Source organism: Massilia sp. DJPM01 (assembly GCF_030348125.1).
In the GTDB taxonomy this organism is placed as follows: Bacteria; Pseudomonadota; Gammaproteobacteria; order Burkholderiales; family Burkholderiaceae_D; genus Telluria_A; species Telluria_A frigida.
The window spans coordinates 57,672-115,342 of record NZ_JAQOZV010000012.1; the positions used below are offsets into that span (position 1 = coordinate 57,672).

The window sequence follows — 57,671 nt, forward strand, 5'->3', positions numbered from 1 at the left end:
TAACCCCAATGCATCGTCACCACCGGACAGGCGAAGGCGGTACGCCAGCGCGCGGCCAGTGCATCCTGGATGCCGCAAGCCGCCGCGTAATTGCCCTGGCCGGCGCCACCGCTGAACGAAATCGCCGACGAAAAGACGGCGACGAAATCGAGCGGCTGGTCGGCCACCGCCGCCAGCACCGCGCCGGTGCCTTGCGCCTTGGGCCGCAGGGCCATGGCAATCGCGCCGTCGCTCATGGTCTGGATCGGCGCATTGGCCAGCACGATGGCCGAATGAATGACACCGTTAATGCCAGCCCACAGGCCCTCGACTTCCTCCACCAGGGCGTGCATGGCGGCGCCATTGGCCGCATCGACCGCGCGGTAGATGGCCTGGCCGCCGGCGCCGGCGAGTTCCGCGAGCAGCGCATCGATCGCGGCATCGGTTTCGCGGCGGCCAGTGAGAATGAGCCGGGCCTGCCAATGCTGCGCAAGGTGGCGCGCAAACGTGGCACCCAGCCCGCCGGCGCCGCCAACGATCAGGTACACCCCACCTTTACGCAGCGGCACCGGTTGCACCGGCGCCAGCGCGCTTGCGCGCAGCGCGGCGACGCGGCGCGTGCCGTCGCGCCCGTGCACCACATGGTGCACATCGGCCCTGCTTTCGCCGACGATGCGCGCGCCGGCGTCGGGCGCCCCGGCCGCCTCGACCTCAATGGTGCAAAACGCCATGCCGGGAATCTCCACGGCCAGCGAGCGGCACAGCGGCGCGAATGCACCGAGCACGCAGCTGCCGCCCGCCGGCGCGATCACCCGCACCGCGCGCGTGGCAATGGCGCTGCGCGCAAGCGCGAAAAATGGCATCAGTTCCGACTCGATCGCGCCGTCGATGACGCCCAGGTCCGCATCCGCCGTGCCGAACGCGCACAGGTAATACAGCGTATCGAACGCGCCCAGGGCGGCGCAGTCGGCGGCACTGGCAATCTCATGGACGCCGCTGCCGATGGCGCGGAAACTGCGTCCCATGACCGCCTCGACGCACTCGCCCGGCAGCGCGCTGCGAATTTGTGCTCCCAGGCCCGCGTCTGCCATCTGGCGCACGATCAGCGTGCGTCCGGATGGCGCGGCGGCGGAAGGCGCCGGCGCGTCTTCCCAGACCGGCTCGAAATACTGGAGTGGCGCCGCCACCGCAGGCGCCACGGCGCGTGGCTCGAAGCCGCGCATCTCGGCCAGCACCTCGCCGTGCGCATCCAGCAGCGCCAGGTCGAACCCGGCCCCGCTGCGCCGGACATGCGTGTGCGTGGCCGCGCCAAGGTCGGCGAAAATATCCAGGGAAGCCAGCGCAAACGGCACCAGTACCGCGCCCTGGCCATCGATCAGCAGCGCCGCGGTTTGAAACGCCGCGTCCAGCAGCGCCGGATGTGCGGCCCATTCGCTCGGCACCGATGGTTCCAGCGTTCCGATGGCCTCTGCCTGGTCGAAGGCAATTGTCCGCAGCACGCGGTAGCTGCTGCCGTACGCGATGCCGGCGGCCGCGCAGTGCTGGTAAAAATCGTGGGCATCCATGCGCTGGGCGGGCGCGCCGGGCACCCGCCGTGGCGGCGCGGCGCATGGCTGCGCAAAGCTGCCGGTCGCGTGAATGCCAGCATCGCTCACCAGCTCAAAGCCCTCGCCGCTGCGGCGCACTTCGACGGTGGCGTGATCGTCCACCTGGAGCGTGCGGCGCCACTCCACCGACGCAATGCGCCGTCCCGGCGCGCTGGCATGCACGATGGCCAGCTGCGCCGCTGCCGACAGGGTCGGCTTGCCACCCAGCAGATGGTCGCGCAGGTGCCAGTCGTGTACCGACAACGCCAGCGTGGCGCGCGGCGCCGGCTGGCCGTGCCAGTGCGAATCGGTGGCGAACGGATAGGTAGGTAAATGCATGCGGACTCCAGTGGTACTAAATGCAATCGGTTCGCCGGCGACCCAGCGTTGCGCCAGCTTGCGCAGGTCGCCGCTGACGGGCACGCGCTCGCAGGCCGACAATTCGCGCAGCGCGCGCACCGGCGCCACGCCCGTGTAGAGGCGATCGTTGAAGGTTCCGCTGCGCCAGTCGCGCAAGCCCTGGTGCAGCTCCTCGATCGTGGCGGCGATGGCCACCAGCCGGTGCTCGAAACAATCACGGCCACCCTGCAGGGTCGCGGCGATCCATGCCAGCGGTGCCTCCACGTCAAACAAGGCGGCGACGCTGCGGCCAAGGGCGGCGGCGCTGCGCGCCGACACCGGGAACAGCTGCGCCACCCCGCTGGAGGGCGCCGGCGCCGCAGCCGGCGGCGCGGCACGCAACAGCACATGCGCGTTGACGCCGCCAAAGCCGAAACTGCTCACCCCGGCCGTCAGCGGCGCGCCGTCCGCGCCAGGCTCCCACAGACGCCGCTCGCGCACCACTTCCAGCACGCCGCCGTCCAGGCGCAAGTGCGGATTGAGCGTTTCGCAATGCAGGCTTTTGGGAAGGATGCCGTGTTCCATCGACAGCACCACCTTGATCACGCTGGCGATGCCGCTGGCCGGCTCCAGGTGGCCGATGTTCGACTTGAGCGAGCCGATGCCGCAAAACGGCTGGGCCGGGAGCGTGCGCCCCTGGCGCCGCGCAAGCTCGCGGAAGGCGGCGGCCATGCCCTCGGCTTCGACCGGGTCACCCAGTTCGGTGCCGGTGCCGTGCGCTTCGATATAGGTCAATACCTCCGGCAGCACGCCGGCGCGCTCCCACACATCGGCCAGCAGTGAGGCCTGGGACTGGGAACTCGGAGCAGTCAGGGAACTCGAACGGCCGCCGTGCGCCACCCCGGTGCCAAGCACGATGGCGCGGACCGGATCGCCATCGGCCAGGGCGCGCGCGAGCGGCTTGAGCACGACCGTGCCCACGCCTTCGCCGCGCACATAGCCATCGGCGCCCTGCGCGAATACCTTGCAGCGGCTGTCGGCGGCGAGCACGCCCATGGCCGCCACGGCCGCGCCGGTGGCTGGCGCCAGCAGCAGGTTGACGCCGCCGGCGATGGCCAGCTCGCATTCGCCGCTGCGCAGGCTTTGCACGGCCCGGTGCAAGGCCACCAGCGCGCTCGAACAGGCGGTATCGAGCGCTTCGCTCGGTCCCCTCAGGTCGAGCAGGTAAGACAGGCGGTTGGCAATCATCGCGTGCGCGGTGCCGGTGGCAGCCTGGGGCTCGCTGGCATCGATCAGCGCGGCATAGTCGTTGGCCTGCACGCCGACGAACACGCCGGTGCGGGTGCCGCCGCACGACAGCGGCGCGATGGCGGCATCCTCCAGCGCGTTCCATGCGCTTTGGAGGAACAGGCGCTGCTGGGGATCCATCAGCGCTGCTTCGCTCGGGGCGATCTGGAAGAAGGCCGCGTCGAAACGGTCGACCCCATCGATGAACCCGGCGTCGGGCAGATGGCCGCCGAGTGCGGCCCGCTCGGCCGGAATGGCGCGTACCAGGTCAGTCCCGGCGTCGAGATGACGCCAGAATGTGGCAATGTCGGGGGCTCCCGGCAACTGCGCGTGCATGCCGATGATGGCGATGGCGTCATCGGTACGCGCGTCGGGGACGACCGGCGCTACCGCTGCCGGCGTTGCGGCCAGCGGCGCGAGGTGTTCGGCCAACGCAGCTGGGGTATTTTGCGAAAAGAAGATCGCCGGTGTCACCACGGTTCCCAGGCGTTCGGTCAGGCGCGCGGCCAGTTCCTTGAGCGAGATCGAGTCGAAGCCGTACTCGTGGAAGCTGAGCGAGGACCGGATCTGGGCCGGGTCCATGCGCAGCAAGGCTGCCATTTCATCGCGTATTACCTCGGCCAGCGGCGCCGCAGACGGAGCGGCGGCTGCGCGCGGCGCGGACGGTGCCGCCGCCGGGGCCGGCGCCAGCAGGTGCGCGCGCAGGCGTTCGGGCGCGCCGCTGGCCACCAGCACCACCGGCACGCCCAGCGACAGCGCGCTGCCCATGGCTTGCAGCATGGCCTCGGCGCTCAGGGCGCGCACGCCGCTGGCCTGCTCGAACAGGGCCAGGCCCTGCGCGGGAAAAGCGATCCCGCCACAGGCGAGCAAGGGCCACTCGATGGCGACGATGCGGCCATCGCTGCGCGCCGCGTAGTCGCTCTGGAAGCGATTGGCGTAGGCATAATCGCCCTGGCCGAAATCGCCGACGGTCGAGGCCAGCGACGAAAACAGCACGAACAGCGCGGGGCGGTCCGCCCGGGAAAGCCGGTCCAGCAGCATGGTCCCGTCCACCTTGGCGGCCAATACCTCGCGCATGGCGGTAGCGCTGCGCCCGGCCAGCGTCCCGCTACCCATGGTGCCGGCCGCATGCAAGATGCCGTCAATGCGGCCGAAGCGCGCACGCACCTGCTCCAGCACGGCGCCAAGCGCGGCCTCGTTGCTCACATCGACCTGGTGGTACTCCACCTCGGCGCCAAGCCCGGTCAGCTCGCGCAGCAGCGCCGGATCGGCGGGACGCCGTCCCAGCAGGGCCAGGCGGGCACCGTGGCGCCGCGCAAAATGGCGCGCCAGTGCCATGCCCACGCCGCCCATGCCGCCGCTGATGACCAGCACTCCGTTATGGGGGAAAGCGATATCGGCGGATCCCGCGCTGACCTCGCGCACCTGGCGCTCCACTGCCCTTCCCTGCTCATCGTGCAGGGCGACGGTCAACGCCAGGCGCGGGTCGGCCTGGCGCAACGATGCGCCGAGCGCGTCGAGCGCGGCAAACGCCGGCTCGCCGGCGCTTACCCGGACGCTGACCGGCGCCAGCGTTTTTGCCGTCCCCCGGGCCAGCGCTTGCGCCAGCAGCAGCAGCGCCACCGGACCGCGCTGGGCCAGTTCGGCGTCATCGCGCGGGGCCTCGCCGTCCGACCAGTGCCAGCAGAATTCACATGGTCCAATGGCGCGCGCCTCAAGGTCGTCCAGCAGGCGCCCGTAGTCGCCCTGCTCCAGCGGCCGGATCGACAGCGTCGCGTCATCCTTCCAGCAGTAGCTCCAGCCGGGCACCACCCGCACCGCCGCGCGCGCATCGTCGCCGAAGACCACCCGCGCCAAAGCCGGCGCACTGACCCCGTCCTGCTGCGCGCGATGCTCCAGATGCGGCACGAACAGCAGCGGCGCGGCCACCACCGGTGCAGGCGTGCACCAATAGCGCTCGCGCGCAAACGGATACGTCGGCAGCGGCACGCGCCGCACCGGTTCACCGGCGAACAGCGCCGCGATGTCGAGTTCCCCGCCGTCGAGATATTGGCGGCGCTGCTGTTCCAGCGCTCCCGCCCCGGCGCCATCGGCCTGCACGGCGAGCAGGTGGTCGACGGCACCGGCCAGGTTGTCGGCGACGAAGGCGGCCCGGTGCTCGAACTGACGCCGTCCGGTGGCCAGCGTAAAGCTGACATCGCCCAGGCGCAGGTCCGGACGACGGCGCAGGGCCGCCGCCAGATTGACGCGCATGGCGGCAAGTGCTTCGGCGGTGCGTGCCGACAGGCAGACCAGCCACGGGCGAGTGGCCTGCGCCGGCCGTGCGACCGGCGGCGTTTCCTCCAGCACCAGATGGGCATTGGTGCCGCTGAAGCCGAACGCGCTCAGGACAGCGCGACGGCGCCGCTGCGGCTGGCCCGGCCAGGCGCGCACGCTCGTCGGAATATAGAACGGCGTGCCATCGAGGCGGATGCGCGGATTAATCCGGGCAAAGTGGGCGGAAGGCGGAATTTCGCCATGCTCCAGGCATAACAGCAGTTTTGCCAGCCCGGCCACGCCGGCGGCAGCGGCAGTATGGCCGATCGACGACTTGACCGACGCCAGCGCGCAGCTGTCCGCCGGCAGGCCGCCAAACACCTGGGTCAGGGAGGCCGCCTCGATCGGGTCGCCCAGGGACGTACCGGTGCCATGGCCCTCGATGACGTCGATGCTGGCCGGATCGATCTGGCCATTGCCAAGCACTTCGGCGAGCAGTTCGGCCTGCGACGCGGCGCTGGGCGCCGTGATGCCGTTGGTGCGTCCATCCTGGTTGGTGCCGGAGGCCGCGATGACGCCATAAATATGGTCGCCGTCGGCCAGTGCCTGGTCCAGCGCCTTGAGCAGCACTACCCCGGCACCTTCGCCGGGCACGATGCCGTCGGCGTCGGCATCGAAGGCGCTGCACACGCCGCGCGGCGAGAGCATGCCAGCGCGCGACATCAGCAGATACGGTTTTTCCGTCAGGTGCAGCGTGACCCCGCCGGCCAGCGCCATGTCGATATCGCCCTGCGCAATCGCCTTGCAGGCCAGGTCGATCGCCACCAGCGACGACGAACAGGCGGTGTCGATGCTCAGGGCCGGCCCGCGCAGGTCGAGAATATAGGCGATGCGTGCGGCCAGGATCGATGGCGCGTTGCCCAGCATCTGGTAGACGTCGGCGGCGGCGCCGCTGGCGCTGATCAAGCCGTCGTACTCGTTGCCGAGCACTCCCGCGTAGACGCCGCAGCGCCGCCCTTGCACGGCCGATGGAGCAAAGCCTGCATCCTCGATGGCCTTCCAGCACTGCTCCAGGAAGATGCGGTGCTGCGGGTCCATCAACTCGGCCTCGCGCGGCGAAATCCGAAAGAACAGCGGATCGAAGCAGTCGTGCTGGTCCAGGAAGCCGCCCCACTTGCCGTAGGTGCGGTCGGAGCGTTCAGGGTCGCTCGACCACAGGGCGGCACTATCCCAGCGCGCGACCGGGACTTCGCCGATGGCGTCGGCGCCCGCGCGCAGCAGGTCCCACAGGGCGTCGGCGTTGGCGGCGCCGGCGAAGCGTACCGACATGCCGACCACGGCCACCTGGCGCGTGGCCGGCGCGTTCACCGCTGCCGGCACGGCGCTGGCGACAGGCGCGGGCGCCGGCGCGCGCGCCGCGATATGGCGCGCCAGGTCGCGGATGGTACTGTGATCGTAAATGACGTCGGCCGCCATGCTCATCGCGTACTGCTGGTTGAGCGCATCGAGCAGGCGCAGGCCGCTGAGCGAATCGACTCCCAGTTCGGAAAAGCTGGCATCGATATCGAGTTCGCCCGCCAGCGCGCCGAGCGTGGCGGCGGCGTGACGGCGCACGCTCGCTTCGACCGTTTCAACCGCTGGTGCCGCTGCCACAGCCCGTGGCGGCGCCGCCCCGAGCGCGGCCAGGTTGGCGCCGGCCAGCCCCGATCCGTCCGCCGCCAGCCGTGCCTCGACCAGCACGTAGCGCATCAAACCGGTGCGCAGCGCTTCGCCGAAGTTATCCCACGCCCCATGGACCTCGGCCACCAGGGCCGAATCGGCCTGCCGCAGCGTCGCGTGCAGGCGCGGGTCGACCAGGAAGTTACCCACCTGCGCGGACAGGTCCATGCAGCTGTCGATGCCGATCCGATGGCGCGCGAACAGCTGCGCATAGCGTTCGGCGTCGAGCGTGTAAGACCCGGTCTGGCGCGAGTTCACGGCACTCGACGCCGAAACGCAGTCGGCCAGCACGATGCGTCCTGATGGCGACAGGTGCGCCGTCAGGTTGCTCAGCAAGCCATCCTTGTTGTCGATGTGGTGCGCCACTTCGACACCGAACGCCAGGTCGAACACACCGGGGAAGGCGTCGCAACTACTGTCGCGATGCAGAATGGTGACCCGCGCGCCAACGCCGGCATCGAGGGCGCGCGCGACGCCAACCCGGGCCTGCTCGGACGAGACGGTGAACCCGACCAGTTCCAGATGCGGATAGCGCAGCGCCAGCATGATCAAGTCAGTACCGACCCCGCAGCCGATGTCGAGCACCCGGCGCAGGCTGGCGAAATCGACCGAGCGAAACAGCCGGCGGCGCAGTTCGCGCTGCGCTTCGAGCATGCGGTCGTAGCCGGCCTGGTTGCGCTCCGGCGCGAAAAACGCCTCGGTCCAGGAAAAGCCCGGCACCACGCTGTCGAAGGGCGCGAGCGACAGATATTGCTCCTTGAAGCGCAGGTCGGGCGCCACCACGGTCTGGTCGTAGTAGCTTGCCGCCGCATTCGCGGCCGGCACGGGCGCGCCGTCGTCCAGCCAGTACGGCTTGCGGTCGAACGGATAGAGCGGCAATGCGAGGCGGCGGCGCGGCTGCGGATGCAGGCGCTCCCAGTCGACCTGGGCTCCCGCGCACCACTCGCCGGCAAGCGCATGCAGGTCGCTGGTGTTGGCGACGGTGCCTTCGCGGCGCGCCCGGCCCTGGCTGACGGCGTCGCCGTGCGCGATCTGGCTGCCCAGTTGCGCCAGCGTCGACACCACCGTGGCCCAGCGGTATTCGAGCGCGGCGCGGCCGGTTTGCAGCGTGTAGGCCAGGTCGGCTAGCACCGGCGCGTCGGCCAGGACGGTATGGAGCCGCTCCAGCACGCGGCGCAGCGTTTCCGGCGTCTTGGCCGACACCACGATCAGCTGGGGTCCGGCGTCGGCGGCGGCAGAGGCAGTGCGCTGCGGCGCCGCCTCGACCACCATGTGGGCATTCGCACCGCCCGCGCCGAACGAGCTGATACCGGCAATCGGGTGCGCGGCGCGCCACGGCGTGGCGTCGCGCGCGACGCTGAAGGCCGAATTGGCGAAGTCGATGTGCGGATTGAGCGCACGCGCGGCGGCGCCGGCGTAAATGGTGCGATGACGCATCTGCAGCAGGACCTTGGTCAGCGCCGCGATGCCGGCCGCCGACTCGCAGTGGCCGATATTGAACTTCACCGAGCCGATTGCGCAGGCACCGGGGGCGGCGCCGCCAAAGGCTTTTTGCAGGCCGCCGATTTCGATCGGGTCGCCCAGACGGGTGCCGGTGCCGTGCGCCTCGACGTAGCTGATATCGGCCCCGCTCACGCCGGCGCGCTGCATGGCCTGCGCCACCACGGCGCCCTGCGCGGCCGGATCAGGAACGGTGTAGCCGGCGGTACGCCCGCTGGCGTTGAGCGCACTGGCGCGAATGACGCCATGAATCCGGTCGCCGTCGCGCAGGGCGTCGTCCAGGCGGCGCAGCAGCACCGCGCCCACGCCTTCGCCAGCCACGAAGCCATCGGCATCCTGGCCGAACGGCGCCGAGGACCCGGTGGGCGAGAGCATCTGCATTTCGCTCAACTGGATATCGTGCAGCGGGTGGGTGATCAGGTTCACTCCACCGGCGATGGCGGCGCTGCAATCGCCATTGCGAATCGCCTGGCAGGCCAGGTGGATCGCGGATAGGGACGACGAGCAGGCACTGTCGATGGCCAGGCTCGGGCCGGTGAAACCGAAATAGAAAGACGAGCGGTTGGCCACCGACCAGTGGGCCGAGCCGGCCGTGGCGGCGCTGGCGCCGCGCGCCCACGCCTCGGTGGCATTCCACTGGTAGGCCGCGTACATCACGCCGGCGAACACGCCCACCGGTCCACGCGCGTTGAGCGTGTCGGCCGACTGGCCGGCGTCTTCGAGGCAGTGCCAGACGGTTTCGAGGAACAGGCGTTCCTGCGGATCGATCAGGCGCGCTTCGCGTGGACTGAGATGGAACAGCGCGGCGTCGAAACCGCGAATATCGTCGAGGTAGCCGCCGCTGCGGCTGTAGCTGCGCCCGGGCGTGCCGGGGCGCTGGTCGTAATGGGCAGCGCTGTCCCAACGGCCGGCTGGAAGGGAGCCGATCGCACTGCGCCCTTCGGCCAGCAAGCCGGCAAACGCCTCGATCGTGGGGGCGCCCGGATAACGTCCGGCCAGGCCGACAATGGCGATCGCGTCGGTGTCGGCCGCGCTGGTCGCGGCGCCTTCGGCGGCGCTGGCTTGCGCGTTCGGCGTGGTGCTATCGCCCTGCGCCAGCCTGGCGCCGAGGTGCTGTTCCAGCCGGGCGATGGTGTTAAATTCGAAGAGCAGCGTTTTCGACAGGCGGCCGGTACGCTCCTCGATACGTTCGATGATTTCGAGCGCGGCGAGCGAATCGAGACCATAGCGGTCGAACGGTTCGCCCGCCTCGATATCGGCCACGCTCAGCTTGAGCACCTCGGCGAACACCGACTTGAGCCAGTCGACGGCGCCGGATGGCGCCACGGCGGCGCTGGTCCGGGCGCTTGCCGGCGCCACCCGCGCGGGCATGGCGGGCGTGGCCGGGCCGCCTCCTTCGATCTGCCCGTCGCTGACGGCGGCAATGACGGCCTGGATCGCCGTTTCGGTGCACAGCACGGCGCCCTGACGGTAGCCGCATTCGTCCAGCAAACGCAGCCAGCTCGATGGAGCGGCGGCCGGGCCGTGGTCCAGCCGTTCGCCGGCATCCTTGAACAGCCACCAGCCCGGCGTCATGCCGAAGGTGAGCGTAGCGAACATCTGCAAGCTGCTGATTTCGTTCAGCAGCAGCACGCCGCCGCGCGACTGCAGGCGTTTGGCGTTGGTGAGCGCGGTGCGCAAATCGCCGGTTGCATGCAGCACGTTGGCGGCGATGACGATGTCGGCGCCGCCGTCCGCCTCCACGATCGACGGGTCCAGCGTATCGATATCGAGCAGGCGGAAACGCACGAACGGGTACGTTTCCTGCCAGCGCTGCTGGCCGCGCCGCAGGAATACCGGCGACACGTCGGTAAACAGATAGTCGACCGGTTTGCCGGTTGCCGCCAACGCCCGCAAGACCGCCTCGGTGGTGCCGCCGGTGCCGCCACCGATTTCGATGATGCGCACCGGCCCTGTGGCGCGGCGCACCAGATCGGCGGCCGCACCGGCCAGCACGCCGTTGTAGTAGCCGGTCAGCGCATTGCCCTGGTAGATCGGCTCGACCAGATCGAGCGTACCGCCGGGGAACAGGACTTCCATCGCATCCTTGCGTCCAGCCAGCACCTCGCCGTAGCTGGCAAGGGACACGTCGAGCAGGCGCACGTAGGGTGTCAGTTCCGGGTATTCCCGTTCCAGATCGGCGCGCTGCCGCGCGGGCATGGCGCTCTGGCCCTGCCACATGCTCAGTGCCGCCGCCAGCCGCTGGTGGCGCGCCACCACCTGGACCGGCAGGGTCAGCGTCTTCAGGGCGGCGTGCGCATAATGTTCAAGCTGCGCGAAGCCGGTCACCAGGCGGCGCGCGGCCGCATCCGGCGCCAACGCATCGGCGGGGATTAGTGCCACGGCGCCCAGGGGTGTGATGCTTGCCGTCACGTCGGGAAGCATGTGCAGGCGCAGTAGCGCCTGCGGGGTGGCCTTGATGGCGACTACTTGTGCCAGCGGCGAGCCGAGGGTGCGGCGCAGCGCGTCCATGCCTTCGGCCGGCGTGATGGACAGGATGCCGACCCGCTCCAGGCGCTCGCGCACCACCTGGTTCGCCACGCTGCCGGTCTCGCCCCAGTAACCCCAATTGATGACGCGCGCGTTCCAGCCACGCTCGCAGCGCAGCCACTCGGCATAGGCATCCTTGAAGGTGCAGCCGGCCACGTAGTTCGATTGCCCGGCATTAGCGGAAAACGAGTTTGCCGAGGAATAGAACAGGAAAAAGTCTAGCGTGTCGGTGCCCACCGCGTCGGCCAGATGGATAGCCCCCAGCGACTTCGGTTGCAGCGCCGTGGCAAAGCGCGCCTCGCTCATCTGGGCAATGCTGGTATCGGCCAGCACAAGCGCCGAATGGATGACGCCATTGATCGGGCCCCAGGCCTTGCGTACCTGCTCGAACGCGGCGCGCACCTGGTCGCGCCGCTCCAGCGCGGCGCTACAGTACATCACCTCGGCCCCCAGCGCACGCAGCTCCTCGACCTGGCGCTCCTGCGCCGCGCTGCGCCCCAGCAGGGCGATGCGGGCGCGCCCGCTGGCGGCCAGCCAGCGCGCGGTGGTCATTCCCAGGCCGCCGGCGCCGCCGGCGATCACGTACACGCCGTTCTCGCGCAGCGGCAGGGAGGCTGGCGCGTCGAGCCGCACGGCGCGCAGATGGCGGCGGTAGCGCCGTCCGGCGCGCCAGGCCACTTCCAGGCCCTCGCCTTCCGGCTCGGCGGCAATGGCCGCCGCCGCAGCTTCCGGCTCGAACGCCAGCGGCAGGTCCAGCACGCCCACCGCCACGCCCATCTCATTGCCGATGGTCCTGGCCAGGCCGCTGGTGGCGGCCGACCACGGCTGCGGACGATCCCCGCCCTGCACCGCGAACACGCCGTTGGTGACAACCAGCAGCGGCCCGCGCCAGCGCCGCGCCAGTTGCAGCAGCGTGTACACGCCATCGCGTTCCGCGCGCTCGAGCGAAACGCCCTCGGGCTGCACGGAACCGAGGAAGAATAACCCTGCCAGGTTGTCGAGCGGGGCATGCGCCGCCTCGGCACAGGACAACACCCGCGCACCGGGCAAGCGCCGCGCCAGCGCTTGCGCCAGTTCGCGCGCATGCTCGGAGTGGACGATCCCCACCGTGCCGGCGCGTGCGCTCCTGGCCGGCGCCGTCTCCGGGCGCCACACCGGCTGCAGCGTATCGATAGGCTGCGCGGCCGGCAGCGGGCGCACCGCCAATGCCTCCACCCGCGCCAGCGTGGCGCCGCCGGCGTCCATGACCGTCACGTCGAAGCCAAAATCGCTCTTGCGCACATGGACCGTGGCGGCCTGCCCGGTGGCCCCGCACACGTCGATCCGGTCGGCCGCGAACGGCGCCGCCGCGACGCTGTCGGCCAGCGGCAGCGCCGCCTGCCATGCCGCATCGAGCACCTGGGCCAGCGCGCCGCCGGCGCTCAGCGTCGCCCATACCTGGTCGGCGCCAACCTGGAGCGCCTGCAACAGACGGAATGAGGGCCCGTAATGCATGCCGAGCGCGTCGAAGCGGGCATAGATCTGCTGGTGGCTAAGGCGTTCCTGCACGAGCGCGGCGCTGGCCGCAGGAACGCCGGCACCCTGCACGCCTGGCGCCGGCTCGAACGAACCGCTGCAATAGAGCACGTCGTCGCAGCGGACCTTGAAGGCGGCATCGGCAAAGCTGATGTGCAGTTCACGCGCCGCGCCGTCGACCACCAAAGGCTGCAGCCAGACCAGATCGCGGAAGGTGCCGCGCGTGCAGCCCTGCGCCGCCAGCACCAGTTGCAGGTACGCTGACGCCGGCAGCACGCCCCTGCCCTGCGGCCGGTGCTCGCGTATCAACATGTCGGCCGCGCCGATATTGCATTGGGTCGCCTCGCGCGCCGGCGCCGTCGATACGGGCAGCGGCTCGGCCCAGATGCGCTTGCGCTCGAAGGGGTAGCCCGGCAGCGGTGTCACGCGGCCCTGGCGCGGTTGCGGCAGCGTTGCGCCGGCCAGCCATTCGGCGGCCAGTTCGTCCAGGGTGCCGCCGCTGGCTGCCTGCGCCCGGTCGAGCGCTTCCCAGGGTGCCTTGGCCACGGTGTAGTCACCGCGATCGAGCCGTTCGACCAGCTCGGCCAGGGTGGACGCGCTCAGCGCCAGGCGCCACGGCAGCGGCTCGCGCCCGGCGGCCAGGGTAAAGGCCACATCGGCCGGCGCGGCGTCGGACTGGCGCACAGCGTCGGCCAGCACACCGCTGTAGACGCGCAGCCGTTCCTCGGTGCGCGCCGACAGCACGAACAGGTGTGGCTCGACGGCCGTGGCGGCGCGCGGCACGGCCACATGCTCTTCGACGATCAGGTGGGCGTTGGCGCCGCCAGCGCCGAAGGAACTGATGCCGGCGCGGCGCGGGGCGTCATCCCAGTCGGTCAGCGTTTGCGCCAGGCGCATGCCGGCGCCATCAAGGTCGAGCGCCGGATTCGGTTCGGCCGCATGCAGGGTCGGTGCGATTTTTCCATGTTTCATTTGTAGTAAGACCTTTGCGAGGGACGCGATGCCGGATGCGGCTTCCAGATGGCCGATATTCGATTTGATGGAGCCGAGCAGGCGTTGGCGGCGCGTGCCCGCGAACGCGCTGGCCAGGCCAGCCAACTCGATCGGGTCGCCCAGCGCGGTGCCGGTGCCGTGCGCTTCGATGTAGCCGATGCTGTCCGGCGCCACGCCGGCGCTACGCATCGCGCTGGCGATCAATTCGCCCTGTAGCGCGGGACTGGGCACCGTGTAGCCGTTGGTGCGGGCGCCATGATTGACGGCGCAGGCTCGGATCACGCCGTGAATATGGTCGCCATCGGCGATCGCCTTGTCGAGCATTTTCAGGACCACCACGCCCACACCCTCGCCCGGCACGTAGCCGTCGCCGCCGGCGCCGAAGCTGCGGCAGCGCCCGTCCGTCGAGGCAAACTGGCCGTGGCTCAGGCCAAGATATTTTTGCGGATGCAGGTTCAGGTTGACCGCCCCGGCCAGCGCAGCCTCGCATTCGCCCCGCCGCAGGCTCTCGCAGGCAAGGTGAATGGCGCTCAGGGAAGACGAGCAGGCCGTGTCGACCGCCATGCTCGGGCCGCGCAGGTTCATCGTGTATGACACGCGGTTCGGAATCGACCAGTAAGGCGAGTAAGCGGGCAGGAAGCGGCCCTCGGCGCGGGCGGTGGCTGCCAGCAGCTGGTATTCTCCGTACATCACACCGGCGAAGACGGCGGTGCGCGCTCCCAGCCGGGCCGGCGTGTAGCCGGCGTTTTCCAGCGCATGCCAGGCGCTTTCGAGGAACAGCCGTTCCTGCGGGTCCATGGCCTCGGCGTCGACCGGAGCGATTTGGAAAAACAAGGGGTCAAAGCAGTCGATATCGGACAGGAAGCCGCCCCATTTGGCGTAGCTGTAGCCGGGCTGTTTGCGCTCATCGTAAAAACCGGCCAGCGGCCAGCGCTCGGCCGGAATCTCGACGATGCAATCGCGCCCCTCGCTCAGGTTGCGCCACAGCGCGGCCAGGTCGTCGGCGCCAGGGAAGCGGCCTGCGATGCCGATGACGGCCACCGCCGACGATGTCGGGGGCGCCGTGGCGGGTTCGGTGTGGTCGCCGACGGGCGCCGCTTTCGGGGCCAGGTAGCCAGCCACTTCGCGCAGGTTGCGGTATTCGAACAGCAGCGTTTTCGGCAGCGTACCGAAGCGGCGCTCCAGCGCGCGGTTGATCTGCACCACCAGCACCGAATCGAGCCCGAAGCGTTCGAACGGCGTATCAGGCTGGACCCGCTCGGCGGGCAGTTGCAGTTCGGTGGCGAACAGCGCGCGCAACCAGTCGAGCAGCGCCGCCGGCGCCACGGCTGCCGGAGTGGCCGGCATGGCTGGCGCGCGGCGCCGATGCAGAATGGCGACGTTGACCGGTCCGGCGGCCAGTGCGCGCCAGGTGGCGGCAACGGCCCGCGCCGGCGCCATGGCCACGTGCAGCGGATCGGCCGCCAGCGCGCCGGCCATGCCGCCCTGCTGCCAGATCGGCCACGCCACCGAGACACTGCGTCCCTGGCGCCGGCCGGCGGCGCGCAGCGCTTCACGGGCCTGGGCGAAGGCGTCCAGGAAGCCGTTCGCCGCAGCGTAGGCGGCCTGCCCTGCGTGGCCGTACAAGGAGGCGATCGAGGAACCGCACAGGAACCAGTCGAGCGGCAGGTGGCTGGTCGCTTCGTCCAGGTTGATGGCGCCGGCCACCTTGGTTTGCCACACCAGTGCGCAAGCCGCAGGGTCGTGGTTGACCAGCAGCGCGTCGCGAATCACCCCGGCCGCGTGGATGATGCCGTCGATGCGGCCGAACTGCTGGATCACCTGGGCGATGGCCGCGCGCACCTGGGCGGCATCGGTCACGTCGGCCTGGATATAGGTGTAGTCGCCGGCCTCGCGGGCGCTGCGGCCAATCAGCACGACCTTGGCCTGGTGCTCGCGCACCAGCGACCGCGCCAGATGCATGCCGACCGCGCCGGCGCCACCACTGATCAGATACACCCCGCCGTGGCGCAGCACCGCCGCCTTCGGAGCACTGTCCACGGGCGGCAGTTGCAACGCCAGCTCGCGCCCGCCCAGGCGGAACACGGGCCGCAGGCGCGCGCTTTCGAGCGCGATCGTGCGCACCGCCGCAGCCAGGGCGGTTTGCGCAGGCACGTCCTCGCTCGCCTCGACCACCAGCTCCGCACTGCGGCCCGCACGCATCAGGCTCCTGGCCGCGCCGAGCAGCGCCTGCAAATTGCGCAAGCCGTCACCACCGGGCACGATCACCACCCGCTCAAGCGTCAGATGGCGCAGGTCGAATTCGCCCAGCAAGCGTTCAAAGCTGGCATCGTCATCGAATGGAAACTCCCAGCTGTATTGAAAGGTGTCGCGCCACTGCGCCGCTTGGCGCACGACCGGCGCGTCGGCCGGCGACTGCGCGTGCGCGTCGCACAAGATGTACAGCGATGCGCGCACCGGCGCGGCGGCCGGCGCCTCGCCCGCCTGCCAGCATGGCGCCGCCAGCACGGTTTCGGTCACGCGCACACAATACTGGCGCACCGCCAGCAGCACGTCACCATGCTGGTCCAGCAAATTCAGGCTATAGGTGTCGGGCGCCGTCAGTTCGGCATGGACCCAGCGCGGCGCGCCCGCGCCATGCCAGCTGATCTTGGCCAAGGCGAACGGCAGCGGCAGGTCGGTGCCGACCGCGCCACCGATGGCCGCCAGCGCCTGCAAGCCCGCCTCCAGCGATGTGGGGGCCAGTTCGCCGCTGCGCGGGGCGATTTCGGCCAATACTTCGCACTCGTTGCTGACGGCGCTGGCCAGGCCACGGAACGCGTCGCCATACGCAAAGCCGGCCGCCGCGAGGGCGCCGTAAAACGCGTCGGCGTCGATGCGGCCGGTGCAGCGCCGGGCAATGGCATCCAGATCGACCCGGGCGGGCGTGGCCGGGGCCGCGCCGAAGCCGCCTTCGCACAGCACCTGGGCCCCGCTGCGCATCACGAAGCGCTCGCCCGCGATGTCGACCTCGACCCGCAGCGGTGCGGCGCCGGCCACCAGGGCGCGCTGCCAGCTGACGTCGTGCAAGGCGTCGGCGCCGCTGGCCTGGCGCGCCAGTTCGAGGTACATGACCGCCGGGAGCACGCGTTCGCCGTCGATGACATGCTGGGCGAAGAACCATTCGTCGCCGGTCCAGTCGTGCGCGTGGGTCTGGCCTTGCGCGGCGCCGGCTGGCGGAGCGGCGCGCCAGTGGCGCTCGCGCGCGAACGGGTACAGCGGCAGCGCCACACGGCGCCGCGCCTGCTGCGCATTCAGCGCCGACCAGGCGATGTGCTCGCCGGCGACGTAGCGGCGGGCCAGTGCGACCAGCTCGGACGGCGCGTCCGCCTGCATGGCAGCGCCGCCAAGTTGCGCGGCCAGATCGGCGCGGTCGCGCGCCACGAACGCGGCCCGGTGTTCGAAATGGGTGCGTCCGACTGCCAGCGTGAAGGCGATATCGGCCAGCTCGGCATCGCTTTGCCAGGTCTGCATCTGGGCGATTTTGCGTTGCAGCGCCGCTGCGCTCAACGCCGACAGCGCGATGAGCTGCCACTGTTCCCCGCCCGGCGGCACCGGCGGCGCAACGGGGCCTTCCTCGATGACGAAATGCGCATTCGTGCCGCTAAAGCCAAAAGCGCTCAGGGCGGCGCGGCGCGGCGCGCCAAGCCACGGCAGCAGCTTGCTGTTGACGAAAAATGGACTGTGCTCGAAATCGATCAGCGGGTTGGGCGCGTCGAAGTGCAGCGACGGCGGAATGCTGCGGTGGCGCAGGGCCAGCAGCAGCTTGATGAAGCCAGCCGCGCCGGCGCCAGTGAGCAGGTGGCCGATGTTGGTCTTGACCGATCCGATCGCGCAAAACCGGCTGCGGTCGGTGAACTGGCGAAACGCCGCGCTCAGCGCCTGCACTTCGATCGGGTCGCCCAGGCGGGTGCCGGTGCCATGCGCCTCGACATACTGGATCGAGGACGGATCGACCCCGCAGCGCCGGTACACTCCCACTTCGAGCGCGGTCTGCGCCGGGCCGCTGGGCGCGGTGATGCCGTTCGAGCGGCCATCCTGGTTGGTACCGCTTCCGCGAATGACCGCATGGATGCTGTCGCCGTCGGCCAGGGCGCGCGCGAGCGGCTTGAGAAGCAGCACCCCTACCCCTTCGCCCGGCACGAAGCCGTCGGCGGCGCCGTCGAAGGTGCGGCATTTGCCCTTGGCCGAGGCCATGCCGCTATCGGCGAAAAAGCGCGTGCTGCGCTCGTCGAACAGCGATACCGACACGCCGCCGGCAAGCGCCATCTCGCATTCGCCGGCATGGATGCTCTGGCAAGCCAGGTGAATCGCCACCAGCGACGAGGAACAGGCCGTGTCGACGGCCAGGGTTGGGCCTTTCAGGTCGAGATGGTAGGACACGCGCGCCGGCAGGATCGCCAGCGAATTGCCGATCATCGACAGGCTGGTCGCATCGTCGCCGCCGTACTGGTTCGGCTGCACGCCGGCGAACACCCCGGTCGCGCTACCCTTGAGCGTGGCCGGATCGTAGCCCGCCTCTTCGATCGCATGCCAGGCCGCTTCGAGAAAGAGGCGCTGCTGCGGGTCCATCTGCGCCGCTTCGAGCGGGGTGAAGTTGAAAAACTCCGAATCGAAGCAGTCGCGCTGCTCCAGCGCCGCGCCGAAGCGCCCCGGCGCCAGTTCGCGCACGCTGTCGCGCCCTTCGGCCAGCAGCGCCCAGAATGCCTCCAGATCGGGCGCGCCGGGAAAGCGCCCGGCCATGCCGACCACCGCGATACTGTCACCGGGCAGTGACGCTGCCGCCGGCGCTGCCGCCGGGCCGGCGGCGGCCAGGTTCAGGTGCCGCGCCAGCGCCGTCGCAGTGGGATGGTTGTAGAAGTCGGTCGCCTGCACGGTCACGCCGAGCGCTTCGGACAGCTCGATGGCCAGGGTGGACGAGACCAGCGAGTCGACCCCAGCCTCGGAAAAGGTGCGCTGCGCCGACACCGATGCCACGCCGAGCACGGCGGCGGTACTGGCGCAAATGCGCGCCACGACATCATCCTGCGTACCGGCGGCGTTGGCGACGCCAGCGGCCTGTCCCAGCCTGGCCGCTTCGAACAGGCCGTTGGCGAGCTGGCGCGGCGCGTAGCCGCATTCGCCCAGCACGGCATTCCAGCCGGCCGGCGACAGCAGCGGACTGTCCGCCAGGCGCAGGCCGTCGGCGGCGCACCACCAGCCATCGAGCAGGCCGAAGGTGATGGTCAGGTAATCGTTGACCTGGGTCGTTTCGGCGATCAACAGCACGCCCGCGTCGAGCCACGCGAGGGCGCGCCGCAAGTCGCGCACCACGTGCAGTACATGCGCGCCGATCACGACGTCGGCCGGCTCGCAGCGTGGCGGCGGCTGGTCCAGGTCGAGCAAGACGAAGCGCACCTGCGGATAGCGCGCCGCGAGGCGCTCGCGGCTCTTGGCCAGCAGCGACGCCGACACGTCGGTGAAGCAGTAGTCGCAGCTGTGTCCCGCCGCCGCCAGCGCCGCCAGCACGCACTCGGCGGTGGCGCCGGTGCCGGCGCCCACTTCGAGGATGCGCATCGGCGCCGGGCGTGCCGCTGCCAGTGCGACAACCCGTGCGGCGATGGCGTCGTTGATGGCGCTCGTTTCGGGCGCATCGCGGTAGATCGGGTCGACCAGTGCGGTGGAGCCATGCGGGAACAGCACATCGCGTCCGGCGACGCGCCCTTCGATGACGTCGAGCAGGCGCGCGGCGCACAGATCGATCAGCGCCACCCAGACCGATGGCGGCGGCGCGCACGATGGCGGTGCGCCGCGCGCGAGCATGCGCACCAGCGCGTCGCACAGCGGGCGCTGTTGTTCGAGCGGGCGCCATAGCGAAACGTCGAGCCGGCCAGCCTGGCGCAGCGCGTTGTGCACGGCGTGGCGCGCATAGTCGTCGAGCGAACCGGCAGGGGCCTCGGGCCAGCAGCGGGTGCGCTCGAAGGGATAGGTCGGCAAGGCGATGCGTTGTCCGCCGTCGGCCGTCAGGTCGGTGTCGGTGAAGTCGAGCGCGTCGAGCTTGCGCACCGCCTCGTCGAGCGAGTGGGCCACCACCGTCGCGTTGACGGCGAAGCGGCTGCGTCCATGCGCCAGTGTGTGGGCCACGTCGACCAGCGGCGTGTCCGGGTGGGCGCGCAGAAACGCCGCCAACTGCCTGGCGCTGGCTTCCACGGCGGCCTGGCTGCGCGCCGACAGGCGCAGCGGCAGCGCGCCGGCGCTGGCCGGGCTCGGGGCGCGCGGCGGCGCTTCTTCCAGGATGACGTGGGCATTCGTGCCTCCGAAGCCGAACGCGCTGACCGCGGCCCGGCGCGGCCAAGCGCCCTGCTCCCAGTCGGTGAGCGTGGTGCCGACCCGGAACGGTGTGCTGCTGAAATCGATTGCAGGGTTGGGTTGGCGATAATGCAGGGTCGGCGGCATTTGGCGGTGCCGCAGCATCAGCGTTGCCTTGATCAAGCCGGCGATGCCGGCGGCTGTATGCAGGTGCCCGATATTGGTCTTGACCGAACCGATCACGCACGAGCCGGGGGCCGCGCCGGCATAGCCGCGCGCCAGCCCGTCCACTTCGATCGGGTCGCCCAGGGCGGTGCCGGTGCCGTGCGCTTCGATGTAGCCGATGCTATCCGGCGTCACCCCGGCCAGCAGCAGCGCTTCGCGGATCACCCGCATCTGGCCCTGGCTGCTCGGCGCCATGAAGTCGGCCTTGTCGGCGCCGTCATTATTGACGGCCGAGCCCTTGATCACGGCCAGTACCGGGTCGCCGTCGGCCAGTGCGTCTTCCAGGCACTTGAGGGCGACCAGGCCGGCACCGCTGCCCTGCACCGTGCCACGCGCCCCGGCATCGAAGGCGCGGCAGTGGCCGTCCGGCGAAAACATCATGGCCGGGTCGTACACGTAGCCGGCCTGCGGCAGCACCACGCAGGCGCCGCCGGCGATGGCCAGGTCGCACTCGCCATGCAGCAGGCTCTGGCAAGCCATGTGCACCGCCACCAGCGAGCTGGAACTGGCGGTCTGCACCGTCACGCTGGGCCCGGTCAGATTGAGTTTGTACGACAGGCGCGACGCGGCGTAGTCTTTCTCTTCCGAGGTGTAGGCCACCATGCGTTCGATCGGCGTGCGCGGTTCGGCCTGGCGAAAGCCGCTGCGCGCAACCGCGACATAGACGCCGGTGGCGCCGGGCACGCCCTTGGGATCGTAGCCGGCGCTTTCGAGCACTTCCCAGCCGCATTCGAGCAGCAGGCGTTGCTGGGGATCGAGCATGTCGGCGTGGCGCGGAATGATGTTGAAGAAGCCGGGATCGAACATGTCGACATCATCGAGTACGCCGCCGGCGCCGACGAAGCCGGGCTGCGCCAGATCGGCTTCGGGCACGCCCCACTGGCGCAAGGTGGCGTGGTCGACCTGGCGCACCGATTCGACGCCATCGCACAGGTTGCGCCAGTACGCATCCGGATTGACGGCACCCGGCAGGCGGCAGGCAACGGCGATGATGGCGATGTCGTTTTTCGATGTCATGGAAAGTGCTTTCTATGAGGCGCGGCGCAAGGCGCGCCGCAGTTGCCGCTTGGCGCTCAGGGCGTCGTCGCTGCCGTCGGATGGCGGCGCCGGCACTGGCGCTGCCGCCACGGCGGCTCCCGCGCGCTCGCCGAGATGGGCCACGAGCTGGGAAATCGTTGTATATCGAAACAGGTCGGTGATCGACACGTGCACGCCGAGGCGCGCGGCCAGTTCGCGGCGCAGGGCAATCATCGAAAACGAGGTGCCACCCACTTCGTTGAAGCGCTCATCGTGACCGACCGATGCGAGGCCAAGCAGCTCGCGCCAGATGGCGGCGATCTGCCCTGCCAGCTCGCCGCCGGCACGGGCGACCGGGTCGGGCGCAGGCAATGCCTGCGCCAGGGTGGCCGGCACGCCACCGAGCATCGCCGCCAGCGCCACGCTGTGCGGGTCCAGCCCGAGCGCGGCCAGCACCGGGGCGGCGTCGTAGGCGCCCACCAGGCACAGGCCCAGTCCCAGTTCGGCGGCCGACTGGCGCAAGATCTGCGCCATGTGGCCCGCTTCCATCCAGGCGAACGGTTCGGCCATGTCGCCGTACAGCGCGCGCAGGGCGTCGAGCCGGGCAAAGAAGAACACGGTGAACGCCGCCTCCCCCGCCATGCGCTGGTTGGCCGGCACCTGGCAACCCGAGTCGACGCCCTCGCCCGGCCCGATGAACAGCAGCGCGTGGCGCGCCGGGTGGTAGTAATACATGCCGGCGGCCAGTTCGCCAACCGCCGCGCCAAGCTGCACATAGGTTTGCACGCTGTAGCTGTCGCCCGCCGACGGATAGCGGCGCTGCAGGCGCGCGCCGGCCTCGCTGGCGCCAAGGCCACTGAGCAGCGCGGCCAGTTGCGCCAGCGTGACGGCACCGGCGAAGTCGCGTACTGATCGCAACGGCGTTGCCGCCGGCGCGCATGGCAGCGCGATCGCGGCGGCGCCGGCCAGGTCGGCGCGCAGCCCTGCGCCAGGTGCAACGAGCGCGCGCCGCGCCGCGCCCGCAGCCACCAGCGAGTCGGCCCCGAACAGGCGTTCGAGCGCGGGCCGGGGCGGTGCGGCGTCGGCCACGCTGTGAACCGGTGCGGCGCCGGCGCGTGCGGCGAGCTGCTTGCGGTCGATTTTGCCGTTGGCCGTCAGCGGCAGCGTGTCCAGCGAGAGCAGGCGCGATGGCACCATGTAGGCCGGCAGCGTGGCCGTGAGCCGCTCGCGTACCTCGCCCACGCCGGCCGCGCCGGTAATGAATGCCGCCAGGCGCTGCTGGCCATGGGCGTCGCTGAAGGTCAGCGCCACCGAGCCGGTCACGCCGGGGCAGCGCTCAAGCGCCACTTCGACTTCGCCCAGTTCCACCCGGTGCCCGGAAATCTTGACCTGGCCGTCGGTGCGGCCCAGGAATTCGATGTTCCCGTCTGAGTAGTAGCGCCCCCAGTCGCCGCTGCGGTACAGGCGTTCGCCCGTGACCGGATGGTGCACGAAGCTGGCGGCGGTCAGTTCCGGGCTGCCCCAGTAGCCGGCGGCCAGCCCGACCCCGCCGATGTACAACTGGCCAACCACGCCGTCCGGGCAATCGTCCATGCGTTCGTCGAACACGTGGAAGCGCTGGTTGGCCAGCGGCTTGCCGTAAGGAATACTCTTCCAGGCCGGCGACACTTCCCCGATCGGGTAAGCGATCGACCAGATCGACGCTTCGGTGGCGCCGCCAAGGCTGACCAGGGGGAAGGACACCCTGCCCGGCAGGCTGAGCGGTATCCAGTCGCCGCTGAGCATGCCCAGGCGCAGGGTGGGCAGGTGCAGCCCGGCGCTGTCCTGGGTCAGCATGTGCAGGTGGCTGGGCACCGAATTCCACAGCGTGACCCGGTGCGTGCTGACCAGCTCTTTCAGGTAGGCCGGATCGAGCAGACCGTCCGCCTGCGGAATCACCAGCGCTCCGCCGGCCGACAGGGTGCCGAAGATGTCCCAGACCGACAGGTCGAAGTTGAGCGCGGACAGACCCAGCACCCGGTCCAGGGCGCCGACCTGGTAGCGCTCATTGATGTCGCGCACGGTGTTGGCGGCGGCGCTGTGGCGGATCATCACCCCCTTGGGCGTGCCGGTCGAGCCGGAGGTGAAGATCACATACGCCAGGTCGTCCGGCGTGGCCGGTCCGGGGTCGTAATCCATGGGTGACGTCGGCTCCGGCGCGGCGGCGATGCGCTGCACGCCGTCAGGCAGTGCCACGTCGTCGGCCGCCACCGCGTGACGGCAGCGGCCAAGGCGCAGCAGTTCGGCGACGCGGGCCGGCGGGGCCGCATGGTCGATCGGCAAGTAGGCGGCGCCCGCCATCTGCACGCCCAGTACCGCCACCACCTGGGCCCAGCCGCGCGGCAGCGCGACCGCCACCAGTTCATTGGCTTGCGCGCCGGCCTGGCGCAATGCGTGCGCAAGGCCGGCGGCGCGCACGGCCAGCTCGCGGTAGCTGAGCGTGGCGTCCGGGGCGATCAGCGCGATCCGCTCGGGCATGAGGGCGGCCTGTTCAAGCACGCGCCCGTGCAGCGTCTGCGCCGGCCATGGCGTGGCGGTGGCGTTGGCCTGGGCGCGCCGCTCGCGCTGGGCGGCCGGCAGCGGCAACGACAGCGGTGCGTCCCAGGCGGCGTCGCTGGCGGCCAGTTGTCCAATCGCCGCGGTCCAGGTCTCGAACATGGCCTCGGCCAGGCCGTCGGGAAAATAATCCTCGCGCACGTCCCAGCTCAGGTACAGGCGCCCTTCGTCGTCCATGATCTGGCAGTCCAGCGCCACTTGCGGGGTGCGCGTCATGCCGGTGACGAAGCGTCCCAGCGGGGCACCGGTGGCGTGCCGGTGCAGCAGGCTGGTAAAGACCACCGGCATGAGCGCGCGCACGCCGTGGCGCTGCCCCAGTTGCGCGGCGAACGCGATGCCGCTCATGTCGGCATGGGCCAGGTCGCTGGCCAGCTGGGCGGCGATGGCGCCCGCCCCGGCGGCCAACGGCGCGGATCGGTCGCAGTCGACCGCAAGCAGCACGTTGCTGCTGAATTCACCCAGCACGCCGTCCGGAATGGCGTCGGCCAGGTGCTTGCCGACGGTGAGGTTGAGCGCGAAACGCGGCTGCGTCGCCCAGCGCGCCAGCACCTGGGCGAAGACGGCGACGATGGCCGGCACGCGTCCCAGCCCGCGCGCGGCGGCGTGGCCCTGGAACGCTTTCCATTGCGCGCCATCGAGGCGCCGCTCATGGCGCACGAAACGCCCGCAGGGCGGCGCCACGGGCTTGACCGGCAACGCGGGCGCACGCGGGAAATCGTCGAGCCGCGCGCTCCAGTAGCCTGCGCACGCATGGTGGCGCCGCAGTTTTTCCAGGTGGCGCGCGGCGAAGACATCGCGGTAATGCCCCGTCAACGGCGCCAGCGGCGTTTGCGGATCGTCGTGGAGCCGCCCCAGTTCGCCCAGCAGGCGAAAGATGCTGGCGGCGTCGATCATGATCATGTCGAAGCCGAGCCAGAGCCGCATGCCGGCATCGGTACGCGCCGCCGTAACCCGGAACAGCGGCCAGCGCGCCGGATCGCTGCGCGTGTCGAACATCTGCGCGCGCAGGCGCTCCAGTTGCTGCGTCGCTGGCACCGCGCCCGTGCCGCGCAGGTCGAGGCAATCGACCGGGTAGTGCGGCACCGTGGCCAGCACATGCTGGCCGGCGCCGTCGAACACGGTGCGCAGGTTCTCGTGACGGGCGATCAGCGTATTCCAGGCGGCTTCCAGGCGCGCCAGGTCCCATTCGCGGCGCTCCAGCTCCCAGCATAGCCAGCATCCGGTGCCGCCCAGTTCAGGCAGTTCGGGGCCAACCAGATAGGCCAGCTGCAGTTCGGTCAGCGCAGGGAAGCCTGCCTGGATGGCGTCGTCGTGGACGGCCGGGTCGGGGGCGGCCCCGCTCACCCGCCCATCCCTTGCGGAGCGGCGCGCAGCTTGATGGCGGCACCGGCTCGAACAAGCCATTCATTCCTCGTTTCGACGTTCACGATTTCCTCCAAGTGCATGCAATCCCCTTGAGTTAATGTGTTCTCATCCATGTTCCGATACGGGTGGCGGGCGTCGTCTTTGTAATGCCACTTATCAACGACTCCTGAGTGGACTATGGATCAAAAAACAAGTTACGTAAACAACAATTAAGATGATTAAACAACTGTGGCTGCGCAGCGGCGCCGTGGACTGCCCCGCTCACCTGCCCGGCCCTCTCAGGGCGGCGCGCAGGCGCGACCCGCAATACATCAGCAGCGCCAGCGCGGCCAGGGTAAAAGTGCGGTTCTCATGGACGACGTCGGGAATGACATCGATCAGGTGCGCCATCGTCGCGTTGCCCGCGTATTCGAATTCGTATTCGATCACGCCAAAGGCGAACAGGACGGCGGCCGTGATGACTTGCGCAGTACGGGTTACCAGGCCGACAATTTTGTCGACAAAGTATTCGCCCCTGGACATCTGGGCGCGCAAGCGGAACATCTTGCTTCCCATTTCTTCAAGCTGCATTTGCGCTTCCGCACTGGCGGCGTGCATTTTTTCCACCAGGGTGAGCACGCCGCGTTCGCACAGATGGCCGACAGCGCGCTTTTGGGCGCCCTTGAAGTATGTCGACACGAGTTTCATGTAATTGACCTCGGGCAGCAGCGCCGCCAGCGAGGCATCGAGCGTGGCCCAGGTGCGGCTGATCTTCATGAACGACCAGCTCAGCACGATCTGGTTTTCGATCAGCACATTGCCCGCTTCGAGTCCCATATTGCCGATCGACTTTTCGTAGTAGGGCAACTCGGAATGTTCGGCCCGTTCGGACCAGGCCTGGTAGGTCCGCACCACTTTCGCCTTGACCGCCTCGATATCGATCGGCGGCAACCGGTCCGACAGCAGGAACAGGTAGTCGACAGCCATCGGGAAGTCTTGCTCGCCGACGCCCTTCATCGACATCTTGTAATACTCCAGCAAGGTAGCGTCATTGGTGCCGGCACTGCCGAAGTCGATCAACGCCAGGCGGCTGTCGCGTAACAGCAGGATGTTGCCCGGATGTAGGTCGCCGTGGAACAGGTTGTCCTCGAATAACTGGCGAAAAAAGGTCAGGAACAGCTTTTCTCCGACCTTGCCCGCGTCGACATGATTCTCCCGGCACCACAGGTGCAGGGCTTCCGGGTCCTCGCGGCCCATTTCCAGAAAGCTCGACATCAGCACGCCCGGCACCCATTCGAGCACCAGCAGGCGGCGCGTGCTGCAATCGAACACCTGGGGCACGTACACCTTGTGCGCGCGCAGCGACTTGCGCAGGCGCAGGGTATTCGAGGCTTCGTAGCGGTAGTCGACTTCTTCACGGAAGATCTGGGTGGTTTCCCAGAGCATTTCATCCCAGGTGAAAAAGCCCATGCCCGGCATGTAGCGCATGGATTTAAGCAGGATGCGCAACAGGAACAGGTCACGCGCAAAGCGCTTGTCGATGCCCGGACGCTGCACCTTCACCGCCACGCTCTGGCCGCTCGAGCGCAAGGTGGCGCGGTGCACCTGGCAGATCGAGGCGGCGGCCACGGGATGCTCGTCGAAATGGCTGAACACCACTTCTAGCGGCTGCCCGAGCTCGTCTTCAATGCAGCGGCGCGCAATGGCAAAGGGGAAGCCGACAGCCGCATATTGCAAGCGCGACAGTTCGCGGCTGAATTCCGGGCTGAGCAAGTCGGTGCGCAGCGACAGCAGCTGGCCGGTCTTGACCCACAGCCCGCCCATGTCCTCGATGATCGAGCGGATTTCCACCGCCATGGCCAAACCCAGCGGGCGGCCGCGCACGCGGTACAGGATGAGGCGGCAAATCCACCCGAGCAGGCGCGCCACCAGGCCCAGCGTCCTGGCGAGCGAGGCTGTTTCAAGGGGCCGCACCTCCACTGGCGCCTGTTGCCCGCGCGACAGCAGCGTCGATGGGATCAGGCGCGGGTCCAGCGTTTTCAAGCGGCGCCCCGGACTACACGGTCTTCCTGTTCGAGGCGGCGGCGAATGCTGCGTATGGTGCTGTAGACCAGCATGGCGCCGGCGATCACCGCAAACCATGTGCCGACCGGGAAATGTTCGACGTTCTGCGCATGCGCGGCGGCAACCGTATGGCGCAGCGGCGCGACCACGCTGGCGTGATGCTGGTGCAGGTAGATCCAGACCGCATACACGCCGCCGGTCAGCACGGCGCGGCCAACCCACTTGGCCAGGGTTGCCCCGACATAAGCCAGTTTGCCCGTGCTCGCGCGGAAGTTTTGCGCTTTTTTCCGCACCGATGCCGTTTCAAAGCGCACCAGTTCGCTGATCGGACCGACGATGCCGGCCACGGCTTTCCTGACGCCGCCGGCGAATACCGAGCGCATCTGGCGCGCCGCCGCCTTCTTGGCGAAGCGTTCCAGTTCGGTGCGGTGATTCATGCGCGGGCAGCACTGCGCGACGAGGGCGTCGGCGCTGCCCATGGCGTCCATCAGCTTGAACATTTGCGCGTCCAGCACGATGCCGTTGCGGTCGAGGATGGCGGAAACGTCGCGGGTCAGGACGAACAAGGACTTTTCCTCGTGGCCGAGGGTGTCGAGCACGGCGCGCGCGGCGTAATTGCGGACGGTGCGGATCAACTCGGCGCGCACGTTCGCCAGGTTACTGGCCGGCAGCGAATCGCACAGCAGGAACAGCATGTCGGCGAACTTGTCGTAGGCCTCGTTGGCCAAGGCGGCCATGGCCAGGTTGAAGATGGTGAGGAAACGCTTGTCGACCGAGGCGCTGGCGTCGCAACTGAGGATGGCGAAGCGGCTGTTGCGCAGTAACAGAATATTCGACGGCACCATGTTCTGGTTGAAAAAGTCGTCTTCGCAGATTTGCCGCAGCAAGGAATGGTAGACGCGCCGGCCGGCCACATCGAGCTCGATGCCGTTCATGCGCAGCCAGCCCTGTGCGGCCTGCGGGTCGCGTGCGCGCAGATCGATCAGCTCTTGCACGCTGGGCGCCGCAATATGTTCGTGCACGAGGATGTGCTTGCTGGTATAGGCGCGGAACAGGCGCGGCACATACACCTTGTGTTCGCGCAGCGTGCTGCGCATGCGGCGCCGCGCCGACGCTTCGTAGCGCAGGTCCAGCAAGGCCGGCAGGCGCTCGGCGTAGCCGTCGATGATATCGTCGAACAGGGTGCGCCGGGGACCCTTGACGCGGTGCTGCAGCCTGGCGATGAGCTTGAGTATGCGCAGGTCGCGTTGCAGCCTTGGCGCCAGGTGCGCGCGCTGGATCCGCACCTCGACCTCCACCTCTTCGCGGCGCAGCGTGGCCCGGTAAGTCTCGGTGTAGTTGCCCACGCGGACAGGCTGCGGGTCGAAGCGGGAAAACAGGGCCGCGAGCGGTGTGCCAAGGTCGCCCAGGACCAGCGCGTCGATGTCGGCCAACGTCATCGACGGCGCCGGCCGCGCATGCCGTAGCAAGTGCGCGCGCATGGCGGCGGGGAATGGTCCCTGGGGCTGGGCGCTGCGCTGCAACAGATCGAACCAGAAGCCCTGGTAGAGCGCCAGCCGCAAGCCAATGGCGTCGCCGCTGGCCCCCAGTTGCGCCGGGCGCAGCAGGCGCGCCACCCGGTAGCGCAGCCACAGGCGCAACAGCCCGAAGATCACCGTTCCATGGCTGTGCACGGTGTGGGCCGGCGCCGCGCTGGCGCCCAAAGCCGGCGGGCTTGCAGGAAATACCGATGGCAATTTGCCGCTGTCGAGCAGCCATGTCGCCCGTGTCCGCAGTACCGGGCGTGCGGCTGGCGACGCTGCATGGGTGGGCGCTTGCTGGCTCATAGGACCGATCACGCAGACATGAAAAGGCAGGCCGGCAAGATGCCAGCACTGACGTCAGGGCAAAAAAAGGGGGATGTGCGGGCGGGCGTCCGCAAAGCGGCCCCGCCAGACTTCACCGGCGCGTTATTTCCGCGTACTCTTCCAGGCTTGCTTTTGCGCTTTGCGCATATTGGCCATCATGTCGTACAGCCAGCCGTTCTTCTTCTTGCGATTGGACGTTTCGTGGCGCTCGGTGTAGATCACGGCACTGCGCGCCTGGGCCTTGCCGACACGGCGGATCAGTTTTTCGAGCGGACGCAGCAGCTTGGTGCTTCGTTTCTTGCGTCCCAGGTTGCGCAGATTGGTGGCAACGTAGACGTGGCCGGTCGCCGCATCCTTGCGCAGGATGGTAATGCGCCCAACGATAGGATCGAGTTTCAGTTCGGACATGAGATTCCCCCGGCTTAGGATTTGAACAGGGCTTTCAAGCCCTTCTCCCGCTTCTCGCGCACCACCAGCACGATGGGCTGTGCCGATACGGCGATCTGGCCGCTCTTCTTCAACTCGTCGAGGACGATGCTGATTCGATTCATTAACTTGCCCTCGCCACGGCGCAGCCCCTTGACCTGCTTCTTCTTGCGCGTGCCAAGATCGAGGATCAATGGCGCGTCATGTTGGGCTACTTCGGAGGTAATGATGACTGATTCACCTGACTCGTCGGAACTTTGAATGGACTTCATGAGAACTCCTTCGTTGGTACCTGCGCCCGTGCGCACGTGTGCTGGAATGATAGCATCTGTTTAAGATTTATCGCATGGCATGATAAAAAAATTCACATTTCATTGTCGATGTTGGTTTTTGTACGCGCACGCCATGCTTGCCAACGCTGGAGATAGCGCGCAAGCATCCCTTCGATCGTCCCGCCGCGCTTCTGGTCCGCTGGTGAGTCATGCAGGCCGTCCGCTATCGGCCCAGGAGCGGTCAGTTGCAATGTAACAATTCGCGCATGAATCACGTCACTTTCTCTTTACAATGGTGGAGTTAATGCTGATCAATTGCCGCGTGCCAAGGTGGCTTCACCTGGACAGGCGCCCTTCCCCCTATTCTCAGACAACAAATGAAAAAGAAACTTCTCGCGTGTTCCATGTTTTTCTTGGGAGCGTTCCTCAGCACTGCCAAGGCGGCAGACTGGTATGCGCCGCAAGACCCTTTCCGGGTGCTTGGACATACCTATTACGTCGGGACGGGTGGGATCAGTGCTGTGCTCATGACATCGCCGGCGGGACACATCCTCGTCGATGCCGGCGGCCCCGAGGCAGCGGCCCAGGTGGTGGCGCATATTCGCAAGCTGGGCTTCCGGGTCGAAGACATCCGCTACATCCTCAATTCGCACGCCCACCAGGATCACGCCGGCGCCATCGCGGACTTGCAAAAGCTGAGCGGTGCCACTGTGCTGGCCAGTCCGGCCGCGGTGCGGGTGCTCGAGAGCGGCCAGCCGGATCGGGGCGATGCGCAATATCCGAACCTGACGTCCATGCCGCCAGTGGCACGCACGCGCGCAGTGCGTGACGGCGAAACCATCCACCTCGGGCCGCTGGCCGTGACCGCGCACTTCACGCCAGGACACACCAATGGCGGAGTCAGCTGGACCTGGCAAGCCGAAGAAAATGGGCGGACCGTCAACGTCGTGTTTGCCGACAGCCTGACTGCGCTGGCCGCAAAAGGCCTGCGTTTCAGCGGCAATCCGCTGTACCCGCAGGCGCAGGCGGACGTCGAGCGTTCGTTCGCCACCATCGAAGCACTGCCCTGCGACGTGCTGGTCGCTGCGCATCCGGAAGCGGGCGGCCTGTGGGAGCGCAAGGCCAGACAGGCGGCACTCGGCGCCGCCGCCTTCATCGATGCCGACGCCTGCCGTCAGTATGCTGGCCAGGCGCGCGTGCGCCTGGCCCAGACGCTCCGTGCCGAGGCGGCTCCCGGCAAGGCGCCCTCGCCCCTTGCCGCACAAGCCGTCCCGTGAATGCCGCCAGCACGCTGCTTATCGTGGCAAGGTCAGCAGGCCGTGGGCCGGCCGTGTGTCGCTCGCGCTGAGCTTGAACGCTTGCGCCACCTGGGCCAGCGCGGCCGCGTCCTCCTGCATCGACTGGGCGGCGGCGGCCTGCTCGACCAGCGCGGCATTCTGCTGGGTCACATGGTCCATCTCGATGATGGCCTGGTTGATCTGCTCGATCCCGACGGTCTGCTCCTGGCTGGCCGACACGATCTCTTGCATGATGTCGGTCACTTTCCGGACGCTGGCCACCACGTCGTTCATGGTGGTGCCGGCCTGATCGACCAGCCGGGTGCCGGCTTCGACCATGTCGACCGAATCTTCGATCAGGGTCTTGATTTCTTTCGCCGCCGCTGCCGAGCGCTGCGCAAGGTTGCGTACCTCCGATGCCACCACGGCAAAACCCCGTCCCTGTTCGCCGGCGCGCGCCGCTTCGACCGCCGCGTTCAGGGCCAGGATATTGGTCTGGAATGCGATGCCGTCGATAACGCTGATGATGTCGACAATACGGCGCGAGGACGTGTTTATCGAACGCATGGTCGAGACCACCTCCGACACCACCGTGCCGCCTTTCTCCGCCACCGCCGACGCACTGAGCGCCAGCTGATTGGCCTGGCGCGCGTTGTCTGCGTTCTGCCTGACCGTGCCGGTCAATTCCGTGATCGAGGCGGTGGTCTCTTCAATCGAACTGGCCTGCTGCTCGGTGCGTCCGGACAAGTCCATATTGCCCCTGGCGATCTCGATCGAGGCGGTGACGATCCGGTCCGAGCCCTCGCGCACCTTGCCGATGGTTCTTTCCAGGCTGGCATCCATGTCGCGCAGGGCGGCCAGCAGCTGGCCCGTTTCGTCGCTGGAAGTTACTTCGATATGTTCGCTCAGGTCGCCCGTGGCGACACGGTTGGCCACTTCAACCGCGCGCCGCAAAGGCTTCTTGATGGAACCGATCACGATGTGCGACAGAAAGGCGCCCAGCAACAAGCCAAGTCCCAAGGTCGCCAGCATGATCTGGCGCGTGGTGGCGCTGGCCTTGTCGGCGGCCGAAAACGCGGCCTGGGCTTCGCCCTTTTGCTGCATCATGCGGGTCAGCAGGGCTGAACGGGCCGACTCGAACTTCTTCTCGGAGTCCACCTTGAGCTGGGCGCTGGCCGCCTCGTAGTCGCCGCTCTTGGCCAGGGTGATGACCTTTTCGCCGGCGACGGCATACTGTTCCCACGCCGTCTCGAAGATGCCGGCCTGGGTTTTCGCGTCGCCCGACTGCAAGGAGCGCTTGTAACTGTCCAGGCTCTTTTTCAACTTGGCATTGACGAGCGCCACCTCGCGGTAGGAAACCTCGGCCGCCTCCGAATTCTCCGCCCCCATGCCGCCAATCACCAGCGTGCGCGAGCGATACATATCGCCCAGCATCTCCCCAAGGCTGACCAGGGGCACGGTACTGTCTTCATGAATGGTGCGCATGCTCTCGTTGCTGGCGGACAAGCCGCGCAGGGCGACCAGGCCCACCACGGCCAGCGCGGTGAGCAGGGTGCCGGTCAGGATCATCAGGCGGGTGCTGATATTGACGTTGTATGACATAGGCGGCGGCTCGGCAAGGTTGGGAGGACTATTTCACTTTGAGGTAGTCGGCCAGCTTCTTGGCCGCGCCCGTGGGTGCGCCGATGGTGACCAGTCCGAGCGGACGCGACATGGCAGGCGCGTCGATGGTCTTGCTGTCGCCCGCCCCCGCCTTGACGTGCACGTCGGCCGCGGGCCCGAAGCCGCCGGGAGTACGCGATACCCAGGTGATCACTTCGCGCGGCGACTGCGCTTCCAGCGTCCCCTTGACATACTCGGCGCCATCCATGATGGTTTTCTGGAACACCAGGCTCGGAATCATCCCCGCCTTGGTCACCACCACCTTGACCGGCAGGTCGGCGCCGCCGACTTCTTTCCAGTTGGTGATTTTGCCCGTGGCCATATCCTTGAGCTGGGCCTTGGTCAGCGCACTGACGCCATTCGATTTGTGTACGATGACGACCAGCTCGTCTTTGCCGATTTGCGTGAACACCAGGTTGTCCGGGACCTTGATGTCCTTATTGGCGGCCTTGGCCGCCTTTTTGCCAGCCTCGATCGAGTCGGCCAGGGTATCGCCTACCGCCGCCACGCCGACCTTGCCCTCGAGCAGGGCGACCATGCCATTGCCGGTCCCCACGCCGTTGACCTTGATCTCGACGCCGGTGGCCTTGAGGATTTCCGCCGCGCGCGGCTCGAGTACGTCTTTTTGCGGGGTGGTACCGCCCGAAATTTCCAGCGCCTGGGCGCCGGCGTTGCCGGCCAGGCTGGCGATCATGAGGGAGAGCAATACGAAGGCAGGTGCTTTCATTGTGTATCCTTTATGTGGGCCGATCACCTGAAACGAGCATGTCAGCTGGGATAGTTTCCATGCGCCAATTGAAAAATCAATGTACGACCGCTTGAGGAAACACACAAGACAATGCGAATCGTGTGGGTGGGAAATGTGTCACGCTGTTGGAAACGTGCGATAGGCGCGCCTGTCGCGCTGCGCCGATGCAGCGGGACGACGCTGGAGCGCATCGGCCTGCAATGCAGCTGGCCGGGATGGAAAGGATGACGTTGCGGGCACTTACTTTTCACCGCGTCGGTCGCGGCCCGACGCCCTGCCCGTCCATACATTGAATGCGCGCCGGAAGCTGGCCCACCGATCACGATGCGCCATGTCGATGCGCGGACGATCGCCGTCACGCTGGCGCGGGACTAGCCACACGTCGAGCATATGTCGACCGGCGACGAACACCTGCGCTTCTGCGACTATAACGCTGCTGGCTTACCGGCCACCCATGAACGGGGCGGTGAGCGCTGCCTACCGCACAGTAATAATTTGCACCAAGCTTGCCCAGGGGGAGATTCAGCGTTCCACGGGCCGCCCACGTTGGGATAGCTCCTTGTAGGTGTCGGGCACCGACAGATCCAGGCGCGGTGCGATCCTGGCCATCACTTCATTGAAATTGTCGCGATCGATTTCCACCAGGCGGCGCGCCTTCAGCTTGAGCGGCGCCTCCAGCGGCTGGCCGGACAGATCGACCAGCAGGCCAAGCACCAGCGGCAGTTCCTTCTTCTCGACCGCGCCGCCGATTTCCACATCGTAGGTCATCTGAACGCGCGGGGGACGATTACGTCCCACCCATTTTTGCAAGCTCTCTGACATCACATCCGCACTGGTTGTTGGACTTGTGGATCAGACGATCAAGCAGGTCCGCCAAAGCGTTTCAACTGACCTGAAAGCACCGTCAACTCGTTTCCTCATTCGGGTAGTTCGGAGTTGATGGTAGAAGTCCGTTTGCACGTAACACACGTAGCAACACAAGGTCTCTCATCTACAACACTGCGTTCGACAGGGCCGGATCGTCGTGATACGATCCAAAAATTGCAGTTCCATAAATATTACAAAGGGACTATGACCGGTCGCCCCTCCCAAGTTGGCAACACCTACCCAACAAGGGCGCGGTTTCGCTTCGGAGCCTGGCTGGTCGCCCCTGCTTTAAACACCATCGACAACGCGGACGAAACGCGCCAGATGGAGCCGCGCACGATGGATGTGCTGGTCGCGCTGTGCCGCGCCAACGGTGCCATTGTCAGCACCGAAGAACTGCTGGAACAATGCTGGGGCAGCACGATCCACGGCGACAGTCCGGTCCACAAGAACATTGCCCAGCTGCGCCGCCTGTTGGGCGATAACGCCAATGCGCCGGTCTTCATCGAGACCATCCGCAAACGCGGCTACCGCACCGTGGCGGCGGTCGACTTGACGGTGGACGATGTCCAGGCGCCGCATTGGGAAAACGGTTCCCCCTTCCGTGGCCTGCTGCCGTTCGACGAAGCCCATGCCGGTGTCTTCTACGGCCGCGATGAAGCAACTCGCAAGTTGGCGCTAGCCGCCCAAACGCAGATCGACCATGGGCTCGCACTGCTGCTGTTGCTCGGTCCCAGCGGCTCGGGCAAAACCTCGCTGGTGCAGGCCGGCCTGTTCCCGGCCATGTCACGCGCCCAGGCCGGCAGCGGCCCTGCGCTGCTGGCCAGCACCGCCTTCGACATCGCCGATCAAGGCGAGCAGACGCTGTTCACGGCGCTGGCCGGCGCCATGCTCGACCTGCACTGGGACGACAGCTACGGTTTTCCTGATGAAAGCGCAATTGCGCTGGGCCAGCGGCTGGAACGTGATTGCACCAGCGTCATCAATCAACTGCACGCCGCGCTGGCGCCGCATGGCTCGGGCATCCGCTTCGCATTCTTTATCGACCGTTTCGAAGCGCTGTTCAACGCCAACCGCGTCACCGAAGCGGAACGCGGCGCGTTCCTGGCGGCGCTGGAACAACTGGCGCGCAGCGGCACTTGCCTGATCGTGATCGCCTGCCGCAACGATTTTTACCCGAACATCGCCACGCTGCCGCTGCTGATCGAAGTCAAGCCGTATGGTGGCCATGTCGATCTGGCGCCGCCCAGTTTCAGCGATATCGCCCAGATGATCCGCAAGCCGGCCGCCGCGGCCCAGCTGGTCTTCGGCGTCGATCCTGTCACCCACGCCAGCCTCGACGACATCTTGTGCGAAAGCGCCACCGCCAGTCCGGACGCCCTGCCCTTGCTGCAATACTGCTTGCACGAGCTGTACCGGCAGCGCACTCCCGACGGTGAACTGAGCTTCGACGCCTTCCATGAACTGGGCGGGCTCGAAGGCGTGATCGGCCGGCGCGCCGAGCAGGTTGTCGTTGGGCTCAGCGATGACCAGCGCGCCGAACTGCCGCACATCATGTCGCTGGTAACGGTGCTGGCGATCGACGAGGAGCTCGTCAGCAGCCAGCGCGCGCCCTGGCCGGCGCTACGCAGCGAGCAGGCGCGCGACACGGTGACGGCGCTGGTTGAAGCACGCCTGTTCGTCAGCGACCTGGCCAGCGGGACGCGCGTGTTTGGGATTGCGCATGAAGCGATCCTGCGTCGCTGGCCGCGCATGAGCGAATGGATCGGTGCGCACCGCGATGCCTTGCGGGCGCGCGGCCGGCTGGCGCAGCAGCTTGCCCGCTGGAGCGCCGATGGGCGCCGCGCCGACCTGCTCATCCCGCGCGGCAAGCTGCTGGACGAGGCCAAGGCGCTGCGCGATGCCGGACTATGGTCGCTGGAACCCGACGAATGCGAGCTCATCCGCCTGTCCAAGCGGCGCGCGCGCCAGTTCGAATGGGCGCGCCTGTCCGCGCTGGGGCTGATCATCGTGCTTGCCGTGCTCAATTCCGCGCTCGCCCTGAGCGCACTGGCGGCCAAGCGCACTGCCGAAGCGCGCCGCACCAAGGTCGAAGGCTTGGTCGATTACATGCTGGGCGACTTTGCCGACAAGCTGCGTCCGTTGGGCAAACTTGAACTGCTCGAAGGCGTCAGCGGCAAGTCGCTCGAGTACTTGCGAAGTTCCCAACAAGATGAACTGAGTCCGGCAGCCTTGACCCTGCGTGCCAAGGCCTTGCAAGTGATCGGCGAGGTCAGCAGGGAGCAAGGCAACGCCGCGCAAACGATCGCCGCTTTCACCGAGGCCAATGCCATACTGCGGCGCCAGCATGAAGCCGATCCAAAGAACACCCAGGTGCTCAAAAATCTCGGCGACAACAATTACTACATCGGGCAGATGCACAAGGATCACAACGACATGCCGGCAGCCGCGGCCGCATGGCAACAGTATCGGCTGCTTGCCGAACAGTTGCACTCGCTCGAACCTGACAAAGTGGAATGGTGGATTGAACAGTCTTACGCCCACAATAACCTCGGTTCCCTGGCGCTGGCGCTTGGCAAACCGGAGACCGCTGTACCGGAGTTTGCCGCATCGCTCGCACTGAAACAACGCGCACTGCAACGCGCGCCCGGCGACAAAATGCTGATCGCCGCGCTGGCCGACACCTATTCCTGGCAGGCGGCCGCCAGGCAATCCATGGGTGAGCTGGGGGCGGCGGAACAGCTGTATGAACAGGAAATGAAACTGGTACAGCAAGTGCGCGGGCGATTTCCCAGCGAGCCCATGTGGATCAATCGCTATGCCCGCGCTCTGCAGCATCGCGCGGTGCTCGCGCTCGCCCTGGGCAAGGATGATCGTGCGCTGGACGATCTGGCAGCCGCTGCCGCGTTGTTTGCCGACCTCGCACAAAACGACAAGAAAAACCGGGCGTGGCAGGTTGAACTGGCGAATGCCGAACAAGAGTATCTGATGATGAAATTACGCACCGAACCTGCGCAGCGCATCCTGCCTCAGTTGCAGCGCATTCACGCCAACCTGGTGGCAGAGAGCGCAATGAACCCGAAAAACGTCCAATGGATCAGCAACGAAGCTGTTGCCCGCTCCCGCGTTGCGACGGCGCTACTCGAGATGGGCGATCTGGAACGGGCGAAAGGCGAGATTGAAACTGTCATTGCACAGCTCCGTCTCGTACACGGGCGCATGCCTGCCAACTTGCAAATCCGCCTGTCGTTGACGGAGTCGCTGTTGCTGTACGCAAAGATACAAAAGAAACGGAAAGACGACGCCAATTCGATCATTGCGTGCAAGGAAGCCTACGCCGTGATTCAACCCAGCACCACCTCAACCAGGGATTTTCTCATTCTCGATCCCTGGAGCCGCTCGACGCTTTGTCTGCAACAATCCGTGATCGATAACATTCCTTGGCAACGGCTTGCACAGATCGGGTATCGGGACTCTCTCTACCGTAAGTTAATCCCAAGATAGGAAGATTCGATGAACGATAAAGTTGCAGTATTTTCGCAAGTCCCGGTGTTAGTTACCATCATGGGAGTGGATAAGTTTTCGGAGGTCTACTACACCTATGCCGACCCTGGAACTGGCATCCACTATGACAAGTCGCGCACGTGCAATATTAATGCTGTTTCTCCGTTTCAAACCCTGTTCGCGTTGGACTATGCCACATCGCGCAACGGTTGGAACATCACCAAGCCTGCCGAACGGAAGCCAACCCGATTACCTCCAACATCGCAGATAGTTACACCGCTAATTCCGTCGTTCCCGGACACCGAGGCCGGTGGCTTTGTGCTGATTACCCTCGATTTCACAAATCTGGAATATGAATTCGACCTCACTTTCTACAATCACATCACGAAGACGACGATATGGGATGATCCTCAGGAGGGCAATGTTCTCCAGCCCATCAAGCCGCGCGATGCTGAGCCCTATCAGGCCTCATAGTCGCACTGGAAACATCCTCACCCAGCATGTAATTCTGCAAGTCGGTACAGATCGCCAACGCCAGCTTCTCCTGCAGCGCGATGCCCAACTCACCGTGGCGGTCGCACTGCTGGATCCAGGCGATCTGCCCGGTATTGGCGTCGATCAGGCGGATCGTCGCGCGCGCGTACCTGGGCTCAGTCCTGACGCGCACTTCCATTCGATATTGCTCAGGTGAAGCGTCCGTTTCCGTGCCAAAGCGCTGGAACATCCGCAAGGCAAGTTCCTCCTCCAGTCCGGAAATAAAGTTCCTTGTGCCACTTTCCGGGGACGGGCTGCCTAGCGGCGTCAATGCCACCGATTTGATACAGATGGGACGTGTGCTCGCCGCTGATGTCAGCACGGGCACATACGTTCCCATAGGAATCACAATCTGCAAGCCGCTCACGTTGGCTGCGGTCGCGTAGTACTGCGCGAGACGGCCGCGCAGCCTGCCCATCTGCACCCGCACGACGGGATCGAAGCTCGTATCGTAGTCGCGCCCGTCACGCTGAAACACCTCAATACCGATCGCATATTCGCTGATCGATGCTTCCATCCCGCTCAATTTCCTCATCATCAGGAACGACAGCATGGCGCGCATGCGCGGCGCTTTCACGAAGATCGGACTGGACAGCACATGTTGCACGGCTTGCCATGTGGCGTCGCTTTGCACGGCGGCGGCTGTCAATGTCGATGCGTTGCTGGTGCTCGTATTCATGGTCGATCCAGTCGGAAAAGGGATTCAGGGAGTGCACTGATGTGTGCCTGAATTCACTCTAACCAGCTGCGTGAATCTTCACCTTACGATTACCTTACGATTTCAAGCCATTGATTTAAAAGGAAGTTGTTCTCGATTTCGGAAGCGGCCCAGAGCACACGCACTGGCCCGCAAGCCCTGCGCGGGGATGTCCGGTCACACACCGCCGCGTTACGGGATGTTACTTCACACGCCGCCCAGCCGCCGTCACCATCCCAGCATGGGCTGTCATCGAACGCCACTGCTGGCAGATGGCGCTGTGGCGCAAGCCGCAACACCCGGGGTAGCACGCGACGCAAGCGCCAATCCCGGCGCGCCGTGGCCTCCCGTCGGCGGGCCGGTGACAACCCATCCTTGTAGCAATCAACGTCCATTGGGAGAACAAGATGAAAACTGTTTCGGTATGGTTCAACATACTGATTGTCGCGTTGGGCTTGCTGTGGGGCAGTACAGCATTGGCCGTTGACTACCTCTCGGGAATCTGGAAGATCCCGGCCACAGGAGAACTCGGCGCCAGGCGCTACAACACCACGCGGCAGGCTTGCCAGGATGCGTGTACCGCTAACCAGTCGTGTAGCGGCTTCTATGCTTTCACCGACTGGGATACCTGTCAGCTCTATGGACCGGACGCCGACGTCGCCGCTCGCGTAGGACCTTGGTCGAATGTCCAGATGAACTGGAAGAAAGCCAGCCCGGACCCGCTTGCGGCCTATACGTCTGGCTACTTGCCCATCCCCAATAATGGCGCGCTGACGGATACGTTGTACGGTTATCAGCCGCAGCAATGTGCCAAGATGTGCAGTGGCAAGGCCGATTGCGTCGGTTTCCACACGATCACGACGTCCGACGTCTGCAGGCTATACGGCCTCGAGTCGACCTGGTCGAGCACCAATGGCCCGTGGTCGAACGCGAAGCTGTTCATGAAGGGAACCCAGCCCGCCATTCTGATGGTCGATGTCCATGTGATCGACAGTACCAGCGGCGGCAATGCCAGGTGGACCAGGGAGTACGCGCAGCAAGTGCTGGCCAAGGCGACCCAGGAAATGAACAATGGCGAAGTGGTGTTCAGCCTCGGCACCCTGGATCACATTGTCGACGACCAACTCTTCAATGGCCGTGCGCTGGACCCGATCTTTGTCAAGTACGACAACAGCGGCCGTCCAGGCCGGATCAACATCTATGTCGCGGCGCCCATGAGCAATTACGGAGGGGGCGTGGCGTGGGTAACGGTCACCTTGTCGCCCTACGCGGTCATTTCTTCGCGTTACGATTCCTTTAACTACTATGACGTGGAGGATACCGCCAGAATTTTCCTCCACGAGATAGGGCACAACCAGGGATTTGCGCACAACGGCAGCTTTTACAGCTATCCCTACGCAACCGACTGGTACTGGAGCAGCAGCCCCCTTGCCAGGCAAGTGTTCACACGCCTGGCCGCCTGGTCCAAGCTGCGCCAAAAGGGCTTCGACCCTAACCTCAAGAACAACAACTATAGCTGCGCCGTCAATTCCCCGCTCCCCGATCGGGGCACTTTCCCGGCACCAAACGTTCCAGCTGCAACGTCGCAGGAATGTGCGGCGCGCTGTAGCCAATCGACCAGTTGCGTGGCCTTCCATTCGTTCACCACGTACCCATCGTGCGTGCTCTTCGACGCGACGAGCATTGGCCACGCTACCCAGCCAGGCAACTCGGCCACGGAGATGTGCTGGAAAACGGCCGGCAAGAAATAGCGCCTCCGCGCCGGCCTTGAACAGGCCGGCAAGATATGCGGCAGCAGCACGCGCCATCAGCAGCTCGCCGATCCAGGCATGCACGACCAGCAGTGCACGCTGGACCCTCACGCTCTTCGGCACGCGCCCCAAGCAGCCATTTTCCAGAAGTCCGACATGTGGGGGCAGGTGGAGCATGTCCGGCGAATTCCCGATAAGCTGCCGATTTTGATCTGAATCAATCTTTTTTCACGGCGTCCCCTTTTGCATGAGCGACGGGTGCAGTTGCATTCCGTTTCATCCGGGGAGTTCGATCATGCCAGTACCACCGTCAGAAAGACGCATTATTGCGGATGCCGATATAGTCCCGTGCCGTCCAGTGTGACGGCCGTTCGCTTCACGGCGGCGCCGCGGCGCCTTCAATGCCGCCGTCCAAACAGCAAACCGCCGTGGGCGCGCAGCGATGAAGCACGACGCCAAACCATGGCACAGTCTGCCGATAGCCGCGCTACTCCGGCACGTCGACTCATCCGAGGCCGGGGGCGAGCGCGACCGCATCGATGGCGACGTGATGCGGCGCCCGCCGCGCCCGCTCGCCGAGCGCATGACCAACCGCAACTTCATGACGACCATGCTGTTGACCGGTTTTCTCACCGCCGGGGCGGCCTTCGGCGTCTACCTGTTCGTGCTGCGCACTGGCAGCGTGGACGTGGCGCGCTCGTACGCGTTCGCGGTGCTGGTCTTTGCCGAGCTGCTGCGCGCGTTCGGCGCGCGCAGCAGCTCGGCCGGTATGGCGTATTTCCCTGCGCACCAACCCGACGCTGGTCGCGGTCGTGATCCTGACGTTCTCGCTGCAGGTCTGGAGCCATCACAACGAGGTGCTTGGCCGCCTTCTCAAGACGAGCTTCCTGCCGCTCGGCCTATGCGGCGGTGCGCGCCGTCACGGCGGCGCCCACGCCGCTCTCCCATAGCAAGGGCAGCAGGCCCAGCACCGTGGCGGCCACCGTCATGACCAGTGGACGCACGCGCGAGGCCGCCCCTTCCAGTACGGCGGCGTCGACGCTCGCCGGGACAGAGCAACCGGCCTTGCTGGCGGTAGCCTTCTGCTGCCCAAGGCGATGGGCAAGCTCGAACCTCCCCCGACGGGCTCACCGGCGGCAAGGAGCGCATGCGGCGTCTGATCAATGTGCCGGCCCCGGACAAGCTCAATCTCGGGCCGATGCTCACGCGCCGCGTCAAGCGCGACGCGATCGAACAGGCCTGCGCGCTGTTTGCCAAGCAGCGCGACGGCGTGCCGAAGGTGGCCATCACGCCCTAAGCGTGCACGGCATCGGCGGCGCCCGACAGGATCGCCATCGCGTCGGCGATCGGCTCGCTCATGTCGATCCGATTGCTTTCGTGCGTGATGGTATTGCTGCTCACGATGCCGGCCACGCCGGCGGCGCGCAACGCGGCATGGGCGTCGCCCACGAACAGCGGATGGACGGCGATGCACCAGGGAGCGTTCAAGCCGGCTTCGTGCATGCGCGCGACGGCGGCCATCATGGTCATCGCGGTCGAGGCGATATCGTCAACCAGCACCGGCGTACGTGCGCGCCACGCATCGATAAGCGGCACCGACACTTGCACCTCGCGGTCGCCGTTCCTGGTCTTTTGCAGCAGCGTGAACGGGCAGCCGGCCTCGGCTGCCACTTCCGACACCCATTGCTCGCTCTCGGCGTCGGGCCCCACCAGCAGCGGCAGCGCCACATTGGCGGCGATCCACGCGGCGATCCGGGGCGAGGCGCGCACCACGCGCGTGGGCACGCTGTACACCTCGTCCAGATGATGGATCCGGTGCAGATGCGGATCGACCGTCACCAGCCAGTCGCAGGCGCAGGAAAGCAGGCGTGCGAAGTGGACGGCGGTAATGCCTTCGCCCGGATGGAACGGGAAATCCTGGCGCATGTAGGCCAGGTAGGGCAGCACCAGGCCAACGCCTCTGGCGCCCAGTTCGCGCGCTACGCATGCGGCCAGATACAGCGCGATTGCCTTGGCGTCCGGATCGGCCAGGCTGCACACGATGGCCACCTCGCGCCCCCGGACGTCGCACAGGTAGCGCAGCTCTCGCCGTCGGGAAAGCGCCGCGTTTCCCACCGGCCCGCCTCCCATCCGCGGGCCCGGCAAATCTGATCGGCAAGGGCTTCATTGCCCGGCATCGCAAACAAAATCGGGGTCATGCTGGCTCCATTGTTGAGTTGCGGATGCCGCGCGGCGGCGCCGCCCCATGCGCTATTTCACTTCCATCATCAGGTGGTGCTGGCCCAGCCTTCCAAGCCTGCCCTTGACACCGGCGGCCGGCGGCCGGCGCCACCAGCAGCGGACGGGCGCAGTTGAGCAAGACGAACTCAGGGAAATCGGAAGGCAGGCGCGGCAGGACTTCATCGGCAGACGCCTGGCTGATGGCGACCGGGTCGCAGTAGCGCGCCTGCAGGCTCAGGCCCGCCGCCGCTTCGTCGTCGACGCGGTGGCGCTCGGCTGTCAACCCCGTCCAGTACCCGCTCGGCTTCGGCGTGCAGGTCCGCGCTCGGACAGCTCACGGCCGGCAAGCCGGCCCCGGGCGCCGTCAGCGCGAACGGATAGGCCGGCAGGCCGGTCATGGCGCTGGCGGCGCGGTGCGCGTCGTACCGGTTGGCCAGACCGGAAGCGATGGCCACGCGCCGGGCCGAACTGGCCGTTCCATCGACATGAACCAAGTTAGTCTTGTACATGTGAACCACCTCGCACAGATGCAATCAGCCGCAGTCCAATGTAGGCCCTGTCATGGCCGCAGAAAAATGATGTGCATCAAACTATCCGGCCTTGGGCAGCGTGCACGCGCTAACAGACGCTTTGCTGGATCGTGACCAGGTGTTCCTGTGATTCGGCGTACGCAATGGCATAGGCAAGCGCACCAGGCGACTCGGCGTGCAACGTCAACAGCGCATCGCCGGTGACGACCTGCCGGCCCAGCCGCGCAGCGAAGCTGATGCCCGCCGCTACGGCCCCGGGCGCGCCGGCGAGCTTGGCCAGCAACGCGATGGCGCGATTGTCGACCGCGACGATCACGCCGCTGTGAAGCGCGCGCACCACGTGGGTATGGGCGGCCACAGGCGGCTCGCGCATGCCGCCCTGGGCCTCGCAGATGGCCTGGAACTTGGCCCACGCCGCGCCGCTGTCGAGCACCTTGCGGGCCAGCGCCGTGCCCTCCCCCGGCCCGGCCTTGCCACCCATTTCCAGCACCGCTCCGGCCAGCAGCAAGGCGCGCTGGCGCAAGTCGTCGGGCGCGCCGGCATCGCCCCGCAGTACCGCCAGCACGTCGCGCGCCTCCAGCGCCGGACCGATGCCGGTGCCGACCGGTTGCGCGCCGTCAGTCACCAGCACCTCGACCGTCAGGCCCAGCGCCTGCCCGACCGCCTTCAGCCGCGATGCCAGGTCGGCCGCGGCCTGCGCCGAACGCACCTTCGCGGTACGCCCGACCGGGATGTCGATCAGCACGTGGGTCGAGCCGGCCGCGACCTTCTTGGACAGGATCGACGCCACCAGCAAGCCGTCGCTGTCGAGGCCCAGCGGACGCTCGACCCGGATCAGCAAGTCGTCGGCCGGACTGAGCGATACCGCCCCGCCCCAGGCGATGCAACCGCCTTCCTGCTCCACCACCGCGCGGATGCGCGTCACATCGAGCGTGACCGGGGCCAGCGTCTCCATCGCGTCGGCCGATCCGGCCGGCGAGGTGATCGCGCGCGAGGACGTCTTGGGAATGACCAGCCCGCACGCGGCGACGATGGGAACGACCAGCAAGGTGGTGCGATTTCCCGGCAAGCCGCCCACGCAATGCTTGTCCACCACCAGGGCACTGTTCCAATGAAGGCGCTGGCCGGCGCCGATCATCGCGCGCGTGAGCGCGATCGTCTCGACCACATCCATCCGCCCGCCCGAACAGGCCGTCACCAGCGCAGCCATCTCGATGTCCGAATAGCGGCCGGCGCGCACATCGGCGACGATGGCGGTGGCCGCGTCATTGGTGAGCGGACGACCGAATATCTTGCCCCGCACCGCCGAGAACGACTGCAGCGGCGCCGGGTGGCCCAGTTGCACCGGCGCGCCCTCGGCCTGGCCCAGCGCGCTCCAGGCCGCCTCGGACAGCCCGATTTCCTCGCGCCCAAGCAGGGACGAATGCACCACATTGAGCGTGGCGACGACGCACTGGCCGCCGCAGCGCAGCTCGATGCGGGCGCGTGCCTCGAAGCCTTCGGCCTTGCACACCTCGCAGTCGCTGCGCATGTAGGCGACCCGCTCCTGGTAGGTGTCGATGCCCATGCGGCGCGCACGCAGGACAGGTACCCTCATGACAGCTCCACCTCGTCCAGGTAGGACGGCACCTCGCACGGCCAGTCCAGCTCCTCCTGCATCCGGCGCCGCAAGGCGTCCGCCGCCGCCGGCTCCCCATGGGTAATGAAGGTGCGGACCGGACGGCGCTTGAAATGGGAAAGCCAGGCCAGGATCTCGTCGGCGTCGGCATGCGCCGACAGGTTGCCGATCTGGTTCACCTGGGCCCGCAGCGGCACGTACTGGCCGTGGATCTTGATCGATTCGGCCCCGGCGATCATCTGCGCGCCGCGGGTGCCGCCGGCCTGGAAGCCGGCGAACAGAATGGTGTTGCGCGGGTCGGGCGCAAACGCCTTCAGATGATGCAGCACGCGCCCGCCGGTCGCCATGCCGCTGGCGGCGACGATCACCATCGGCACTTGCCGCTCGTTGAGCGCAATCGACTCGTCGACGCTGTTGACGATCGTGGCCGCATGCCGCATCGCATAGCACTGCGCATGGCTGAGGCGATGGAGCGGCAGATGCCGCTGATACAGCGCGGTGGCGTCGGCGGCCATGGGGCTGTTCAGATAAACAGGAATATGGGCCGGGATCTGCCCCTTTTCCTTGAGCCGGTGCACATCGTACAGCAAGGACTGCGCGCGGCCCACGGCAAACGATGGAATCACGGTCACGCCGCCTTTGCCGGCGGTGTCGCGAATCGTCTTGCCCAGCAAGATCAGCGGGTCGGCCGGATCATGCCGCTGATCGCCATAGGTCGATTCGAGCACCAGGTAGTCAGCTTGCCCGATGGCGGCCGGCGCCACCATGATCGGGTCGTTCGGCCGCCCCAGGTCGCCGGAGAAGACGATGGTTTTCCCATCGCCGCGCACCGTCACGATCGCCGCGCCCAGAATATGGCCGGCCAGGTTCAGTTGTCCATGCAGTTTGCCGGCAATGGTAAAAGGTTCGCCGAACGGCACCGGCGAAAACTGCCGCAGCGCCCGCACGGCGTCGGCCTCGGAATACAGGGGCAACGCCGGCGCGTGCCTGGAGAAACCGTGGCGGTTGGCATAGTTGGCCTCTTCCTCCAGCAAGTGGCCGCTGTCGGGCAACAGAATCTTGCACAGGTCATGGGTCGCGGCGCTGCAGTAGATTGTTCCGGTGAAGCCATTCTTGACCAGCAGCGGCAGGTAGCCGCTGTGGTCCAGGTGCGCGTGGGTCAACACCACGGCGTCGATCTGCTCGGGCGGAATGGGAAAGCGGTCCCGGTTGCGCAGCCTGAGTTCCTTATAGCCCTGGAACAGGCCGCAATCGACGAGGATGTTGGTCGGCCCGGATGTCAGGAGGTACTTGGAACCGGTGACCGTGCCGGTCGCGCCGAGAAATTTGAGCTTCATCACATTACCTTTCCAGAGGGGAAATTGGACTATGAGCGAGCCAGGCAATAAAAACCTTGACCCAGATCAAAATAGAATGGCTTCGATCTGGCAAGCGCGCGCGTCACGGCCTATGCCGGTGCTGGGTTCGATCGAAAGGAACGCTCATGAACACCGCGACCGAAAGCCTGCAACTGCACGCCACGCTCTCAACGTGAAGCGGCGGCCGCCGCGCCGCGCCAGCGCCTGCGCCAGCGCCAGTCCACGATCTCCCGCAGGTCGATTCCGTGTTCCTCGATGCAGCGCCGCTGCGCGCCCGGCTTGCGCTCGGCCAACTGGTGCACGCTGGCTTTGCAGTGCGCCAGTTGCGGCACCCGGTCGAGCACGGCGGCAAGCAGACGCAAGCGATCGACCTGGTTGAGCACCACCATCTCGCATGGCGTCGTGCTGGTGCCCTCCTCGCGAAAACCGTGCACATGGAGGTTGGCATGGTGGTGCACCGGCAAGTCAGCCGGTGGATCAGCGAGGGATAGCCGTGACAGGCAAAGATGAGCGGCTTATTGACTATACCTTGCCGGCAGTGTCTGGCCACGGCGGCAAAGTCCAACCATTGCGCGCCCGGCTGTTTAGCACATTAACGGCGGTCAGGCGATGGTGAATTCACGCTCAAGCTTGTCTGCGCCGGCGCCGCCGCCTGTCAAGCGCTTGTACCAACTGCCGATTGCCGATGGCGCCGAGAGCGCCATCGAACACCCGCTCCAGGGCCGGCCCGGACTGGAACAAGGCCAACTTGATGCCCGATCAACCAGCATTGATGCTCAGGATCTGTGCGTTGCGAGAAGGTGCCACGCATTCTCCTCAAGGATGCGGCTTGCCAGACGCCGCCGCTTCCAGCACCAGTTCACCATGCGCGACCCGTAGCGGGATGACATCCTTGGGACCATAGCGGCCGGACAAAATCAGCTTGGACAAGGGATTTTCGATCCCTTGCTGGATTGCGCGCTTGAGCGGCCGCGCGCCGTATAGCGGATCGTAGCCGGCCTCGGCGATCTTTTGCAGCGCCTCGTCCGAGATATCGAGCGTCATGTCCATGGCGGCCAGGCGCTGCTCCAGATGCTTGAGCTGGATCCTGGCGATGGCGCCGATGTTCTTTTCGTCGAGCGCATGGAACACCACGATTTCGTCGATGCGGTTGATGAACTCGGGACGGAAGTGCGAGCGCACCTCGCCCATCACGGCCAGCTTGACCACGCCCGGCTCATCGCTGTCCATCGACTGGATCATGTGCGAACCGAGGTTCGAGGTCATCACGATCACCGTGTTCTTGAAGTCCACCGTGCGCCCCTGGCCGTCGGTCATGCGGCCGTCGTCGAGCACCTGCAGCAGCACGTTGAACACGTCGTTGTGGGCCTTTTCAATTTCGTCGAACAGGATCACGCTGTACGGCTTGCGGCGCACCGCCTCGGTCAGGTAGCCGCCCTCGTCGTAGCCCACGTAACCCGGGGGCGCGCCGATCAGGCGGGCCACCGAATGCTTTTCCATGAATTCGCTCATGTCGATGCGGATCATCGACGCCTCGGTGTCGAACAGGAAGTTGGCCAGCGACTTGCACAATTCGGTCTTGCCCACGCCGGTCGGTCCCAGGAACATGAACGAGCCGCAGGGCCGGTTCGGATCCGACAGCCCGGCGCGCGAACGCCGGATCGCGTCGGCCACCGCGACGATCGCTTCGTCCTGGCCCACCACGCGCTCGTGCAGCTTTTCCTCGATGTGCAGCAGCTTGTCGCGCTCACCCTGCAGCATGCGCGCGACGGGAATGCCGGTCGCGCGCGACACCACTTCGGCGATTTCATCGGCCCCCACCTGGGTGCGCAGCAGCCTGGGCTTGGCGCCCACGGCCTGCCTGGCGGCGTCCGACTCCGCGCTTTTCAATTGCGCTTCAAGTTCGGGCAGCTTGCCATACTGGAGTTCGGACACCTGCTGCCAGTTGCTGTTGCGGGTCGCCTCCTCCATTTGCAGGCGCACCCGCTCGATGTCTTGCTTGATGTGGGTGGTCCCCTGCACCATCGCCTTTTCAGCCTTGAGGATTTCTTCGAAATCGTTGTACTCGCGCTCCAGGCGCGCGATTTCCTCGTCGATCAGGCCCTGGCGCCGGATCGAGGCGTCGTCCTTTTCCCTCTTGACGGCCTCCTTCTCGATTTTCAGCTGGATGATGCGGCGCTCCAGCTTGTCCATGACCTCGGGCTTGGAGTCGATCTCGATCTTGATCTTCGAGGCCGCCTCGTCGATCAGGTCGATCGCCTTGTCGGGTAAAAAGCGGTCGCTGATATAGCGGTGCGACAGTTCAGCCGCCGCAATGATGGCCGCGTCGGTGATTTCCACCTTGTGGTGCAGCTCGTACTTGTCCTGCAGGCCGCGCAAGATCGCAATGGTCGCCTCGACGCTGGGCTCGTCGACCAGGATCTTCTGGAAGCGCCGTTCCAGCGCGGCATCCTTCTCGATGTATTTGCGGTATTCGTCGAGCGTGGTAGCGCCCACGCAATGGAGCTCGCCGCGCGCCAGCGCGGGTTTCAGCATATTGCCGGCGTCCATGGCGCCCTCGGCCTTGCCGGCGCCGACCATCGTGTGCATCTCATCGATGAAGACGATGGTCTGGCCTTCATCCTGCGCCAGTTCCTTGAGCACGGCTTTGAGGCGTTCCTCGAACTCGCCGCGGTACTTGGCGCCGGCCAGCAAGGCGGCCATGTCGAGCGAGAGCACGCGCTTGCCCTTGAGCGTATCGGGCACCTCGCCGTTGACGATGCGCTGCGCCAGGCCTTCGACGATGGCGGTCTTGCCAACGCCCGGTTCGCCGATCAGCACCGGGTTGTTCTTGGTGCGGCGCTGCAGCACCTGCATCGCGCGCCGGATTTCGTCGTCGCGCCCGATCACCGGATCGAGCTTGCCCTGGCGCGCGCGTTCGGTCAGGTCCAGCGTGTACTTCTTGAGCGACTCGCGCTGGCCTTCGGCTTCCGGGTCCTGCACGCTTTGGCCGCCGCGCACGGCCAGCACCGCCGCCTCCAGCGCCTTGCGCGACAGGCCCTGCTCGCGCGCCAGCTTGCCGGCGTCGGATTTGTCGTCGGTCAGCGCCAGCAAGACCATTTCGCTGGAGACGAACTGGTCGCCGCGCTTTTGCGCTTCCTTGTCGGCCAGGTTCAGCACATTCATGAATTCGCGGCCGGCCTGGATCTCGCCGCCATGGCCCGACACCTTGGGCAAGCGCTCGAAGGCGCTTTTCAACGCATTGGCCAAGCCGTTCACGTTGACCCCCGCGCGCTGCAGCAGGGAGCGCGCACCGCCGTCGTCCTGGTTCAGCAGCGCCGACAGCAGGTGGACCGGCTCGATGTACTGGTTGTCGTTGCCAACCGCTAAACTTTGCGCGTCGGCGATCGCTTCCTGCAGTTTGGTGGTGATTTTGTCTTGGCGCATGTGGAGCTCCTGGTAGCGGGATTAACTGGATTTATGCAGGACGCGGATAGCCGACCGATTGCGCCAGGATCACTTGCTGGCCCGGCGCCAGGCGCATCAGGCGCGCCAGTGCCGGGCGATCGACATGCCCGCGCGCCACCGCCCCCAGGCCTTCGGCGGCGCAGAACAGATACACGTTCTGGCTGATGTGCCCGGTGTCGAGCGCGGCGTAGAATTCCTGTTCCACCCGCGAGGCGCCCGGCACCGGGTCGAGCTCGGCGACATAGATCAGGTTGACGGGGGCCGCGGCGGCGAAATCCTGGCCGCCGGTGGCGGCGCGCAGGTCATCGGCCACGACCAGGCGCAGCAGGTGCGCGTGCGCGTCGTACAAGTACAGGCCGCTGGCCAGGGCGACGTAGACGCGCATTTCCTGCTGGTTTTGCGCCGACGGCGCGGTGCGGCCCGATTCGGCCGGACGGTTGATGCCGAATGCGGCCCATAGCAGGCGCGACAGCACGGCCAGGCGCAGTGCGCGCGGGTCGAATTCGCGGCATGAACGGCGCCTGAGCAACACGTCGAGCAGCGCCATGCTCAGCGGGGGAAAGTCGGCATCGAGCGCGAGCTCGGAAGGCGCGCTCAGGCGCATGACCGGCTCGCTTGCATCGGGGTCTCTCATACACACTCCTTTATGGCAGTCGAGGCGCCGCAACGCTGCGCGCCAATCAATCCACAGTAACGCGCCGATCCCGTTTGGTCACCTGCGGAACTTGATGCATGTCAAGCAACCAAACAATCGCGGCCTTAAAAGAGCGGCCACCAGTACGGCAGTCAGGCAACCGCCAGCACCTGCAACGCACTGCCATTGACGCGCAAGGCGAAGCGCCAGACCCCGGCGAAGGCGGCTACGGCCGTTCCCATCAGCAAAGCGTCCTTGCCGGGCTGCGTGTTCGCGCAAGCGAGCGCCGCGCTCGCCGCGCCCAGCGGCAACGCCCACAACATCGCTTGCCTGACGCTGAAGGCGCACCGGACGACGCAACATGGACGTGCTGGCCCTGTCCGCCGGCCCGGGCGTCCGTGCCGAGCGTCACCACGCTCCTGCCTACGCCGCAGCGAAGGCCATGGCGCTGCTGCTGCTTGGCTGCGGCTGGCGCCGCTTGGTCGCGATCGGCTCGGCGCAGACCTGGCCGATCGCGACCGCTTCCATGCTGGCGCGATCGAGCAGTTCAACTTCGCGCAGCGCCACGCGCAACCAGCCCTTTTGCTTGAACCTGAGCAGCAATCGGCTGACGCTCTCGATGGTCAGTCCCAGGTAGTTGCCAATATCCTCGCGCGACATGCGCATCTGGAACACCGTGCCCGAATAGCCGCGCGCCGCATAGCGCGCGCCCAGGCTCAGCAGGAAGATGGCGAATCGCTGTTCGGCGCGCATGCCTCCCAGGAACATCATGGCGTTCTGATCGCGCGTGATTTCGTTGCTCATGAGGCGGAGGAAGTGGCGTTGCAGCCGGGGCAGCTCCGCAAACAGTTGGTCGAGCCGGGCATAAGGGAGCTCGCAGATCTCGCTGTCCTCGAGCGCCACCGCGCCGCTCTGGTGGCGTTCGGCGCCGATCGCGTCCATGCCCAGCACTTCTCCCGCCATGTGAAAACCGAGCACCTGCTGCTCGCCATTCGGATTGAGGCGGAAGGTCTTGAAATGGCCAAAGCGGATCGCGTACAGGTTCTTGAACGGCGAACCCATCGCAAACAGGCTCTCGCCGCGGTCGACGCGGCGGCGGCGCACGATGATCTTGTCGAGCCGGCCCGTGTCGGCCTCGTCCAGGCCGGTCGGCAGGCACAGCTTGTTCATTGCGCAAGAGGTGCACGTGATCTGCGTGCGGCCCAATGACAGGGGCAAGGGGGCAATATGGATGGCGGGTTTCATGCTGGTCGACTCCTCAATGGCATCAAGGCAGTATCGACGACAACGGGGCCGGGCGGCATCGGGTAAGCCGGTCAGTGCTTGTAGGGTTTACCCTACAGCCGAGAGCGGCTAGATGATGCCGTTCTCCAGCGCGTAGCGGGTCAGTTCGGCATTGCTGCCCATGCCCATCTTTTCCAGGATGCGCGCGCGGTAGGTGGTCACCGTATTCGGGCTCAGGTGCAACGTCTTGCCCACCTGGACCAGCGACTCGCCGGCCGCGATCAGCTTGAACACCTCCAGCTCGCGGTTCGACAGCCCCTCATGGGTGGCCATGCTGCCGCCGCCGATGAGGCTGGCGAGCTTTTCCAGCAGCGCCGGGCTGACGTGCTTGCCGCCGGCGGCCGCCTTGCGCACCGCCGCCACCAGCACGCTGGTCGGCGCATCCTTGGTCAGGTAGCCGGCCGCGCCCAGCTTGAGCGCGCGTACCGCATAGATATCCTCGGCGTAGGTGGACAGGATCAGCACCGCCAGCTTCGGCCGTTCGGCGCGCAGCGCGCGCAGCAGGTCCAGGCCGTTCTTGCCGGGCATGGTGATGTCGACCAGCGCCACGTCGAACTCCTCGGCCTGCACCCGCAACATGGCTTCCTGGGCGTTGGCGGCCTCGCCAGCGACGGCGATGTCGTCGGCCGTGCCCAGCATCAGGCGCACGCCGTTGCGCGCGATTGCATGGTCGTCGACCAGCAGGACTTTAATGGTGTGTGTCGTCATTGATATGTTCCAACGGTAATTCGAGCGACAAGGTGGTGCCCTCTTCCCGGTTGCCGGCGATGCCGAGCCTGCCGTTGAAATGGCGCACCCTTTCCAGCATGCCGCGGATGCCCCAGGACTCCTTGTTGCGCACGCGTTCAGCGTCGATTCCCTTGCCGTCGTCGTGCACCTGCAGCAGCAATCGCTCGCCGTGGCGCGCCACCGTCACCCGCACGCGCGTGGCCTCGGCATGGCGCACGACATTGGTGAGCGCCTCCTGCACGATCCGAAACAGCATCGTGCTGCGTTCCGGGTCCAGCTCCAGCGCCAGCAGCGACGCTGCGATGGCGCACTCGCAATGCAAGCCGGAGCGCTTGCCCACCTGCTCGGCATGCCACTCCAGCGCCGCCCACACGCCCAGTTGGTCGAGCACGCTGGGACGCAGGTCGGTGATGACCTTGCGCACCGCGCCCATGGCCTCCTTGGCCAGGCCGGCGGCATCGACCAGCAGCGGGTCGTGCGCGGCGCCGGCCAGCACCGCGCGCTCGATCGCCACCGAAATGTAGGCGTTGATGCCGGTCAGCAGCCCGCCCAGCTCGTCGTGGATTTCCTGCGCGATGTGCTTGCGCTCGCGCTCCTTGATCGCCTCCTGGTGCGCGGCCAGCTTGCGCAATTCGCGCTGGCTACTGAGCAAAGCCTGTTCGGCCAGCTTGCTGCCGGTAATGTCGACCAGGATCCCTTGCATGAACAAGCTTTGGCCGGCCTCGTCGGCGACGACCTCGGCCTCGTCGCGGAACCACAGCGCCTCGCCGCCGCGGGTCAGCAGCCGGTATTCGTGGCGCAGCGCGGTGCCGGCGCGCCGGCTCGCGCCGATCGCCCGCAGCGCGCCGGCGCGGTCGTCCGGATGCATCTGGCGCGCATGCAGGCCCGGCGTGGCCAGCCATTCGGCGGGCGAAAAGCCCAGCATCCGGATTTGCGGACTGATGTAGGTGAGCACATTCTCGCTCGCCAGCGCGGCGATATAGGTGATCGCCTGGATCTGTTCGACCAGGGTGCGGAACTTGGCCTCGAGCTGGCGCTTATCGTTGAACAGCTGCTGCTCGCGCAGCATGCGCAGCACGGCGCTCGGCAGCAGCCCCAGGTAGCGGCGCTCGGCGTCCTTGACCAGGTAGTCGCGCGCGCCGCGCCGCATCGACTCGGCCGCGACGGTGGCGCTGTCGGCGCCGGTGAGCATCATCACCGGGATCGCCGCCAGGCCCGCGTCGCCAGCCAAACGGGTCAAAAATTCAAGCCCTGTCACATCCGGCAGGTGGTAATCGAGCAGGATGCAATCGGGCCGCCGCAGCGCCGCCAGCGCCAGCCCGTCCTGGCCGGTGTCGGCCTCGACCACCTCGAACACGTGCGCGGGGTCGGCCGCGAGCGCGCGCCGGCAAGCCATCCGGTCGACCAGGTCGTCCTCGACGATCAGCAGGCGGATCGGCGCCTCGCTCACGGAATCTCGCTGGCCGACCAGTACAGGTCGATCGAACGCATCATGTCGACGAAGCGCCGGTAGTCGACCGGCTTGGCCATGTAGCCGGCCACGCCGAGCTTGAAACTGTTGACCTTGTCAAGCTGCTCGTCGGAGGTGGTCAGCACGATCACGGGAATCGACCTGAGCTGCTCGTCGTGCTTGGCCTGCTGCAGGAACTCGAGACCGTTCATGATCGGCATGTTCAGGTCGAGCAGGATGATGCAGGGCCGCGCGCTGGCCGGGTCGCGCAGGTAGGCCAACGCGTCCTCCCCGTTTTCGGTGACCACGACCGGGTTGACGACCGCGATTTCCTTGAGCGCGCGCCGGATCGTGAGGATATCGACCTGGTCGTCCTCGACCAGCAGGATGGGACGGCTGCTTACTCTCATTGGGGGGCCTTGAAACGGGGGGATTGGATGGTCTTGGGCAGCGCGAACCAGAACGTGGCGCCCGCGCCGGGAATGGACTCGACCCAGATGCGCCCATGGTACATCTCGACAATCTTCTTGGCCAGCGCCAGGCCCACGCCGGTGCTTTCGACGCGGTCGCGCGGCGCCAGCGTCTGGAACAGCTGGAAGATCTTGTCGAAATGGCGCGCTTCGATGCCGGGCCCGTTATCGGCCACATAAAAGCGCCACTCGCGCCCGCCGTCGGCCCAGCCGGCATGCACGCTGCCCTGCGGCTTGTCCATGTACTTGATGGCATTCGACATGAGGTTGTGGAACACCTGCTCAATGCGGGTCGGTTCGATCACGATGGTCGGCAGGTCGGCCTGCACGGTGACGGCAATGTGGGCCGGCGCCGCCAGCAGGTCGACCACGTCGCGCAGCACCCGGTTCAGGTCGACCGCGCTGACCGCCTCCTTGACCCGTCCCACGCGCGAATACTGCAAGATGCCGTCGATCAGGCCGCTCATGCGGTGCACCCGCTGGATCAGCAGCCGCATATGCTCCTTGCCTTCATCGTTGAACTGGTCGGCGTAGTCGGTCGAGAGCCAGTCGGCCAGCGAGCCGATGCCGCGCAGCGGCGCCTTCAGGTCGTGCGAGACGACGTAGGCAAAGCTGGTCAATTCCTCGTTGGCGCTGGTGAGCTCGTGCAGCAGGCCCAGGGTGTGCTGCTCGGCCTGCTTGCGGGCGGTGATGTCGCGCACCATGCCGGTGAACATGCGGCGCTCGCCCAGGCGCATTTCAGCCACCGTCAAATCCATCGGAAACACCGTCCCGTCCTTGCGCAAGCCTTCGACCTCGCGCCCGGCGCCGATGATCTTGCGCTCTCCGGTGTGCAGGTAGCGCGCCAGGTAGGCGTCGTGATTGCCCTGGTGCGGCGCTGGCATGAGCATGGAAACATTTTTTCCCGCCACTTCGGCCTCGGTGTAGCCGAACATGTGCTCGGCGGCGGCATTGAGCCGTTCCAGCCGGCCATGGTCGTCGATCGTGATAATCGCGTCGACCGCCGTTTCGAACACCGCGCGCATGCGCGCCTCGCTCTCCCGCAGCGCGGCCTCGGCCTGTTTGCGGCTGGTGACGTCGTGAATGGTGGCCATGGCCAGCGGCAAACCCTGCGCCGTTTGCAGCGGCGACAGGCTCACTTCCACCGGAAACTCGCGCCCATCCTTGTGCAGGCCGAACAGCGCCGCGCCGCCACCCATGGAGCGCGCGCGCGGCTGGCTGAAGTAATCGAGCCGCTGGCCGCCGTGGGCGTGCTTGAAGCGCGCCGGCAGCAGCGCCTCGATGGTCAGCCCCAGCAGCGCATCTCTGGCGTAGCCAAACAAGGTTTCGAGCGGCGGATTGGCCAGCACGATGGTGCCATCGCGCTCGATGATGACGATGGCGTCCGTGGCCGACATTAGCAGCCACTCCAGACTCTGCCCTTCAATGACAAGATTTTTCACCGATTATTCCCTGCTGACATCGTTCGATGGCGTGTCCACCAACAGGCATTGTACATTTGATGGCCGAATTTGACCCACATCAACAACTTGGGATGACTGCGCGCGCACGCGCCGTTACAGTCGGGGCTATTGCCCATCGGGCATCGACCAATGCCTTGCCGGGAGTGTACTGTGCCGCACCTTTCTACTGACGACATCGAGCAACTCGACCAGCAGCTGCGGCTGCGGCGCGAGGCGCTGCTCGGCGCGATTCGCAAGCGCCTGCACCGCGGCGACGACGCGGCGACGATGGCCCTGGCCAACCCGTACGCCGACGTGCGCGAACAGGCCGAGGCGGACCTGCTGGCCGACACCGACATCGGCCAGTTGCGGCTCGAACTGGACGACCTGCAAGCGATCGACGAGGCGCTGGCGCGCGTCGCTGCCGGTAGCTACGGCACCTGCACCGGCTGCGGCGGCCGGATCGCCGTGCGCCGCCTGCGCGCGCAGCCGGCGGCCAGGATGTGCCTGTCGTGCCAGGAAGCCTTCGAACAGCATCGGCAGACGCCGCCCTGAAGGGCCCGCGCCGTCCACCACACCATTTCGTAGTCCCACCAAGGAGAACCATATGTTCAGAACCAACGACAGCATCGACACGGCCAGCAGGGAAATGCGCGCAATGATCAATGAAGCCGAGCAGTTGCTCAAGGCAGCGGGCGCGGCCAGTGGCGAGAAGGCGGCCGAGTTGCAAAAAAAGGGGATGGATCTGCTCTCGTGCAGCATCTCCAAGGCGCATGAGCTGGAACGCAAGACGCTCCATTCGATCAGGAACGTTGCCGCTTCCACCGATAAACTGGTGCAGGCCAATCCGTGGCGCTCGGCGGCGGTGTCGGGTTTGCTGGGGGCGGGCATCGGACTGGTGCTGGGCATCGCCCTGGCGCGCGACTAGGCGGCGTCGGCCGGCGAGGCCAGGTTCGCGTCGATGGCCGCCACCCGATTGCGCCCCGCGTTCTTGGCGCGATACATGGCGGCGTCGGCCTCGCTCAGCAGGGCACTCCATTGCGGGTGCTTCTCGTTGAGCGTGGCAACGCCGAAACTGGCCGTGAAGCGCAACGTTCCCTGTGGCGTGGCGAGGCGCAGTTGCTCGATGTTGCTACGCATGCGCTCGGCGCAATGGAGCGCGTCATCCCGGCTCGTTTCGGGCATGATGACGACGAATTCCTCGCCGCCGATGCGGCCGAAATGGTCGATCTGGCGCAAGGTGCCGACGCAGGTCGTGACCAGCTGGCGGATCACCTCATCGCCGGTTGCGTGACCATATTCGTCGTTGATGCCCTTGAAGTGGTCGATGTCGAGCATGGCTACGGCCAGCGGCCGCCGGTGCCGGCGGGCCAGCGCGACTTCGCGTTCGGCCAGCTCGGTCAGGAAAGCCCTGTTGCATGCCCCGGTCATGCTGTCGTGGCGTGAACTGTACAGCAGCGCCTTCTCGGACAAGAATGCGCGCTGGCGGAACACGCGGATCGTCAGCATCAGGGTGGTGGCCATGATCAGCGAAAAAATATATAGAATCACGCTGTTGATGAAACCGAACGGCGTCAGCGTCGCCGCGCAAAGCACGAAGAACATCAACGACGGCGCGGCCACGATCGC

At 66.8% G+C, this 57,671-nt stretch carries 30 protein-coding genes and 4 pseudogenes (2 of these 34 cut by a window edge); 8 read left to right on the forward strand and 26 right to left on the reverse strand.

Annotated elements, in window-relative coordinates; genetic code table 11:
- From PO883_RS10460 to PO883_RS10490, 7 genes are all read right to left on the reverse strand, one after another.
- On the reverse strand, nt 1-21,272 hold the 5' portion of the coding sequence (locus tag PO883_RS10460; protein ID WP_289309703.1) for an L-histidine N(alpha)-methyltransferase. Its footprint begins 4,312 nt before the window's first position; only the first 21,272 of its 25,584 coding nucleotides appear in the window; its start codon is at nt 21,270-21,272; its stop codon lies beyond the left edge, outside the window.
- A 12-nt stretch (nt 21,273-21,284) separates the two neighbouring features.
- Entirely contained in the window at nt 21,285-25,211 is a 3,927-nt protein-coding gene (locus PO883_RS10465) for an amino acid adenylation domain-containing protein (RefSeq protein ID WP_289309704.1), read from the reverse strand.
- A 282-nt stretch (nt 25,212-25,493) separates the two neighbouring features.
- Nucleotides 25,494-27,254, reverse strand: a complete 1,761-nt coding sequence (locus PO883_RS10470; protein WP_289309705.1) for an AarF/ABC1/UbiB kinase family protein — start codon at nt 27,252-27,254, stop codon at nt 25,494-25,496.
- Entirely contained in the window at nt 27,251-29,101 is a 1,851-nt protein-coding gene (locus PO883_RS10475) for an AarF/UbiB family protein (RefSeq protein ID WP_289309706.1), read from the reverse strand. Before PO883_RS10475 ends, PO883_RS10470 begins: the two co-directional genes overlap by 4 nt.
- Nucleotides 29,102-29,224: 123 nt before the next feature.
- Entirely contained in the window at nt 29,225-29,530 is a 306-nt protein-coding gene (locus PO883_RS10480) for a hypothetical protein (RefSeq protein WP_167088763.1), read from the reverse strand.
- A 14-nt stretch (nt 29,531-29,544) separates the two neighbouring features.
- Nucleotides 29,545-29,820, reverse strand: a complete 276-nt coding sequence (locus PO883_RS10485; RefSeq protein ID WP_223165065.1) for a hypothetical protein — start codon at nt 29,818-29,820, stop codon at nt 29,545-29,547.
- Between the two features lie 92 nt (nt 29,821-29,912).
- Nucleotides 29,913-30,095 carry a hypothetical protein gene (locus PO883_RS10490; protein WP_289309707.1) on the reverse strand — a complete coding sequence of 61 codons (183 nt, stop codon included), beginning with the start codon at nt 30,093-30,095 and terminating at the stop codon, nt 29,913-29,915.
- A 129-nt stretch (nt 30,096-30,224) separates the two neighbouring features.
- Between PO883_RS10490 and bla the strand changes: the two genes are divergently transcribed.
- Nucleotides 30,225-31,097 carry a subclass B3 metallo-beta-lactamase gene (bla, locus tag PO883_RS10495; protein WP_289309747.1) on the forward strand — a complete coding sequence of 291 codons (873 nt, stop codon included), beginning with the start codon at nt 30,225-30,227 and terminating at the stop codon, nt 31,095-31,097.
- Nucleotides 31,098-31,115: 18 nt separating this feature from the next.
- Here bla and PO883_RS10500 read toward each other — a convergent pair whose 3' ends face one another.
- From PO883_RS10500 to PO883_RS10510, 3 genes and pseudogenes are all read right to left on the reverse strand, one after another.
- Nucleotides 31,116-32,699 carry a methyl-accepting chemotaxis protein gene (locus tag PO883_RS10500; protein ID WP_289309708.1) on the reverse strand — a complete coding sequence of 528 codons (1,584 nt, stop codon included), beginning with the start codon at nt 32,697-32,699 and terminating at the stop codon, nt 31,116-31,118.
- Nucleotides 32,700-32,727: 28 nt separating this feature from the next.
- Nucleotides 32,728-33,486: a substrate-binding domain-containing protein gene (locus PO883_RS10505; protein WP_289309709.1), complete on the reverse strand. Its 759-nt coding sequence runs from the start codon at nt 33,484-33,486 to the stop codon at nt 32,728-32,730.
- A 579-nt stretch (nt 33,487-34,065) separates the two neighbouring features.
- Nucleotides 34,066-34,329: pseudogene (locus tag PO883_RS10510) on the reverse strand (type VI secretion system contractile sheath small subunit); the annotation flags it as partial.
- Nucleotides 34,330-34,578: 249 nt separating this feature from the next.
- Here PO883_RS10510 and PO883_RS10515 point away from each other — a divergent pair.
- On the forward strand, nt 34,579-37,878 hold the full coding sequence (locus PO883_RS10515) for a winged helix-turn-helix domain-containing protein (RefSeq protein ID WP_289309710.1): 3,300 nt from the start codon (nt 34,579-34,581) through the stop codon (nt 37,876-37,878).
- Between the two features lie 9 nt (nt 37,879-37,887).
- Nucleotides 37,888-38,352: a hypothetical protein gene (locus tag PO883_RS10520; RefSeq protein ID WP_289309711.1), complete on the forward strand. Its 465-nt coding sequence runs from the start codon at nt 37,888-37,890 to the stop codon at nt 38,350-38,352.
- Here the strand turns inward: PO883_RS10520 and PO883_RS10525 are convergent.
- On the reverse strand, nt 38,315-39,091 hold the full coding sequence (locus PO883_RS10525; protein WP_289309712.1) for a hypothetical protein: 777 nt from the start codon (nt 39,089-39,091) through the stop codon (nt 38,315-38,317). The genes PO883_RS10520 and PO883_RS10525 overlap by 38 nt on opposite strands.
- A 425-nt stretch (nt 39,092-39,516) precedes the next feature.
- Here PO883_RS10525 and PO883_RS10530 point away from each other — a divergent pair, with 425 nt between their 5' ends.
- Together PO883_RS10530 and PO883_RS35080 are read left to right on the forward strand one after the other, a co-directional pair.
- Nucleotides 39,517-40,860 (forward strand): PAN domain-containing protein, encoded by a 1,344-nt coding sequence (locus PO883_RS10530; RefSeq protein ID WP_289309713.1) that lies wholly within the window; start codon nt 39,517-39,519, stop codon nt 40,858-40,860.
- 442 nt (nt 40,861-41,302) lie between these two features.
- Nucleotides 41,303-41,611 (forward strand): annotated as a pseudogene (locus PO883_RS35080) (cation transporting ATPase C-terminal domain-containing protein); the annotation flags it as partial.
- Nucleotides 41,612-41,759: 148 nt separating this feature from the next.
- Here the strand turns inward: PO883_RS35080 and PO883_RS10535 are convergent.
- Nucleotides 41,760-41,891, reverse strand: a pseudogene (locus tag PO883_RS10535) (efflux RND transporter permease subunit); the annotation flags it as partial.
- Between the two features lie 116 nt (nt 41,892-42,007).
- Here PO883_RS10535 and PO883_RS10540 point away from each other — a divergent pair.
- Entirely contained in the window at nt 42,008-42,157 is a 150-nt protein-coding gene (locus tag PO883_RS10540; RefSeq protein WP_289309714.1) for a hypothetical protein, read from the forward strand.
- Here the strand turns inward: PO883_RS10540 and PO883_RS10545 are convergent.
- From PO883_RS10545 to PO883_RS10605, 13 genes and pseudogenes are all read right to left on the reverse strand, one after another.
- Nucleotides 42,154-43,058: pseudogene (locus PO883_RS10545) on the reverse strand (ribose-phosphate diphosphokinase). The gene PO883_RS10540 and the pseudogene PO883_RS10545 overlap by 4 nt on opposite strands.
- Nucleotides 43,055-43,363 carry a hypothetical protein gene (locus PO883_RS10550; RefSeq protein ID WP_289309715.1) on the reverse strand — a complete coding sequence of 103 codons (309 nt, stop codon included), beginning with the start codon at nt 43,361-43,363 and terminating at the stop codon, nt 43,055-43,057. The pseudogene PO883_RS10545 and the gene PO883_RS10550 overlap by 4 nt, the downstream one beginning before the upstream one ends.
- Before the next feature lie 335 nt (nt 43,364-43,698).
- The gene (locus PO883_RS10555; protein WP_289309716.1) at nt 43,699-45,207 is read right to left on the reverse strand and encodes a thymidine phosphorylase family protein; all 1,509 of its coding nucleotides are present in this window, start codon (nt 45,205-45,207) and stop codon (nt 43,699-43,701) included.
- Nucleotides 45,204-46,565, reverse strand: coding sequence for an MBL fold metallo-hydrolase RNA specificity domain-containing protein (locus PO883_RS10560; protein ID WP_289309717.1), 1,362 nt, complete (start codon nt 46,563-46,565; stop codon nt 45,204-45,206). Before PO883_RS10560 ends, PO883_RS10555 begins: the two co-directional genes overlap by 4 nt.
- Nucleotides 46,566-46,753: 188 nt before the next feature.
- Nucleotides 46,754-47,044: a hypothetical protein gene (locus PO883_RS10565; RefSeq protein ID WP_289309748.1), complete on the reverse strand. Its 291-nt coding sequence runs from the start codon at nt 47,042-47,044 to the stop codon at nt 46,754-46,756.
- 358 nt (nt 47,045-47,402) lie between these two features.
- Nucleotides 47,403-50,012: an ATP-dependent chaperone ClpB gene (clpB, locus tag PO883_RS10570; protein ID WP_289309718.1), complete on the reverse strand. Its 2,610-nt coding sequence runs from the start codon at nt 50,010-50,012 to the stop codon at nt 47,403-47,405.
- Nucleotides 50,013-50,043: 31 nt separating this feature from the next.
- A complete protein-coding gene (locus PO883_RS10575) occupies nt 50,044-50,667 on the reverse strand; it encodes a SagB/ThcOx family dehydrogenase (RefSeq protein WP_289309719.1) in 624 nt (207 codons plus the stop codon).
- A gap of 152 nt (nt 50,668-50,819) precedes the next feature.
- Nucleotides 50,820-50,990 carry a hypothetical protein gene (locus tag PO883_RS10580; protein WP_289309720.1) on the reverse strand — a complete coding sequence of 57 codons (171 nt, stop codon included), beginning with the start codon at nt 50,988-50,990 and terminating at the stop codon, nt 50,820-50,822.
- Nucleotides 50,991-51,090: 100 nt separating this feature from the next.
- A complete protein-coding gene (fnr, locus tag PO883_RS10585) occupies nt 51,091-51,912 on the reverse strand; it encodes a fumarate/nitrate reduction transcriptional regulator Fnr (protein ID WP_289309721.1) in 822 nt (273 codons plus the stop codon).
- Between the two features lie 108 nt (nt 51,913-52,020).
- Nucleotides 52,021-52,659 carry a response regulator transcription factor gene (locus tag PO883_RS10590; protein ID WP_289309722.1) on the reverse strand — a complete coding sequence of 213 codons (639 nt, stop codon included), beginning with the start codon at nt 52,657-52,659 and terminating at the stop codon, nt 52,021-52,023.
- Nucleotides 52,640-54,130, reverse strand: a complete 1,491-nt coding sequence (locus PO883_RS10595; protein ID WP_289309723.1) for a response regulator — start codon at nt 54,128-54,130, stop codon at nt 52,640-52,642. Before PO883_RS10595 ends, PO883_RS10590 begins: the two co-directional genes overlap by 20 nt.
- Complete coding sequence (locus tag PO883_RS10600) at nt 54,127-54,540, reverse strand: response regulator (protein ID WP_289309724.1); 414 nt, start codon at nt 54,538-54,540, stop codon at nt 54,127-54,129. Before PO883_RS10600 ends, PO883_RS10595 begins: the two co-directional genes overlap by 4 nt.
- Nucleotides 54,537-56,042, reverse strand: a complete 1,506-nt coding sequence (locus tag PO883_RS10605) for a PAS domain-containing sensor histidine kinase (RefSeq protein WP_289309725.1) — start codon at nt 56,040-56,042, stop codon at nt 54,537-54,539. Before PO883_RS10605 ends, PO883_RS10600 begins: the two co-directional genes overlap by 4 nt.
- A 171-nt stretch (nt 56,043-56,213) precedes the next feature.
- Between PO883_RS10605 and PO883_RS10610 the strand changes: the two genes are divergently transcribed.
- Both PO883_RS10610 and PO883_RS10615 read left to right on the forward strand, forming a co-directional pair.
- Nucleotides 56,214-56,597, forward strand: a complete 384-nt coding sequence (locus PO883_RS10610) for a TraR/DksA family transcriptional regulator (protein ID WP_289309726.1) — start codon at nt 56,214-56,216, stop codon at nt 56,595-56,597.
- 52 nt (nt 56,598-56,649) lie between these two features.
- Nucleotides 56,650-56,970, forward strand: coding sequence for a YqjD family protein (locus PO883_RS10615; protein ID WP_289309727.1), 321 nt, complete (start codon nt 56,650-56,652; stop codon nt 56,968-56,970).
- Here the strand turns inward: PO883_RS10615 and PO883_RS10620 are convergent.
- Nucleotides 56,967-57,671 carry the 3' portion of a diguanylate cyclase gene (locus tag PO883_RS10620; protein WP_289309728.1) on the reverse strand. 405 nt of this gene lie beyond the right edge of the window, so 705 of the gene's 1,110 nt are visible here — the last part of the coding sequence; its start codon lies beyond the right edge, outside the window — the gene reads right to left on this strand; it ends in the stop codon at nt 56,967-56,969. The genes PO883_RS10615 and PO883_RS10620 overlap by 4 nt on opposite strands.

Coding starts and splice junctions, on each gene's coding strand:
- PO883_RS10485 (WP_223165065.1), bottom strand. CDS start 29,820: ATGAAGTCCATTCAAAGTTCCGACGAGTCAGGTGAATCAGTCATCATT.
- PO883_RS10600 (WP_289309724.1), bottom strand. CDS start 54,540: ATGAGAGTAAGCAGCCGTCCCATCCTGCTGGTCGAGGACGACCAGGTC.
- PO883_RS10480 (WP_167088763.1), bottom strand. CDS start 29,530: ATGTCCGAACTGAAACTCGATCCTATCGTTGGGCGCATTACCATCCTG.
- PO883_RS10575 (WP_289309719.1), bottom strand. CDS start 50,667: ATGAGAGACCCCGATGCAAGCGAGCCGGTCATGCGCCTGAGCGCGCCT.
- PO883_RS10505 (WP_289309709.1), bottom strand. CDS start 33,486: ATGAAAGCACCTGCCTTCGTATTGCTCTCCCTCATGATCGCCAGCCTG.
- PO883_RS10500 (WP_289309708.1), bottom strand. CDS start 32,699: ATGTCATACAACGTCAATATCAGCACCCGCCTGATGATCCTGACCGGC.
- PO883_RS10560 (WP_289309717.1), bottom strand. CDS start 46,565: ATGAAGCTCAAATTTCTCGGCGCGACCGGCACGGTCACCGGTTCCAAG.
- clpB (WP_289309718.1), bottom strand. CDS start 50,012: ATGCGCCAAGACAAAATCACCACCAAACTGCAGGAAGCGATCGCCGAC.
- PO883_RS10515 (WP_289309710.1), top strand. CDS start 34,579: ATGACCGGTCGCCCCTCCCAAGTTGGCAACACCTACCCAACAAGGGCG.
- PO883_RS10475 (WP_289309706.1), bottom strand. CDS start 29,101: ATGAGCCAGCAAGCGCCCACCCATGCAGCGTCGCCAGCCGCACGCCCG.
- PO883_RS10525 (WP_289309712.1), bottom strand. CDS start 39,091: ATGAATACGAGCACCAGCAACGCATCGACATTGACAGCCGCCGCCGTG.
- bla (WP_289309747.1), top strand. CDS start 30,225: ATGTTTTTCTTGGGAGCGTTCCTCAGCACTGCCAAGGCGGCAGACTGG.
- fnr (WP_289309721.1), bottom strand. CDS start 51,912: ATGAAACCCGCCATCCATATTGCCCCCTTGCCCCTGTCATTGGGCCGC.
- PO883_RS10555 (WP_289309716.1), bottom strand. CDS start 45,207: ATGAGGGTACCTGTCCTGCGTGCGCGCCGCATGGGCATCGACACCTAC.
- PO883_RS10615 (WP_289309727.1), top strand. CDS start 56,650: ATGTTCAGAACCAACGACAGCATCGACACGGCCAGCAGGGAAATGCGC.
- PO883_RS10540 (WP_289309714.1), top strand. CDS start 42,008: ATGCGGCGTCTGATCAATGTGCCGGCCCCGGACAAGCTCAATCTCGGG.
- PO883_RS10520 (WP_289309711.1), top strand. CDS start 37,888: ATGAACGATAAAGTTGCAGTATTTTCGCAAGTCCCGGTGTTAGTTACC.
- PO883_RS10580 (WP_289309720.1), bottom strand. CDS start 50,990: ATGTTGTGGGCGTTGCCGCTGGGCGCGGCGAGCGCGGCGCTCGCTTGC.
- PO883_RS10530 (WP_289309713.1), top strand. CDS start 39,517: ATGAAAACTGTTTCGGTATGGTTCAACATACTGATTGTCGCGTTGGGC.
- PO883_RS10590 (WP_289309722.1), bottom strand. CDS start 52,659: ATGACGACACACACCATTAAAGTCCTGCTGGTCGACGACCATGCAATC.